The organism is Pseudomonas sp. Pdm06, from assembly GCF_014851795.1.
GTDB classification, from domain to species: domain Bacteria; phylum Pseudomonadota; class Gammaproteobacteria; order Pseudomonadales; family Pseudomonadaceae; genus Aquipseudomonas; species Aquipseudomonas fluorescens_AA.
Window position 1 is genome coordinate 115344 of the sequence record NZ_JACVAH010000018.1, and the last position, 57671, is coordinate 173014.

Annotated in this window: 51 protein-coding genes, 1 pseudogene and 2 riboswitches (2 of these 54 cut by a window edge); of the genes and pseudogenes, 27 read left to right on the plus strand and 25 right to left on the minus strand. The window is 62.2% G+C overall.

All coding sequences use genetic code 11. The features are described from left to right. Positions 1–619: pseudogene (locus IB266_RS31285) on the minus strand (PAS domain-containing protein); its annotated part reaches 161 nt to the left of the window's first position; the annotation flags it as partial. 160 nt (positions 620–779) lie between these two features. Further along, entirely contained in the window at positions 780–995 is a 216-nt protein-coding gene (locus IB266_RS25535; RefSeq protein WP_192263190.1) for a TIGR02450 family Trp-rich protein, read from the minus strand. Between the two features lie 176 nt (positions 996–1171). Here IB266_RS25535 and IB266_RS25540 point away from each other — a divergent pair, with 176 nt between their 5' ends. The 4 genes from IB266_RS25540 (at position 1172) to IB266_RS25555 (ending at position 7215) form a co-directional block, all read left to right on the plus strand. After that, positions 1172–2587: a sigma-54 interaction domain-containing protein gene (locus IB266_RS25540; protein ID WP_192263192.1), complete on the plus strand. Its 1416-nt coding sequence runs from the start codon at positions 1172–1174 to the stop codon at positions 2585–2587. Between the two features lie 291 nt (positions 2588–2878). Further along, positions 2879–4270: a GntP family permease gene (locus IB266_RS25545; RefSeq protein ID WP_192263194.1), complete on the plus strand. Its 1392-nt coding sequence runs from the start codon at positions 2879–2881 to the stop codon at positions 4268–4270. Between the two features lie 7 nt (positions 4271–4277). After that, positions 4278–5054 (plus strand): 3-hydroxybutyrate dehydrogenase, encoded by a 777-nt coding sequence (locus tag IB266_RS25550; protein ID WP_092442098.1) that lies wholly within the window; start codon positions 4278–4280, stop codon positions 5052–5054. A 205-nt stretch (positions 5055–5259) separates the two neighbouring features. Then, positions 5260–7215, plus strand: coding sequence for an acetoacetate--CoA ligase (locus tag IB266_RS25555; RefSeq protein ID WP_192263196.1), 1956 nt, complete (start codon positions 5260–5262; stop codon positions 7213–7215). Positions 7216–7318: 103 nt separating this feature from the next. On the opposite strand, the gene IB266_RS25560 is transcribed toward IB266_RS25555, so the two are convergent. Next, positions 7319–8437 carry a PilT/PilU family type 4a pilus ATPase gene (locus IB266_RS25560; protein WP_060738102.1) on the minus strand — a complete coding sequence of 373 codons (1119 nt, stop codon included), beginning with the start codon at positions 8435–8437 and terminating at the stop codon, positions 7319–7321. A 132-nt stretch (positions 8438–8569) separates the two neighbouring features. Between IB266_RS25560 and IB266_RS25565 the strand changes: the two genes are divergently transcribed. Then, entirely contained in the window at positions 8570–11107 is a 2538-nt protein-coding gene (locus IB266_RS25565; protein ID WP_192263198.1) for a PAS domain-containing sensor histidine kinase, read from the plus strand. Positions 11108–11155: 48 nt separating this feature from the next. Continuing rightward, positions 11156–11431 (plus strand): peptidylprolyl isomerase, encoded by a 276-nt coding sequence (locus IB266_RS25570; protein ID WP_019690952.1) that lies wholly within the window; start codon positions 11156–11158, stop codon positions 11429–11431. Between the two features lie 116 nt (positions 11432–11547). Here the strand turns inward: IB266_RS25570 and IB266_RS25575 are convergent, their stop codons facing one another. The 14 genes from IB266_RS25575 to cobW all read right to left on the minus strand — a co-directional run bounded on the left by IB266_RS25575 (position 11548) and on the right by cobW (position 27683). Next, positions 11548–12468 carry a sugar kinase gene (locus IB266_RS25575; protein WP_192263200.1) on the minus strand — a complete coding sequence of 307 codons (921 nt, stop codon included), beginning with the start codon at positions 12466–12468 and terminating at the stop codon, positions 11548–11550. Positions 12469–12623: 155 nt separating this feature from the next. Further along, a complete protein-coding gene (locus IB266_RS25580) occupies positions 12624–13841 on the minus strand; it encodes an amino acid deaminase (protein WP_192263202.1) in 1218 nt (405 codons plus the stop codon). Positions 13842–13882: 41 nt separating this feature from the next. Then, positions 13883–14647: an IclR family transcriptional regulator gene (locus IB266_RS25585; RefSeq protein WP_058543922.1), complete on the minus strand. Its 765-nt coding sequence runs from the start codon at positions 14645–14647 to the stop codon at positions 13883–13885. A gap of 214 nt (positions 14648–14861) precedes the next feature. After that, positions 14862–15251 carry a RidA family protein gene (locus IB266_RS25590; protein WP_192263204.1) on the minus strand — a complete coding sequence of 130 codons (390 nt, stop codon included), beginning with the start codon at positions 15249–15251 and terminating at the stop codon, positions 14862–14864. Between the two features lie 42 nt (positions 15252–15293). Beyond that, entirely contained in the window at positions 15294–16085 is a 792-nt protein-coding gene (locus IB266_RS25595; protein WP_192263206.1) for an amino acid ABC transporter ATP-binding protein, read from the minus strand. Further along, the gene (locus IB266_RS25600; protein WP_192263208.1) at positions 16082–16744 is read right to left on the minus strand and encodes an amino acid ABC transporter permease; all 663 of its coding nucleotides are present in this window, start codon (positions 16742–16744) and stop codon (positions 16082–16084) included. The genes IB266_RS25595 and IB266_RS25600 overlap by 4 nt, the downstream gene beginning before the upstream one ends. 9 nt (positions 16745–16753) lie before the next feature. Next, positions 16754–17416, minus strand: coding sequence for an amino acid ABC transporter permease (locus IB266_RS25605; RefSeq protein WP_072394409.1), 663 nt, complete (start codon positions 17414–17416; stop codon positions 16754–16756). Between the two features lie 54 nt (positions 17417–17470). After that, positions 17471–18319 carry a transporter substrate-binding domain-containing protein gene (locus tag IB266_RS25610; RefSeq protein WP_192263210.1) on the minus strand — a complete coding sequence of 283 codons (849 nt, stop codon included), beginning with the start codon at positions 18317–18319 and terminating at the stop codon, positions 17471–17473. A 386-nt stretch (positions 18320–18705) separates the two neighbouring features. After that, the gene (locus tag IB266_RS25615) at positions 18706–19047 is read right to left on the minus strand and encodes a hypothetical protein (protein WP_092442104.1); all 342 of its coding nucleotides are present in this window, start codon (positions 19045–19047) and stop codon (positions 18706–18708) included. A gap of 55 nt (positions 19048–19102) precedes the next feature. Then, entirely contained in the window at positions 19103–20749 is a 1647-nt protein-coding gene (locus IB266_RS25620) for a phospholipase D-like domain-containing protein (protein ID WP_192263212.1), read from the minus strand. 195 nt (positions 20750–20944) lie between these two features. Next, positions 20945–21550: a vWA domain-containing protein gene (locus IB266_RS25625; protein ID WP_318646604.1), complete on the minus strand. Its 606-nt coding sequence runs from the start codon at positions 21548–21550 to the stop codon at positions 20945–20947. A gap of 53 nt (positions 21551–21603) precedes the next feature. Then, complete coding sequence (locus tag IB266_RS25630; RefSeq protein ID WP_192263214.1) at positions 21604–22602, minus strand: ATP-binding protein; 999 nt, start codon at positions 22600–22602, stop codon at positions 21604–21606. A gap of 239 nt (positions 22603–22841) precedes the next feature. Further along, positions 22842–26615: a cobaltochelatase subunit CobN gene (cobN, locus tag IB266_RS25635; RefSeq protein ID WP_192263217.1), complete on the minus strand. Its 3774-nt coding sequence runs from the start codon at positions 26613–26615 to the stop codon at positions 22842–22844. A 3-nt stretch (positions 26616–26618) separates the two neighbouring features. Then, positions 26619–27683: a cobalamin biosynthesis protein CobW gene (gene cobW, locus IB266_RS25640; RefSeq protein WP_060738114.1), complete on the minus strand. Its 1065-nt coding sequence runs from the start codon at positions 27681–27683 to the stop codon at positions 26619–26621. Between the two features lie 97 nt (positions 27684–27780). Further along, a riboswitch (cobalamin riboswitch) is annotated at positions 27781–27996 on the minus strand. A gap of 178 nt (positions 27997–28174) precedes the next feature. Beyond that, positions 28175–28398: riboswitch (cobalamin riboswitch) on the plus strand. 99 nt (positions 28399–28497) lie between these two features. On the opposite strand from cobW, the gene IB266_RS25645 reads away from it, so the two are divergent. The 4 genes from IB266_RS25645 (at position 28498) to cobM (ending at position 30624) form a co-directional block, all read left to right on the plus strand. Next, complete coding sequence (locus IB266_RS25645) at positions 28498–28692, plus strand: CbtB domain-containing protein (protein ID WP_192263219.1); 195 nt, start codon at positions 28498–28500, stop codon at positions 28690–28692. A gap of 11 nt (positions 28693–28703) precedes the next feature. Continuing rightward, positions 28704–29399, plus strand: coding sequence for a CbtA family protein (locus tag IB266_RS25650; RefSeq protein WP_192263221.1), 696 nt, complete (start codon positions 28704–28706; stop codon positions 29397–29399). Continuing rightward, a complete protein-coding gene (locus IB266_RS25655) occupies positions 29396–29800 on the plus strand; it encodes a cobalamin biosynthesis protein (protein WP_192263223.1) in 405 nt (134 codons plus the stop codon). Before IB266_RS25650 ends, IB266_RS25655 begins: the two co-directional genes overlap by 4 nt. A gap of 77 nt (positions 29801–29877) precedes the next feature. Further along, a complete protein-coding gene (gene cobM, locus IB266_RS25660) occupies positions 29878–30624 on the plus strand; it encodes a precorrin-4 C(11)-methyltransferase (RefSeq protein ID WP_192263225.1) in 747 nt (248 codons plus the stop codon). Between the two features lie 180 nt (positions 30625–30804). Here cobM and nfuA read toward each other — a convergent pair whose 3' ends face one another. Continuing rightward, positions 30805–31389, minus strand: a complete 585-nt coding sequence (gene nfuA, locus IB266_RS25665; RefSeq protein WP_003182850.1) for a Fe-S biogenesis protein NfuA — start codon at positions 31387–31389, stop codon at positions 30805–30807. A gap of 115 nt (positions 31390–31504) precedes the next feature. Continuing rightward, on the minus strand, positions 31505–33796 hold the full coding sequence (locus tag IB266_RS25670; protein WP_192263227.1) for a fatty acid cis/trans isomerase: 2292 nt from the start codon (positions 33794–33796) through the stop codon (positions 31505–31507). Positions 33797–33952: 156 nt separating this feature from the next. Between IB266_RS25670 and metH the strand changes: the two genes are divergently transcribed. The 4 genes from metH (at position 33953) to IB266_RS25690 (ending at position 40690) form a co-directional block, all read left to right on the plus strand. After that, positions 33953–37663, plus strand: coding sequence for a methionine synthase (gene metH / locus IB266_RS25675; RefSeq protein WP_192263229.1), 3711 nt, complete (start codon positions 33953–33955; stop codon positions 37661–37663). A 126-nt stretch (positions 37664–37789) separates the two neighbouring features. Then, positions 37790–38008 carry a DUF2970 domain-containing protein gene (locus IB266_RS25680; protein WP_003182858.1) on the plus strand — a complete coding sequence of 73 codons (219 nt, stop codon included), beginning with the start codon at positions 37790–37792 and terminating at the stop codon, positions 38006–38008. A 545-nt stretch (positions 38009–38553) separates the two neighbouring features. Next, a complete protein-coding gene (locus IB266_RS25685) occupies positions 38554–40212 on the plus strand; it encodes a nitrite/sulfite reductase (RefSeq protein ID WP_060738120.1) in 1659 nt (552 codons plus the stop codon). Then, positions 40196–40690 (plus strand): DUF934 domain-containing protein, encoded by a 495-nt coding sequence (locus IB266_RS25690; protein WP_058543993.1) that lies wholly within the window; start codon positions 40196–40198, stop codon positions 40688–40690. The genes IB266_RS25685 and IB266_RS25690 overlap by 17 nt, the downstream gene beginning before the upstream one ends. A 248-nt stretch (positions 40691–40938) precedes the next feature. Here IB266_RS25690 and sohB read toward each other — a convergent pair whose 3' ends face one another. Continuing rightward, positions 40939–41970: a protease SohB gene (sohB, locus tag IB266_RS25695; RefSeq protein WP_192263231.1), complete on the minus strand. Its 1032-nt coding sequence runs from the start codon at positions 41968–41970 to the stop codon at positions 40939–40941. Positions 41971–42196: 226 nt separating this feature from the next. Here sohB and IB266_RS25700 point away from each other — a divergent pair, with 226 nt between their 5' ends. From IB266_RS25700 to IB266_RS25715, 4 genes are all read left to right on the plus strand, one after another. Continuing rightward, complete coding sequence (locus tag IB266_RS25700; RefSeq protein ID WP_192263233.1) at positions 42197–42907, plus strand: histidine phosphatase family protein; 711 nt, start codon at positions 42197–42199, stop codon at positions 42905–42907. Positions 42908–42958: 51 nt separating this feature from the next. Continuing rightward, positions 42959–43273, plus strand: coding sequence for an SCP2 sterol-binding domain-containing protein (locus IB266_RS25705; RefSeq protein WP_060738123.1), 315 nt, complete (start codon positions 42959–42961; stop codon positions 43271–43273). Between the two features lie 216 nt (positions 43274–43489). Beyond that, entirely contained in the window at positions 43490–45208 is a 1719-nt protein-coding gene (locus IB266_RS25710; RefSeq protein WP_192263235.1) for a hydrogenase maturation protein, read from the plus strand. Between the two features lie 64 nt (positions 45209–45272). Continuing rightward, complete coding sequence (locus IB266_RS25715; protein ID WP_014338666.1) at positions 45273–46136, plus strand: LysR family transcriptional regulator; 864 nt, start codon at positions 45273–45275, stop codon at positions 46134–46136. Between the two features lie 209 nt (positions 46137–46345). On the opposite strand, the gene IB266_RS25720 is transcribed toward IB266_RS25715, so the two are convergent. Further along, positions 46346–46588, minus strand: coding sequence for a YdcH family protein (locus IB266_RS25720; protein ID WP_060738125.1), 243 nt, complete (start codon positions 46586–46588; stop codon positions 46346–46348). 217 nt (positions 46589–46805) lie between these two features. Between IB266_RS25720 and IB266_RS25725 the strand changes: the two genes are divergently transcribed. Continuing rightward, a complete protein-coding gene (locus IB266_RS25725; RefSeq protein ID WP_060738126.1) occupies positions 46806–47327 on the plus strand; it encodes a DUF4142 domain-containing protein in 522 nt (173 codons plus the stop codon). 88 nt (positions 47328–47415) lie between these two features. Here IB266_RS25725 and IB266_RS25730 read toward each other — a convergent pair whose 3' ends face one another. The 3 genes from IB266_RS25730 to IB266_RS25740 all read right to left on the minus strand — a co-directional run bounded on the left by IB266_RS25730 (position 47416) and on the right by IB266_RS25740 (position 49331). Further along, entirely contained in the window at positions 47416–48201 is a 786-nt protein-coding gene (locus IB266_RS25730) for a pyrroline-5-carboxylate reductase family protein (protein WP_192263237.1), read from the minus strand. Continuing rightward, on the minus strand, positions 48191–48895 hold the full coding sequence (locus IB266_RS25735; RefSeq protein ID WP_060738128.1) for a TetR/AcrR family transcriptional regulator: 705 nt from the start codon (positions 48893–48895) through the stop codon (positions 48191–48193). Before IB266_RS25735 ends, IB266_RS25730 begins: the two co-directional genes overlap by 11 nt. A gap of 136 nt (positions 48896–49031) precedes the next feature. Next, the gene (locus tag IB266_RS25740; RefSeq protein ID WP_146042640.1) at positions 49032–49331 is read right to left on the minus strand and encodes a hypothetical protein; all 300 of its coding nucleotides are present in this window, start codon (positions 49329–49331) and stop codon (positions 49032–49034) included. Between the two features lie 158 nt (positions 49332–49489). On the opposite strand from IB266_RS25740, the gene choW reads away from it, so the two are divergent. The 5 genes from choW (at position 49490) to IB266_RS25765 (ending at position 55068) form a co-directional block, all read left to right on the plus strand. Continuing rightward, positions 49490–50338: a choline ABC transporter permease subunit gene (gene choW, locus IB266_RS25745; RefSeq protein WP_192263238.1), complete on the plus strand. Its 849-nt coding sequence runs from the start codon at positions 49490–49492 to the stop codon at positions 50336–50338. Next, the gene (choV, locus tag IB266_RS25750; RefSeq protein ID WP_192263240.1) at positions 50335–51558 is read left to right on the plus strand and encodes a choline ABC transporter ATP-binding protein; all 1224 of its coding nucleotides are present in this window, start codon (positions 50335–50337) and stop codon (positions 51556–51558) included. Before choW ends, choV begins: the two co-directional genes overlap by 4 nt. A 29-nt stretch (positions 51559–51587) precedes the next feature. Continuing rightward, positions 51588–52526, plus strand: coding sequence for a LysR substrate-binding domain-containing protein (locus IB266_RS25755; protein WP_192263243.1), 939 nt, complete (start codon positions 51588–51590; stop codon positions 52524–52526). A gap of 139 nt (positions 52527–52665) precedes the next feature. Next, positions 52666–53922: an aromatic ring-hydroxylating oxygenase subunit alpha gene (locus tag IB266_RS25760; RefSeq protein ID WP_192263245.1), complete on the plus strand. Its 1257-nt coding sequence runs from the start codon at positions 52666–52668 to the stop codon at positions 53920–53922. A 9-nt stretch (positions 53923–53931) separates the two neighbouring features. Further along, positions 53932–55068, plus strand: coding sequence for a hybrid-cluster NAD(P)-dependent oxidoreductase (locus IB266_RS25765; protein WP_192263247.1), 1137 nt, complete (start codon positions 53932–53934; stop codon positions 55066–55068). Positions 55069–55151: 83 nt separating this feature from the next. On the opposite strand, the gene IB266_RS25770 is transcribed toward IB266_RS25765, so the two are convergent. Beyond that, on the minus strand, positions 55152–55592 hold the full coding sequence (locus IB266_RS25770; protein WP_192263249.1) for a hotdog fold domain-containing protein: 441 nt from the start codon (positions 55590–55592) through the stop codon (positions 55152–55154). Between the two features lie 163 nt (positions 55593–55755). Here IB266_RS25770 and IB266_RS25775 point away from each other — a divergent pair, with 163 nt between their 5' ends. From IB266_RS25775 to IB266_RS25785, 3 genes are all read left to right on the plus strand, one after another. Further along, on the plus strand, positions 55756–56376 hold the full coding sequence (locus tag IB266_RS25775) for a TetR/AcrR family transcriptional regulator (protein WP_192263251.1): 621 nt from the start codon (positions 55756–55758) through the stop codon (positions 56374–56376). 144 nt (positions 56377–56520) lie between these two features. After that, positions 56521–57513: a transporter gene (locus tag IB266_RS25780; RefSeq protein ID WP_192263253.1), complete on the plus strand. Its 993-nt coding sequence runs from the start codon at positions 56521–56523 to the stop codon at positions 57511–57513. A gap of 55 nt (positions 57514–57568) precedes the next feature. Then, positions 57569–57671, plus strand: partial view of an MFS transporter gene (locus IB266_RS25785; protein ID WP_192263255.1) — the 5' end (the start) only. It continues 1079 nt past the right edge of the window; the window shows 103 of its 1182 coding nt (coding positions 1–103); its start codon is at positions 57569–57571; its stop codon lies off the right edge, out of view.

The following is a 57671-nucleotide window of genomic DNA, read 5'->3' on the forward strand; positions in this document are numbered from 1 at the left end:
AGAACCCGCGATACGCGTCGCTCTGGACCTCACTGGGCTTGCAGAACAGGCGGTGGTGCTGGCCGCGAACCTCCTCCAGGCGATAGCCCATCACCTTGAGGAAATTCGCATTGGCATTCACCACTTGACCATTGAGGTCGAACTCGATGACCGCCATGGAGCGGTCGATCGCGTGCCTGAAGCTGGACTCGGTCTGGCTCCGGAGGACACGCTCACTGATGTCCCGGGCCACTTCAATGATGCGTTGCAGCTTTCCCTGCTGGTCCAGCACCGGGATGTAACGAGCCTCCACCCACAACCAATGTCCATCCCGGGCCAGGTGCAAGAGCTGTGCATCGACACTCTGGCCTTGCCCCACCTGCTGCCACACAGCGGCATATTCCCGACTGCGCGCGTAGGCAGGTTCGCAGAACATCTGGTGATGCTTGCCCTGAATGTCCTCGAGGGAATAGCCCAGCATCTTCAAGAACAACGCATTGGCGCCGAGCACCTGCCCCGTCGGATCGAGTTCGATAATCGCCATTGCCTGATGGAAAGCGGCTCGCTCGGTCTCGAGAATCGCCCGCCGGGCCTGGATCGGGTGCAAGGTTTCCTGATGCTTGCGGGTGCGGATGAACATGGATACCACTCCGGAAACGTAAGTGCTTGGCCGTAGCCAACTGAAGGCACGGTGCCTTGTTTGCTAGAGAGGAACCATTAAGCCACTATCTTTCCATAAGTTGTACAATTTTATTTATCTGTACAAGAAATAACGAAACCGGAACATTTCACCCAACGGCTTAATGCCAACCGATTTTCCAGCGCTTGTCATCGCGCAACTCTGACCAGTCGAACAGCTCCACCCGCCCGCTGTGCACGGCCTGAAGCTCAACCTTTACAGGCGTTCCCGCCTCGTCACAGATCAATTCGGTGACCAGAAAATGCTTTTCCCGATTGACTGGCGCGCAGGCCGTCCATTTGGAGAGCTTCAACTTACGGGGATTGAATGTGTTCACGTGCTCTCCAAAAAAGGCAGGAAACCGGAGCAGGATCATGTACAAAAATATCTAACCGTACAAGTTAACCTCGAAAATAGCGGTGGTGCTTCGATACTGGGACTTCCCCCGGCATAATGCGGCTCTTGGCACCCGTCCATGGCTGCCGGCAAATCCCTCCTCTCTGGAAATGCCCGATGAACCCCACCGAAAGCCTCAAGGATTACAAGCGCGTGCGCACGCTGGCGATCCGTTCGTTGTTCGAGATCATCGAGCAGTCCAGCGAAGGCACGGTGATTGTCGACCGTGACGCGAATATCGTCTGGATGAACGAACGCTACGCCCGCCGTTTCGGCCTGAACTCGGCGCAGGAGGCCATTGGCCGGGCGTGCGAGAGCGTGATTCCCAGCAGCCTGTTACGCGAAGTGGTACGCACCGGACGCCCGATCCTGCTGGACATGCAGGACACGCCCAAGGAGCCGCTGGTGGTGATGCGCCTGCCGATCCACGACAACGCGGGCGCGGTGATCGGCGCCATCGGCTTTGCCTTGTTCGATGAATTGCACAGCCTGTCGCCGATGCTCAAGCGCTACCTGAGCATGCAGGAAGAACTGGCCTCCACCCGCTCATTGCTACGGGCGCGGCAAACCAAGTACAACTTTGCCCATTTCATTGGCACCAGCAGCGCCGGCCTTGAGGTCAAGCGCCGTGCCCGACGCAGCGCCAGCGCCGATTCGCCGGTGCTGCTGCTCGGCGAAACCGGCACCGGCAAGGAACTGCTGGCCCAGGCCATCCACAGCGCTTCGCCGCGGGCGCACAAGGCGTTCGTCAGCATCAACAGCGCGGCGATTCCTGAATCGCTGCTGGAGGCCGAGTTCTTCGGCACCGCCCCGGGGGCCTTTACCGGGGCCGACCGCAAGGGCCGTGCCGGCAAACTGCAGATTGCCCAGGGCGGCACGCTGTTCCTCGACGAGATCGGCGACATGCCGCTGCCGCTGCAAAGCAAACTGCTGCGCGTGCTCCAGGAAAAAGAGTACGAACCGGTGGGCTCCAACGAGGTGCTGCAAAGCGACGTGCGAATCATCGCCGCCACCTCCATGGACCTGGAAGCGGCGATCAAGCGCGGAGAGTTCCGCGCCGACCTGTATTACCGCCTCAACGTATTGCCGATCCAGGTCCCGCCGTTGCGCGAACGCCTCGATGACCTGCCAGCCCTGAGCGAAGCGATCCTGGAAGAGTTGCGCAGCCAGCACGAACTGAACCCCGCCGCCCTCGACCTGCTGCGGCAACACGCCTGGCCGGGCAACATCCGCGAGCTGCGCAATGTGCTGGAACGGGCCGCGCTGCTCAGCGATGACCTGGTGCTCACGGCGGCGGACATCCGCGCCGCCATCGGGACCTTCATGCCGGTGACGCGCCCGGCGGACGTGAGCTTCGAACCCCTGCCCCAGGAAACCTTCAGCCAGGCCCGGGCGCGCTTCGACCGACAACTGATCGAAACCACCCTCGCGCAATGCGGCGGCAAAGTGGTGGAAGCGGCCGAGCGGTTGGGGCTGGGGAGATCGACGTTGTACAAGAAGATGGTGGCGTTGGGGATTGCCGAGTCTCAATAGAGAGACTTCATTCTCAAAATATAGACTGCCGATTTGGAGCGCTTTGCGCTCCATCGCGAGCAAGCTCGCTCCCACAGTTGACCGCGTAACTCAAGAACCTGTGGGAGCGAGCTTGCTCGCGATGAGGCCAGCCCTCCCCCTAAAAATCTCAAAACAGAGACAAAACCCTCACTCCCGCCCTACAAAATAAAACAATTTCCTTATATTTCAGCCAGTTACACACCTGGCACAAAACTCGCTAAAGCCTCTCCCACAGCGTCACCACAACAATAACAATCCAGGAGACACACCATGAGTGTGATCATTGCCTTGGCAGCTCTCGCGCTGCTGATGGTTGCCGCCTACCGTGGCTACAGCGTTATCCTCTTTGCCCCCATCGCCGCCCTCGGTGCCGTCCTGCTCACCGACCCTTCCGCCGTCGCCCCCGCATTCACCGGGGTGTTCATGGAGAAAATGGTCGGCTTCATCAAACTGTATTTCCCGGTGTTCCTGCTCGGCGCGGTGTTCGGCAAGCTGATCGAGCTTTCGGGGTTCTCCCGCTCCATCGTCGCCGCGGCGATTCGCTTGCTGGGGACGCGCCAGGCCATGCTGGTGATCGTGCTGGTCTGCGCCTTGCTGACCTATGGTGGCGTGTCGCTGTTTGTCGTGGTGTTCGCGGTGTACCCGTTCGCCGCCGAGATGTTCCGCCAGAGCAATATCCCCAAGCGTCTGATCCCGGCCACCATCGCCCTCGGCGCATTCTCCTTCACTATGGACGCCCTGCCCGGCACGCCGCAGATCCAGAACATCATCCCCAGCACGTTCTTCAACACCACCGCCTGGGCCGCACCGTGGCTGGGGGTGATCGGCACGATCTTCGTGTTCAGCCTCGGCATGCTGTTTTTGCAACGCCAGCGCAACAAGGCCCAGCGTGTGGGCGAAGGCTACGGCACCGAGCTGCGCAACGAGCCGGAAACCGCCGAAGACATCAAGCTGCCGAACCCCTGGATCGCCGTGTCGCCACTGCTGGCGGTGGGCATCATGAACCTGCTGTTCACCCAGTGGATCCCACAGTGGTACGGCAAGACCCACAGCCTGGCGCTGCCAGGCATGACCACACCGGTGACCAGCGACATCGCCAAGCTTACTGCGATCTGGGCAGTGCAGGCGGCGTTGCTGGTGGGCATCATCATGGTCTTGCTGTTCGGCTTCCGGGCCATTCGCAGCAAACTGGCCGAAGGCAGCAAGAGCGCCGTGGGCGGTGCGTTGCTGGCGGCGATGAACACCGCTTCGGAATACGGCTTCGGCGCGGTCATCGCCTCCTTGCCGGGCTTCCTGGTGCTGGCCGACTGGCTCAAGAACATTCCCAACCCGCTGGTCAACGAAGCGGTGACAGTCACGCTGCTGGCGGGCATCACCGGCTCCGCCTCGGGCGGCATGAGCATCGCCTTGGCGGCGATGTCTGAAAGTTTTATCAGCGCCGCCCACGCCGCCAACATCCCCTTGGAAGTGCTGCACCGGGTGGCCGCCATGGCCAGCGGTGGCATGGATACCCTGCCCCACAACGGCGCGGTGATTACCCTGCTGGCGGTGACCGGGCTGACCCACCGCGAAGCCTACAAAGACATTTTCTGCATTACGCTGATCAAGACCCTCGCGGTGTTCTTCGTGATCGCTGTGTTCTACGCCACTGGCATTGTGTGAGGTTCCCATGACAACTCCTCTTTCGGGCAAGACCGCCCTGGTCACCGGTTCTACCAGCGGCATCGGCCTGGGCATCGCCCTGAGCCTGGCCAAGGCCGGCGCCAACCTGATCCTCAACGGCTTCGGCGATGCCTCGGCGGTGATCGCCGAGGTCAAACAGTTCGGCGGCAAGGTCGGTCATCATCCGGCCGATGTCAGCGACCCGGCGCAGATCGCCGACATGCTCGCCTACGCCGAGCGCGAGTTCGGCGGCGTGGACATCCTGGTGAACAACGCCGGGATCCAGCACGTGGCCGCCGTGGAGGATTTTCCGGTGGAGCGCTGGGACTCGATCATTGCCATCAACCTGTCCTCGGTGTTCCACGCCACGCGCCTGAGCCTGCCAGGCATGCGGGCCAAGGGCTGGGGCCGGATCGTCAACATCGCCTCGGTGCATGGCCAGGTTGGCTCGGTGGGCAAGGCGGCGTATGTCGCGGCCAAGCATGGGGTGATCGGCCTGACCAAGGTGGTCGGCCTGGAAACCGCCACCAGCAACGTGACCTGCAACGCCATCTGCCCGGGCTGGGTGCTGACACCACTGGTGCAAAAACAGATCGACGACCGCATCGCCGCCGGCGTTGACCCACAACAGGCGCAGCATGATCTGTTGGCCGAGAAACAACCGTCCCTGGAATTCGTCACCCCGCCGCAACTGGGGGAACTGGTGCTGTTCCTGTGCAGCGAAGCTGGCAGCCAGGTGCGGGGCGCGGCGTGGAATATCGATGGTGGGTGGTTGGCCCAGTAAGGTCCTGCGACTCCTTGTGGCGAGGGGATTTATCCCCTCTCTGTGGGAGCAAGGCTTGCCCGCGATGGCCGCACCGCGGTTTAACAGCTAAACCGCGTTTTCGTTCATCGCGGGCAAGCCTTGCTCCCACAGAACGGGGATAAATCCCCTCGCCACAGGATTGGGTCGCTCTATAGTGTGTACATAAGAAAACAAGAGGCACTCCATGTCCGACCTCCTCTGGCAACCCAGCCCCGAACGCATCGCCCAGTCGCGCATGAACGCCTTTCGCCGGTTCGTCAACGCGCGACATCACCTGCAACTGAACGACTACCCCGCCCTGCACGCCTGGAGCATCGACCAGCGCGAGGCCTTCTGGCAGGCCATCGTCGACTTCTTCGAGATCCGCTTTCACCACGCTCCCGACGCGGTACTGGTGGAGGGTGCGCAAATGCCCAGCGCCCAGTGGTTTCCTGGCGCCACGCTGAACTTCGCCGAACACCTGCTGCGCCGCCGCGATGACACCGTCGCGGTGGTGGCGCTGGGCGAAAACGGCGACCAGGAACAACTGACCTGGGCCGAACTCGCCGCCCATGTCGCCGGCCTGCAGAAAAGCCTGCAAGCCGCTGGCGTCACCCGGGGCGACCGGGTCGCCGCCTGCATGCCCAACACCTGGCAGACCTTGGTGGGCATGCTCGCCAGCACCAGCCTGGGCGCCATCTGGTCGTGCTCGTCACCGGACTTCGGCACCCAGGGCGTCATCGACCGGTTCGGCCAGATCGAGCCCAAGGTGCTGATCACCTGCGCCGGTTATCGCTACGCCGGCAAGGTCATCGACCAGCGGGCCAAGGTCAATGAAATCCTCGAACGGCTGCCGTCATTGCAACAACTGATCGTCCTGCCTTATGCCCAGCCTGACGCCCGCCTCGAGGACTTCAAGACCCCGGCCGCGGTCGCGTTGTGGAACGACTTTTATCAACGCGGTGGCGAACCGGCATTCGTCAGCGTTCCGTTCGACCACCCGCTGTACATCCTGTACTCCAGCGGCACCACCGGCGTGCCGAAGTGCATCGTCCACGGCACCGGTGGCGTGTTGCTGCAACACGTCAAGGAACATGGCCTGCACGTCGACCTCGGCCCCGAGGATCGGCTGTTCTACTACACGACCTGCGGCTGGATGATGTGGAACTGGCTGGTATCGGCTCTCGCCGTGGGTAGCGCGGTGGTGCTCTACGATGGCTCGCCGTTCCACCCCGGCCCCGAGCGCTTGCTGGACCTGATCGATCAGCAGCGCATCAGCGTCTTCGGCACCAGCCCCAAGTTCCTCGCCGCCCTGGAAAGCGAAGGCCTCAAGCCCCGGCAGACGCACCGCTTGGACAGCCTGAAAACCCTCCTGTCCACCGGTTCGGCGCTGGCCCCCCATAGCTACGACTACGTGTACCGGGACATCAAGCCCGACGCCTGCCTCGCCTCGATGTCCGGCGGCACCGACATCGTCTCCTGCTTCGTCAACGGCAACCCACTGTCCCCGGTGCGCCGGGGCGAAATGCAGGGCAAGAGCCTGGGCATGGCCGTGCAGGTCTGGAACGAGGCCGGCAACCCGGTCATCGGGGAAAAAGGCGAGCTGGTGTGCACTCGGCATTTCCCGGCGATGCCCATTGGTTTATGGAACGACCCTCGGCAGGAAAAACTCCGCGCGTCCTACTTCGCCCAGTTCCCCGGGGTGTGGGCCCAAGGCGACTACGCCGAGGAACTGCCCCACGGCGGCCTGTTGATCCATGGGCGCTCCGACGCCGTGCTCAACCCTGGCGGCGTGCGCATCGGCACGGCAGAAATCTATCGGCAGGTGGAAAAGGTCGAGCAGGTGCTGGACAGCGTTGCCATCGGCCAGCAATGGCAGGGCGATGTCCGGGTGGTGCTGTTCGTGCGCCTGCGCGATGGCGTGACGCTGGATCAAGCCCTGGAACAACGGATTCGCCAGGTCATCCGGACCCACACCACACCACGGCATGTACCGGCGAAGATCCTCGCGGTCAGTGATATCCCGCGGACCATCAGCGGCAAGGTGGTGGAGTTGGCGGTGCGCAACGTGGTGCATGGCGAGGTGGTGAAGAACACCGATGCCCTGGCCAACCCCGAGGCGTTGGAGCAGTTTCGGGATCGGCCGGAGCTTGCGAGCTGACGGTGAGGGCCTCATCGCGAGCAAGCTCGCTCCCACAGTGGATCTCCGGTGACTGGCAGAACCCATGTGGGAACGAGTTCGCTCGCGATGAACGATAACCCGATCAATCCATAAGCCCCCACTCACCCGCCGCCGGATCGGCCGGTGGCGCCACCGCCCCCGACTCGGTATGCAGCTTCAAACGCAACCGCAGGTTATTCGCCGAATCGGCATTTTTCAGCGCCTCCTCCTCGTCGATGGCGCCTTCGACCACCAGGTTGAACAAGGCCTGGTCAAAGGTTTGCATGCCCAGCTCCTCTGACTTTTCCATGATGCCCTTGAGCTCGCCAAGCTCGTTGCGCCGGATCAGGTCGGCCACCGTGGGCGAACCCAGCATGACCTCCACCGCCGCCCGCCGCTGGCCGGTGCGGGTACGCACCAGGCGTTGGGAAACGAACGCCTTGAGGTTGTTGCCCAGGTCGTTCAACAACTGCGGCCGGCGCTCTTCCGGAAAGAAATTGATCACCCGGTCCAAGGCCTGGTTGGCGTTATGGGCATGCAAGGTGGAAATCACCAAGTGCCCGGTGTCGGCAAACGACAGGGCATGCTCCATGGTTTCCCGATCGCGGATTTCGCCGATCAGCACCACGTCCGGCGCCTGGCGCAAAGTGTTTTTCAGGGCCGCATGAAAACTGCGGGTGTCGACACCGACTTCCCGTTGGTTGATGATGGATTTCTTGTGCCGATGGATATACTCCACCGGGTCCTCGATGGTGATGATGTGGCCGCTGCTGTTGCGATTGCGGTAATCGATCAGCGCCGCCAGGGAAGTCGACTTGCCCGAACCTGTCGCGCCGACGAACAGCATCAACCCCTGTTTCTGCATGATGCTGTCCAACAGCACCCGGGGCAGTTTCAGGTCCTCGAAGCGCGGGATGTCCAGCTTGACGTTGCGGATCACCATGGACACGTCATTGCGCTGCTTGAAGACATTGACCCGGAACCGCCCGACGCCGGCCAGGGAGATCGCCAGGTTCATTTCCAGTTCCCGATCGAACTCAAGGCGCTGTTCGGCGTCCATCAAAGACTCGGCGAGCCGGGCAATGTCGCCGACCTTGAATGCCTCGTTACCCAAGGGCTTGAGCACGCCCTCGAAACGCGCGCACGGCGGCGCCCCCGTAGACATGTAAAGATCGGAACCATTCTGGCTCGCCAGGATTCGCAACAACGGATCGATTTCCATGGACTGAAACTTCCGCGAGACATCAATGAAACAAGTTGAGCCGAACATGAAACCCTTCAGACCCGCCCGCACTTACTTTCCTCAAAGGATAGTAGACGCCGTGGTACAGACACGACAGCCAGGGATTGCGTGATGAACGCGACACCCGCCGGCAATGATGCCCAGCGCCTGGTCAGCCAGGTGGACTGGGCCCAGACCCCATTGGGCACTGAGCGAAACTGGCCCCAGAGCCTGCGCACCGCCGTGGACATCGTGCTCCATTCGCCGATGCCGATGGCCTTGCTGTGGGGCGCGCAGCTGACCCATCTCTACAACGACGCCTTCGGCCGACTGACCGGTGACAAGCACCCCCGGGCGTTCGGCCAGCCGACCCATGCAGCATGGCCCGAACTCAAAGGGGCAACCGAAGGGATTTACCACCGAGTGTTGCAAGGCCAGACGCACACCTGCCGCGACCAGCACTGGCGCGTGCCCTTCGCCGGTCGCCTCTGCGATGTCTGGCTGGACCTGACCTACAGCCCGGTGCATGACGAAAGCGGCAGCGTCGCCGGCATCCTGGTCACCGCCATCGAGACCAGCGAACGCCGTCGCCTGGCCATGGAATTCGAACGACGCTCCGAGGCCAGCCTCAAGGCCCAGCACGAAAGCGAAGAGCGCCTGCAACTGGCCCTGGCCGCCGCCGACGCGCTGGGCACCTGGGATTGGGACATCAGCGAAGACCGCTTCATCGCCGACGCGCATTTCGCCCTGCTGCATGGCGTCGACCCGAACCTGTCGCGCCAGCTGCCCATCAGCGCCTACCTCGAAGGCGTGCATCCCGAGGACCGGGCGATGGTTGCCCGCAGCATCAAGCACTGCATCACCCATGGCACCGAATACGCCGAAGAGTACCGGCTGTTGCAGCCCAACGATGAATTACGCTGGGTGTACGTGCGCGGCCGTTGCTACAAGGACCGCCACGGCCGGCCCAAGCGTTTTCTGGGTGCGGCCCTGGACCTGACCGAACGCAAGCGCACCGAGCAAGCCCTGCGCCAGAGCCAGACCGAGCTGCAGTTGATCATCAACGCCATGCCGATCCTCATCAGCTACGCGGACCGCGAAGAGCGCTTCCGGCTGAACAACAGCGCCTACCTGGATTGGTACGGCCTGACCCCGCAGGAGCTCTACGGCAAGACCATCCGCGAAGTGCTCGGCGAAGAGGCCTATGCCGCCCGCGCCCAACAGATCGCCGATGCCCTGGCCGGCAAGCCGTGCAGCTTCACCGTGCAGATGGACCATCGCGACGGTCGCCCGCGCCACTCACTGATCAACTACTTGCCTCGCTACGGGGCGGATGGGGCGGTGAACGGCTTCTACATCTTCGTGATCGACGAGACCGAGAGCCGGAAAACCGAGGAAGCCCTGCGCAACCTCAACGAAACACTGGAGGAACGGGTCATCGCCCGGACCCGGCAACTGGCCGAAGCCAACCACCGCCTGCAAAGCGAGATGTTCGAACGCGAGCGCGCCGAAGAAGCCCTGCGCCATGCGCAGAAAATGGAGGCCGTGGGCCAACTCACCGGCGGCATTGCCCATGACTTCAACAACATGCTCACCGGCATCCTCGGCAGCCTCGACCTGATGCAACGCTACATCGCCGCCGGCCGCACCGCCGAGATCGGGCGCTTCACCGAAGCGGCGGTGTCCTCGGCCAACCGCGCCGCGGCCCTGACTCATCGGCTGCTGGCGTTTTCCCGCCGCCAGTCCCTGGACCGCAAGCCGCTGGACGCCAACGAGCTGGTGCGTTCGCTCGAAGACCTGCTGAGCCGGACCACCGGCGATCACATCGTGCTGCGGCTGCAACTGACCCCCGAGCTGTGGCCGGTCAGCACCGATGCCAGCCAGTTGGAAAACGCCCTGCTCAACCTGGTGATCAACGCCCGGGATGCCATGCCCGACGGCGGCGAATTGATCGTCGAAACCGCCAACGTCTATCTCGACGGCACTGACATCAACACCCTCGAACCGGTCAAGGCCGGCGACTACGTAATGATCGCGGTCAGCGACAACGGCAGCGGCATGACCCCCGCCGTGCTGGCCAAGGCCTTCGACCCGTTCTTCACCACCAAGCCCATCGGCCAGGGCACCGGCCTGGGCTTGTCGATGATCTACGGATTTGCCCAACAGTCGGGTGGACACCTCAACCTGGACAGCGTGCCGGGCCAGGGCACACGGGTGCAGTTGTACCTGCCGCGCTTGCACGTTGCGCCGGCCCAACAACCCGCCACGGCGGAGACGGTCGACGTACCGCCGGCCATCGCCGGGGAAACCGTGTTGCTGGTGGAAGATGAACCAGCGGTGCGCATGCTGGTGCTCGACCTGTTGAAGACCTTGGGCTACACCGCCTTGGAGGCCCAGGACGCCATGACGGCCCTGCCCCTGCTGGAGTCGGAGCAGCGCATCGACCTGTTGGTGACCGACGTCGGGCTGCCGGGCATGAATGGCCGGCAACTGGCGGAAATCGCCCGCCAGCACCGCCCGGGGCTGAAAGTGCTGTTCATGACCGGTTACGCGCAGAAAGCCGCCGAACGCCAGGGGTTCCTCGACCAGGGCATGGACATGGTCGCCAAGCCCTTCACCCTCGATCTGCTGGCCAACAAGATTCGGACGATGATCAACCATGACAGCTGACTTGAGGCATAATCGCCGCCCCGTCGCACCGTTCAGGTCACCGCTGCAATGAAAGCCCAAGCCCGCCATATCCTGGTGAAAACCGCCGAAGAAGCCGAACAGCTCAAGCAACGCATCGCCAAGGGCGAAGCCTTCGATGTGCTGGCCAAGAAATACTCCACCTGCCCCTCGGGCAAACGCGGCGGCGACCTGGGCGAAGTGCGGCCGGGGCAGATGGTCGGTGCGATCGATGCGGTGATCTTCAAGAAACCCTTGCGGGTGGTGCATGGGCCGATCAAGAGCAAGTTCGGCTATCACCTGGTGCAGGTGTTCTACCGGGATTGAAACCGAGCCTGTGGGAGCGAGCTTGCTCGCGATGGCGGCGACACAGTCAACATTTCTGCAAGCTGACCCACCGCTATCGCGAGCAAGCTCGCTCCCACAGGTTTTGTGCCCACTTATTATTTTGGCATCAACGCCCCCGGCACCTGGATCACCCGGCTCGCCAACAGATGTCCCGACTCGGCCGCCTCCGCCGGAGTACCCCCCAGCAAGCGGCTCGCCAGGTACGCGGCACTGAATGAATCTCCCGCCGCCGTGGTGTCCACCACACGCTCGACCCGTTGAGCGGGAATCTCATAAGACTCGCCATCGCAACGAATCAGGCAGGCCTCGGCACCGCGCTTGAGCACCACTTCCGGCGTGCCGAACTGCCCATAGGCGGCGAATACCGCGTCAGTGTCCGCATATCCGAACAGTGCCTGCTCGTCTTCCACCGTCAGCAGGGCCAATTCCACGTAGGGCAGGACGCTGCGATACGCCGCCCGCGCCGCCTCGATCGAGGCCCAGAGTCTTGGCCGGTAATTATTGTCGAACACCACCTGGGCCCCGCGTCGACGGGCTTCGACCAGGGTTTCGATGAGTCTGGCGCGCCCCTGCTCACCGAGCACCGCCAGGGTGACGCCGCTGAAATACAGCACATCGTAATCCGGCAATGCCGCCAGGATCGGCGCGGCGGCCGGGGTGGTAAAACACTCGCGCACCGCCGCCTCGTTGCGCCAGTAGAGGAATCGCCGCTCGCCCGCAGCATCGGTCTGGATGCAATACAGACCCGGCAGGCGTCCAGGCAAGCGCTGGACCCGTTGCAGACCGATGTTTTCTTCGGCCCAGCGCTCACACATGGCATCGCTGAAACTGTCGTCGCCCAGGGCGGTGACGTAATCCACCGCGCCCCTGTCGCCCAAGGTGCGGGACAGGTACACCGCGGTGTTCAGGGTATCGCCGCCGAAGCTTTGCAGCAGGCTGCCGTCGGCGCGTTGTTGCAGTTCGATCATGCATTCGCCGATCAGGGCGATGCGGGGTTTCTGGGTGGGATTGCTCATAGGTGATCCTGATATTTTGGTGGTGTCTGGAAGGTCGCTAATCGCGGGCAAGCCTTGCTCCCACAGGGGATCTTGGGCAAACACCAACTTTGTGTTCACAGTCGATCCGTGTGGGAGCAAGGCTTGCCCGCGATGGCCACAACCTGGTCCAACGACTAGAAGCAAGTCTCCATGCTCTCGACCACCCGCAACTGCTCATCCACCAGGCACCCCACCCGCCACTTGTCGAACGTCAGGCACGGGTGTGAAGTACCAAACGAAATGATGTCGCCCACACGCAGCTCAATCCCTGCCGCCACATTCATGAACGCATGTTGGTCCATCACCGCCGTCACCTTGCAACCGCTGGCATCGTCACCCGCCACCGAATCCGATCCGGGCGTGTAGCGCTTGAGCGGCACCGGCAATCCGGCGTCGTAGGCCACGTCGCGCTTGCCCAGGGCGATCACCGCGAAGCCCGGCTCCGGCAGCGATTGCACATGAGCCCAGACTTCCAGGGCCGGACGCAGGCCTTCGTGCAGGTCGCTGCGGCGCTCCAGCACGCAGCACTGGGCTTCCTTGTAGATGCCATGGTCATGGGCCACGTAACTGCCGGGACGCAGCACGCTGAGGAAACGCCCGTGGGCATTCTGGGCTTCGAAGGATTCGGCGATCAGGTCGTACCAGGCCGAACCCGAGGCGGTGATGATCGGTTTGTCGATGGCAAAGGCATCGTTGTCCTGCAACTGCACCGCCAACCGTACCAACGATGCCGCGAATGCGCGGATGCCACTGATGGCGTGGTCGCCATGGATCACCCCTTCGTAGCCTTCGATACCGGTCAACGCCAGCGCCGGTTGACTGCGAATCGCCTCGGCCAGGGCCAACACCTCGGTCTCGGTCCGGCAGCCACACCGACCACCGACCACGCCGTACTCGATCATCACATTGAGCCGCACGCCGCGCGAGGCGAAGTAAGCGCCCAGGTCTGCGACGTTGTCCGGATGATCGACCATGCAATGGAATTCGAACGCCGGGTCGGCCAGCAGATCGGCGATCAGCGCCATATTTGGCGTGCCCACCAGTTGGTTGGCCATCAGCACTCGACGAACGCCGTGGGCGTAAGCGGCACGGGTCTGCACGGCGGTGGCGAGGGTCAGGCCCCAGGCACCGGCATCGAGCTGGCGTCGGAACAGCGCCGGGGTCATGCTGGTCTTGCCATGGGGCGCCAGTTCGGCGCCACTGTCGGTGACGAACGCTTGCATCCAGCGAATGTTGTGCTCCAGCGCCGCGCGGTGCAGCACCAACGCCGGCAGGCTGACGTCCTTGAGCAGATGAGCGCCGACGGTGGCCGCACCCTTCTCTACGCCAGCATTGGGAATGACAGAAGACATGTTCGTACTCCTCGCACGCGGCCGCTCGCAGCCGCGGTTATCTATTCATTGATGCGCCGGGCCAGGTTGTTGGCGCTTTCGATCAGCACCCGGCGGTAGTCGGCGTAATTGTTCTTGGCGTCGGCCCGTGGGGCGACGATGCACAGGGTGGCGATGGCCACGCCGCCGGGGTCTTTGACCGGTGCGGCGAAGCAGTGGGTGAAGGTGTCGGCGACGCTGTCGAAGGAGAAGAACCCATCGAGGCCGGCCTGGCGGATTTCCTTGAGGAATTGCTCCAGGGGCAAGCGCTCGCCGTCCGGCAAAATGAAGTCGTCGGGATCGATCAGATCGACGATCTGTTGGTCGCTCAAATGCGCCAGCAGCAGGCGCCCGGACGCCGTCCACGGGATCGGCGCGTTTTCACCGATGTCCGATGAAATGCGGAAATGCCGCTCGCCTTCCTTCATCAGCGCGACGGTGTATTTGCGCCCGTTGAGCAGGCACATCTGCGCCGTTTCGCGGGTCTGGCGCACGATCTCCTGCAAGGCCTGGTCAGCCTCGCGGCTCAGGTCGAAATGCCGCAGGTGCGCCTGCCCGAGGAAATACAACTGGCGCCCCAGGTAGACGTGACCGTCCTTGCCCACCGGCTCGAGGATGCGGCGCTCCAGCAGCGACGCCACCAGTTCATAGACCGTGGACTTGGGGCTGCCGATGCCGCTGGCAATATCGTTCGGGCGCAACGGCTGGCCGATTTCCTTGAGGAAATCGAGGATATCGAACGCCCGATCCAGTCCCCGGGCCCGGCGTTTGATGGTGTCTTCGGTCATGTCTCTGGTTCCTGAATTCAATCATAGGTGCATGTTTTTCATTGTGACGAAAACGCTTTTGTGGCGAGGGAGCTTGCTCCCGCTCGGCTGCGCAGCAGTCGCTTGTCACTTATCGGGCCTGCTTCGCAGGCCAGCGGGAGCAAGCTCCCTCGCCACGATAGGCGCGCTCGTCAAGATGAATCAAACAGGCCTTGAAGGACAGTCCTGCACCGAATCAGGCCTTTTTCTTGTAGGCCACACAATCGATCTCGACCTTGCAATCGACCATCATGCTCGCCTGCACGCAGGCCCTGGCCGGGGCGTGTTCAGGGCTGAAGTACTCGCCGAACACCTTGTTGAAACTCCAGAAATCCCGCGGATCTTCCAGCCACACGCCGCAGCGCACCACATCTTCCAGGCCGTACCCGGCCTCTTCGAGAATGGCGACCAGGTTCTTCATGGTCTGGTGGGTCTGCTCGACGATCCCGCCGACAACGATCTCGCCGTTCACCGCCGGCACTTGGCCGGACACGTGCAGCCAGCCATCGGCTTCCACGGCGCGGGCGAATGGCCGTGGCTGGCCGCCGCCTGCGGTGCTGCCAGTGCCGTAGCGCGTAATGCTCATGGGTGTTTCTCCTTGCTTGGATAGATTAAAGATTCAACTGAATTAAAAGCGGGTGTTCTTGAGAAACTCCGCCAGCCGCGGCGACTGCGGCCGCTCGAACAATTCTTTCGGTGGCCCTTGCTCTTCGATGCGGCCCTGGTTCATGAACACGATCTTGTCCGACACCTCGAAGGCAAAGCGCATTTCGTGGGTCACCAGCAGCATGGTCATGCCGTCTTCGGCCAGGCCCTTGATCACGTTCAGCACCTCGCCGACCAGCTCCGGGTCCAGGGCCGAAGTCACTTCGTCGAACAGCATCAGGCTGGGGTTCATGGCAATCGCCCGGGCAATCGCCACGCGCTGCTGCTGGCCACCGGACAACTGGCCGGGAAAGTGATCGCGCCGCTCCAGCAGGCCGACTCGCTCTAGCCATTTCTCGGCCAGGGCCACCGCTTCGTCCTTGGGCAGTTTTTTCACCTTGAGCAGACCCAGGGTGACGTTCTGCAACGCGGTCAGGTGGGGAAACAGGTTGAATTGCTGGAAGGCCATTCCGGTCATGGCCCGGTGCCGGGCGATGACCTTCTCGGGGTGGCGCACACGCTTGCCGTCGATGTCGTCATAGCCGATGGACTCGCCGTCGAGCACAATCTGCCCGCCCTGGAATTCTTCGAGCATGTTGACGCAGCGCAGCAGCGTGGTCTTGCCCGAACCACTGGAACCGATCAGCGTGACCACGTTGCCGCGCTGCATGCTCAGGTCCACGCCCTTGAGCACTTCCAGCGGGCCGTATTGTTTGCGCAGGCCGCGAATGTCCAACAGCGGTTGAGTGTTGGAAGGAGTCGAAATATCAGTCATGGCAAGGCCACCCGCTTTTCAATGTGTCGCCCGAGCAATTCGATGGCGTAATTGATGATGAAAAAGAGAAACCCGGCGAACAGGTAAAACTCCAGGGTCATGAAGGTCCGGGCGATGATCTGCTGGGTGCTGAGCAGCAGTTCGGCGACGCCGATCACCGACAACAGGGTCGAGGCCTTGACGATCTCGGTAGAGGAATTGACCCAGGTCGGCAGGATCTGCCGCAACGCCTGGGGCAACAGCACATAGCCCAGCGACTGGTAGAACGTCAGGCCGATGGCCTGGCTCGCCTCCATCTGCCCACGGGGCAGCGCCTGCAAGGCACCGCGCACGATCTCGGCCACATGGGAACCGCAGAACAGCGTCAGGCCCAGGACACCGGCCTGGAATGCGCCGATCTGCCAGCCCAGGGCCGGGGCCATGTAGAAGCAGGCCAGCACCAGCACGAACACCGGCGTGCCGCGGATCAGGTCGACGTAGAAGCGAAACGGCGCGCGCATCCAGGCCCGGCCATAGGTCAGCACAAGGCCGGCGACCAGGCCGATCAGCGTGCCCAACACAATCGCCAACAGCGAACACTGCACACTGGTCAGGAAACCGGCCCACAGGGTGTCCCGGGCGACCCATAACTCATGCAACCAACTGGGTGATTCGTACATGGGAGACTCCTAACGGCGGATCGCCAGGCGCTGCTCGAAATACCGCAGCACCATGGCAATGAGGTAACAGGCCGCGACATACAGGGCCGTGGTCACCAGCCAGGTTTCGATCACCCGGTAGCTCTCCACGTTGATCTTGCGGGCGTAATAGGTCAGCTCCGGCACGGCGATCGCCGCCGCCAGGGAGGTGTCCTTGAACAGCGAAATGAAGTTGTTCGACAAGGCCGGCAACACGTTGCGCAGCATCACCGGCACGGTGACGTAGGCCTTCACCTGCCACTCGCCCAGGCCGATGGCCAGCCCCGCCTCCCGCTGCCCCTTGTGAATGCTCAACAGCCCGCCGCGGAACACTTCGGTCAGGTAGGCCCCGGCGTACAACGAGAGGGTGATGACGAACGACGGCAGCTTGTCCAGGCGCACGCCCAGGCTCGGCAAGGCGAAGTAGATCAACAGGATCAACACCAGGATCGGTGTATTGCGGATCACCGTGACATACACCGACGCCAGCACCCGCAGGACCCGATGCTTGCTGAGCAGCGCGAACGCCATCGCCAGGCCGATCACGCAACCGATGGCGATCGACACCAGCGCCAGGGAAAGCCCCAGGCCCAGTCCCGCCAGCAAGGTGTCGAAATCGCGCCAGACGGCGGCAAAGTTCAACTGATAATTCATGGTCGGCAGTACCTTCGACGAAGCGCCCGCAAGGGGCGCCCCGGGCTCACAGGGTCATTTGAATTCAATGGGGAAACCAATCGCTGGCGACGGCAACTCGACGCCGAACCACTGCTTGAACGACGCCGCATAGGTAGGGAATTCCACGCCGGTCATGGCTTCATGCAAGGTGGTGTTGACGAAGTTCAGCCAGTCCTGGTCGCCGCGCTTGACCGCACAGGCGTAGGTTTGCGGGCTCCAGGCATAGGCCGGGCTGCGGTAGCGCCCGGGGTTCTGCACCATCAGATACTTGACCGAGGACTGGTCGGTGGCGGCAGCATCGGCGCGGCCGGAGTTCACCGCCTGGTACATCAAATCGACGCTGTCGTACTGGTCGACCTTGGCCTTGGGCAGCGCCTGGTGCACCAATTCTTCGGCGTAGACGTTCTGCAGCACCGCCACGGTGACGTCATCGCCCGCGGCCTTGAGGTCTTCGATTTCCTTGTACTTGCTGTTGGCCGGCAGCAGCAGGCCGACGCCTTCGCGGTAGTACGGCAGGGTGAACGCCACTTGCTGGGCGCGGCTGGCAGTGACGGTGATGAACTGGCAGCTCATGTCGACCTTGTCGGTCAGCAGGTTGGGGATCCGCGCATCGGACGACTGCACCACGAACTCGACCTTCTCCGGGTCATTGAACAGGCCCTTGGCAACCATGCGCGCAATATCGATATCAAAGCCCTGCAACTTGCCATCCGCTCCCTGGAAGTGCCACGGCGCATTGGTACTGCCCGTGCCCACGATCAATTTCCCCCGCTGCAGCACGCTGTCCAGCTTGCTGTCGGCCGCCTGGGCGACACCCATGGCAGCCGTCGTGGCCGCGAAGAGAAAAACACACGCTTTGAACAAGGAAGGTCGGCGTTGCATGGCAAGCACTCCAGAATGAGTTTATTCCGCTATACCGGAACATGGTATGTAACAACGGAATAGACAGCAGAAAGTGTGCCACAGGCTTGCAGCGCCTGGGTGAGAAAAATGGAAAGTCAGGGAAATCAGGGAGATGGGAAAAACAGACCCGCGGACGCCGGCGCTCGCATGTGAATGCTATTGCTACTGTTAGCTACGACGCACGGGTAATAAGGCCCCAAACCGGGTATTCGCGCACCGAAACGGAGCCACACTGGAGTTGTAGATGGATACCTGTGGGAGCGAGCTTGCTCGCGATAGCTGTGGATCAGTCAATGTTGATGCTGAATGACCTGACGCTATCGCGAGCAAGCTCGCTCCCACAATTGTTCGGCAGTGTGCCTGGTCTATTTGCGCTTGTAGCTCTTGCTGCCGCCAGGCGTGAGGCAATAGACCCCGCCCCGGGGGCCGACGCAGTAATTGCCACTGCCGCATTGGCAACCGTCGGCGGACTTGAGCAGCGACTGCGGGCGCGCCTCGTTCCGAAGCCCCAGCACAGCGGAACAGGACTTCTTTGAAGCACTGATGGAGCCGTCATTGCACAGGAAGGTATCGCCGTCACATCCGGCAATACCGCCCTTGCGCCCGGAACACGGTTGATTGGCGGCAAGGGCCGAAGTGCCCAGGGCCAACAACAGGATCGCGACACAGGTACGAAGTAAAGCGGACGTTCCGTGACAGAGTTTCATGGCAGCTTCCTGGCTGATAGGTGGCTCTATGCTATCACCCGATCATCTACTGCGCCTAACGCCCGCAAAACCTCACCCTGGACAACATCCGCAAATCCCCGTCGCGGTAATAGTCATCACTCCAGCTGTCATCCACCGCCAGTGGCTTGACCTGCTTGAGGGCGAGTTTTTTCGCGAAGTAGCGAAAGCGGTAATGCTCATAGAAACGCAGCAGTTCCAGCCCGTAGCGGTCGGCCAGGTCGGTATTGCCCTGAATAATCAGGTAGTTCTCGTCGTTGCCGCTGCTGGCGGCGGCGCTGAGGTTGTGGCTGCCGCTGAGGATGGTCGGTGTGTCACTGGTGAAGTCGGTGACGATGGCTTTGGTGTGCACCAGTAGATTGCCCTTCTGGCCTTTCATGTTTTCCCGCAGCCAGCCCTCCAGACCGGTGTTGAGCAACGCGGTGGCGGCGAATTCGGCGGTGCGGTCGGCATGAAAACCGGTGATGCGGCTCTTGGTGTTTTGCAGGCCGTAGCGCAACACGTCGTCATTGGGCTGGCCGAGCAAGGCGTCGAGGATGCGGTCGGGCAACACAAAGGCGGTGACGAACAACAGGTCCTTTCGCGCGCCCTTGATGATGTCGACGAAGCGATCCAGGTCGCCCTCCCCGGTGCGTGGCGAAAACCCGGCGAACAACGCTTCTTGCGGGGCCATGGCATTGTTCAGGGTCAGCCACTGGCGAGTGGCATCGACATCTTGGGGCGTTGCCCAGATTTGCTCGAATACCTGGGAATAGCTGCTGCTGATCCGCGGGTCGTCCAGCACATGCACGACGTTGGCCTGGCGGTAGACACCGTTGGCGGTGAAGTTGGTGCTGCCGCACAGCACGGCTTCAGGTTGCAATGAGCCGCTGGCTTCCACCTTGCTCAGCACCATGAACTTGTTGTGGAAAATGTTGTGGGTGATCCGCCCACGCTTGTTGGCCGCCGGCATGTTTTCGAGGCTGGCTTCGTTGCGCGCCGTGGTGTCGTCTCCCGGCTCGGCGTGATACAGCACCCGTACCTGGGCGCCGCGAGCGTGAGCGGCAGTCACCGCGTCGACGATCACCGGCAATTCGTATTCATAGATGGCGACGTCCAAGGCCCAGCGGGCATCCAGCGCCCGGTCGATGAAACCGGTCAAGCGACCCAGCAAGCCGTTTTCCAACCAGCGACGTGGTGCGTCGGGCCAGTCATCGATGGACAGGTGCTTGTTGGCATTGAGCAGCGCGTCCACTTCGGGAAACTTGCGCTGGAACGCCTGACTGGCGGCCACGGCACGGTTGAAGATGACCCGCTGGTCGGCCGGCTGCCCGTCGTCGCTGGTGACGGTGACAGCCAGGGATTCGCCCAATTGCGGCGAATCGGGGCTGCCGTAGGCCAGGTGCACGCGATAGTGGATCGTCACGCCGGGGTTGACAGCGTAGTCGGCCCAGCGAAATTTCTGCAGGGGTGCCTTGTCGCTGGGGGTGGCGTGGAACTGGGGGAAGGTGTGGGCCTTGTCGGGGAAGGTCAGGCTGTTGAACAGGAACAGCCAGGGCTTGTCCCCCTGCTGTTTCTCGATGGCAAAACCCAGCAAGCCCTTGCGCCGGGGTTCGGCCAGGTCCATGGCGAGCAGCACGCCGTTGGTGCCGGCATAGGCCTTGACCCGAAAATCGTCCTGGGCGTTGGTGACGAGTACGCGCATGGTTCACTCCTGTGAGGGGCTGCTTGAGCATAGTGCAGTGATGCGGGTCAGGTGGGCAGGTCATGGGAACCGAGGGGATGCCATCGCGAGCAAGCTCGCTCCCACAGGGGGGCCGGGTGTTCATCATTCATGTGTTCACAAAACAGTGTGGGAGCGAGCTTGCTCGCGATGGGGCCCTGACAGTCACAGAACCTTTCAATCAGCCTCATCGATATGCCGATACTCAGCCCCCAACCGCCCCGCCAACTGCCGGGCCCGGCCCAGGCGAATCGGGCCTCTTTCGATATCGATCAACAGGCATGGGCAATCGAGAAGCGGCGGTGAAAGCCCCTCCTTGACACGCCCATCGGTCATCACCAACACCCGCTGCTGCTCCGCCGGGTAACGCCTGCGCCGCGCCACCAGCCAGCGCCCGGCCTCGTTCAGCGCCGCCAGCAACGGCGTTCCGCCACCGGCGCCCAGGCCATCGAGCCAGCCGCGCAGGCCCGCCGAGGCCTTGAGCCCTTGCACCTGCCAGTTCGGCTGCGTGCCGCTGGCCGTCAACAGCGCCAGGCGGGCCCGCTGCCGGTAGGCGTCGTCGAACAGTTGCGCCAACAAGCCTTTGCCGTCACTCAAGGCGCGATGACGACGGGTCGAGGCCGACGCATCGACGATGACCAGCCACAGCTCATGGGGCGCCCGATGCCGAGCGTGCCAGCGCAAGTCTGCATGCCGGTGTGGCCGGCCATTGAGTAACGTTCCCGGCCAGTTCACCGCACCGCTGGCCGCCGCTTTGCTGCGGCCCTGGCGTCCCTGCGCCAACGTCCCTGCACGGGTTCTGGCATTCGCCCCCGCCGTTGAACGAGGGCGAATGCCTAGGGCTTTTTTGGCCAGCTCGGCACATCGCGTCGGGCCCCGGTTGGCAATGCCCGGGCAGGCTGGTCGCCCCATTGGCCTTGGCCTTCATTGGGTTCAGTGGTTTTTTCCGCCCCCGCCCCAGTCGGCGCCTGGGACGGTGCCGAATGCCCACGCCGTCGATGACGCAAGGCAAACTCGGCGACCGCATCGATGTCTTCATCGCTAATGGCATCCGCCCCACGCCAGGCGGCATGGGCCCGGGCCGCCCGCAGCCAGACCAGGTCGGCGCGCAAGCCATCGACCCCGGCGGCAAAACAGCGCTCGGTGATCTGCGCCAGCGTCGCATCATCCAAGGCGATCCCAGCCAAACGGTCACGCGCCCGCTGGCAACGTTCGCGCAACTGCCGCTGGGCCGTCTCCCACTCCGCGCAGAAGACCGCCGGATCACTGTCGAAATCCAACCGCCGCCGGATGATCTGGCCGCGTTCAGCCGGTGCGGTGTGACCGTCGAGGGCGACGTTCAGGCCGAAACGGTCGAGCAACTGCGGGCGCAGCTCGCCCTCTTCCGGGTTCATGGTGCCGATCAGCACAAAGCGCGCCGGATGCCGATGGGAAATGCCGTCGCGCTCGATCAGGTTGGTGCCACTGGCAGCCACATCGAGCAGCAGGTCCACCAGGTGATCGGGCAGCAGGTTCACTTCATCGACATACAGCACGCCACCGTCGGCCTTGGCCAGCACGCCGGGAGAAAATTGCGCGCGCCCCTCTCCCAGGGCCACATCCAGATCGAGGGTGCCCACCAGCCGCTCTTCGGTGGCACCGAGGGGCAAGGTGACGAACTGACCGCTGGCCAGCAGGTCCGCCAGGCCCCGGGCCAAGGTGGACTTGGCCATGCCCCGTGGGCCCTCGATCAGCACACCGCCGATTTTCGGGTCGATCGCGGCCAGGCACAGGGCCAGTTTCAGGTCATCGGCACCGACCACGGCGGAGAGTGGGAAGTGGGGAGTATGGGTCATGCTGAAGGCCTCATGGATGTGCGGGGTTCCCCTGTGGCGAGGGAGCTTGCTCCCGCTGGGCCCGTAGAGGCTGTATAGGCGCCGTGTAGGAGCTGTCGAGTGCAACGAGGCTGCGATCTTTCCCCAGACAATTGAGTCCCAAGCGAAAGATCAAAAGATCGCAGCCTTCGGCAGCTCCTACAGCGCAGCCGAGCGGGAGCAAGCTCCCTCGCCACAAGTGCGCGTCTGTTGTGCTCATTTCAGCCATCCTCCTCGATGTCCAACAACAAATTCTCCAACGCCTCGCGATACTCCCCCGGGTCCTGCCACATCCCCCGCTGCTGCGCTTCGAGCATGCGCTCGGTCATGTCCCGCAGGGCGTCGGGGTTGTGCTGGCGGACGAAATCCCGGGTGTCCGGATCGAGCAGGTAGGCATCGGCCAGCAAAGCGTACTGGTGATCGTCGATCAGCTGCGTGGTGGCGTCGAAGGCGAACAGGTTGTCCACCGTCGCCGCCAGTTCGAACGCGCCTTTATAGCCGTGGCGCTTGACCCCGTCGATCCACTTCGGATTGGCCGCGCGGGAACGGATGACGCGGTTGAGTTCTTCTTTCAGGGTACGGATCCTGGGCAGGTCCGGCTGACTGTGATCGCCGTGATAGCTGGCCGCGGTTGCCCCGCTGAGGGTCTCCACCGCCGCCAGCATACCGCCCTGGAACTGGTAGTAATCATTGGAATCGAGCAGGTCGTGCTCGCGGTTGTCCTGGTTCTGCAGCACCGCTTGCACCTGGCTCAGGCGTCGGGAGAACTGCTCCCGGGCCGCGGTGCCTTCGTCGCTGCCGCCGTAAGCGTAGCCACCCCAGTTCAGGTACACCTCGGCCAGGTCTTCGCGACTCTGCCACAGGCGACTGTCGACAGCGCCTTGCACACCCGCGCCATAGGCACCGGGCTTGGCGCCGAAGATCCGCCAACCGGCCTGGCGCGCCGCCGCTTCTGGCTCCAGGCCCGATGCCAACAGGGCTTCGCGTTCGCCGCGGACCTTGGCCGCCAAGGGATTCAGGTCGTCCGGTTCATCGAGGGTGGCGACGGCCTGCACGGCGGCATCGAACAGCCGGATCAGGTTGGCGAAGGCGTCCCGGAAAAACCCGGACACCCGCAGCGTGACATCGACCCGCGGCCGGTCCAGCAGGCTCAACGGCAGGATCTCGAAATCATCGACCCGCTGGCTGCCCGTGGCCCACACCGGACGCACGCCCATCAACGCCATGGCCTGGGCGATGTCGTCGCCGCCGGTGCGCATGGTGGCGGTGCCCCACACCGACAGGCCGAGCTGGCGCAGGTGATCGCCATGGTCCTGCAAGTGTCGTTCAAGGATCAGGTTCGCCGACTGGAAACCGATGCGCCACGCCGTGGTGGTGGGCAGGTTGCGCACGTCCACCGAGAAGAAATTGCGCCCGGTGGGCAACACATCCAGGCGCCCGCGACTCGGCGCACCACTGGGGCCGGCCGGCACGAAGCGCCCGCTCAAGGCATCGAGCAGGCCATGCATTTCCGCCGGACCGCAGGCGTCCAGGCGTGGCGCCACGACGGCTCGCAGGTTTTCAATGATGCTGCCCACCACCTCCCAACCCGGCGCGTCGAGCTGTTCGACCGCGCCGTCCAACGCCTGCTCGATCAACTGCGCGGCGAACAGCTCCAGGCGCTCGCGGGTATCGCCGGCGGTGCGCCAAGGCTCGGCGCTGACCCGGCGCAACGCCTCGGGACAATCACCCGTCCAGGGTTCGGCCAGGGCGCAATCCAGCGGATCGAAGCCCAGCCCGAACGCCTTCGCCAGCGCCCGCAGCAGGCTCGACTGCGCACCCTTGCCGTCGCCCCGGGGAATGCGCAGCAACGCCAGCAGGGTGTCGATGCGCAGCCGTCCGCTGGGCGATTCGCCAAAAATGTGCAGGCCGTCGCGGATCTGCGACTCCTTCAAGTCGCACAGGTACGTGTCCAGGCGTGGCAGCCAGATCGCGGCGTCAGCATCGCTGTCCAGGCCGGCATCCAGTTGCAGCTCGCGGTCGATGTGGGTCTCGCGCACCAGGTTGAGGATGTCCCGTTGCAGCTCCCGGGCGCGGCGCGGATCGAGCAATTGCGCCTCGTAGTATTCGTCGGCCAGCAGCTCGAGGTTACGCAGGGGCCCGTAGGTTTCGGCCCGGGTCAGCGGCGGCATCAAGTGGTCGATGATCACCGCCTGGGTGCGACGCTTGGCCTGGGCGCCCTCGCCCGGGTCGTTGACGATGAACGGATAGATATTCGGCAGCGGCCCCAGCAACGCGTCCGGCCAGCAATTTTCCGAGAGCCCGACACCTTTGCCCGGCAGCCATTCGAGGTTGCCGTGCTTGCCGACGTGGATCACCCCGTGGACGCCGTAGGTGTGGCGCAACCAGAAATAAAACGCCAGGTAACCGTGGGGCGGCACCAGATCCGGGTCGTGGTACACCGCACTCGGGTCGACCTGATAACCACGGGCCGGCTGGATGCCGACGAAGGTCAGGCCCAGGCGCAGGCCGGCGACCATCAGGCAGCCGTCGCGGAACATCGGATCCTGCTCGGGCGAGCCCCAGCGCGCCAGCACCGCTTGGCGATTGGCCTCGGGCAGCGCGTCGAACATGGCCAGGTAGGCATCCAGGGCCAGGCTCTGGTGACACGGACGCAGGTCGAGGCTGTCCAGGTCGTTACTGACCCCGCCGAGCAATTGCTGGATCAACGCAGTGCCGCTCGCCGGCAGTTCGGCCGGCAGTGGATAGCCCTCGGCCTGCATGGCCCGCAGGATATTCAAGGCCGCCGCTGGCGTATCCAGGCCGACGCCGTTGCCGATGCGTCCGTCCCGGGTCGGGTAGTTGGCGAGGATCAGCGCCACACGCTTCTGCCCATTGGGCAGGCGCGCCAGGGTGGTCCAACGTCGGGCCAGCTCGGCGACAAAATCCATGCGTTCGGGTACGGCGCGGTAGCAGACCACGTCGCTCTGGCTGCGCTCACTGCGCCAGGCCAGGTCCTTGAAACTGATGGGGCGGCTGATGATCCGCCCGTCCAGCTCCGGCAAGGCAATGTGCATCGCCAAGTCTCGCGGGCCCAGGCCCTGCTCGCTGGCGCGCCAGCCCGGTTCGTTGTCCTGGGCGCAAATGGCCTGGATCACCGGGATATTGCGGCGAAACGGTCGCAAGTGCGGGGCTTCGGGGCTGGATTGAGCGAAGCCGGTGGTATTGAGGATCACCCCCGCTTCCACTTCATCCAACCAGTCTTCCACCCGCGCCAGGCAACCGGGCTCCTTGAGGCTCGCCACCGCAATCGGCAACGGGTTGAGCCCCGCCGCTTGCAGGCGCTGGCAGAACACGTCGATGAACGCGGTGTTCGCCGCTTGCAAGTGGGAACGATAAAACAACACCGCCGCCACCGGTTGCCCGGCGTTCCACTCGGCTTGCCAATCGCCGAGGCTGGCGCTGTTTTTTCCCGGGTGGTAGATCGCCGTGCGCGGCAGGGTCTGCGGCTCGGCCCACGGATAATCGCGGCCGAACCATTGACTGCCGAGGTAGTGAAACAGGTCCAGGGCATTGCCCAGGCCGCCCTGGCGCAAGAACTGCCAGAGCCGGTCGCGGTCCTCGACGGCCACGTTGCTCAGGTCACTGAGCTCCGGGTCCGGTCGATCATCCCCCGGCACCAGGATCAGCTTCACCCCGCGCCCGGCCAGGTCCATCAGGCGCTCGATGCCGTAGCGCCAATAACCAATGCCGCCGTGCAGCGACAGCAGGATGACCTTGGCGTGGCGCAGCACGTCTTCGAAATACAGATCCACCGAGGCGTGGTTCTGCACCTGCATCGGGTTGGCGAGGCGAAACTCCGGATAATCGCCCGGCAACTGCTTCGCCGCTTCGGCCAGCAGCGCCAGGCTGGAGTCGCCGCTGCACAGGATCACCAGTTCGGCGGGGGTTTGCCCGAGGTCGGCAATGTTGTCATCCGACACGAAACCGCCGGGCTGGGTCCTGAGCAGGTGCATGGCTTAGGCGCTGAGGGCGGCGCGCAACTGCGCTTCGAGCAGTGCGGCATCGAGTGCCTGGCCGATCAGCACCAGACGGGTGACCCGCGCTTCCTCGGCGCCCCACTGGCGGTCGAAATGTTTATCGAAACGCGTGCCAACGCCTTGGATCAGCAGGCGCATCGGCTTGTTCGGGATCGCCGCGAAACCCTTGACCCGCAGCACGCCATGCTGGACCACCAGTTGCGTCAGCGCATCCAGCAACAGACTTTCGTCGGCCTGGGGCAGTTCGATGGAGATGGAATCGAAGGCGTCATGATCGTGGTCGTCATCGTCGCCATCGTGGTGATGGTCGTGATGGCTGTGGCGGCCGTCGATGTGCTCTTCGGAACCGGCGCCCAGGCCGATCAACACGTCCAGCGGCAGGCGACCGCTGCTGGCTTCGATGACCTTGACCGCCGGCGGCAGCTCTTCGGCGACTTCCAGGCGAACCTTGGCCAAGTCTTCAGGGCTGATCAGGTCAGCCTTGTTGAGGATCACCAGGTCAGCACTCGCCAGTTGGTCGGCGAACAGCTCGTGCAACGGCGATTCGTGATCCAGGTTCGGGTCGAGTTTGCGCTGGGCATCGACCTGGTCGGGGAAGGCGGCGAAGGTGCCGGCAGCCACGGCTGGGCTGTCGACCACAGTGATCACCGCATCGACGGTGCAGGCGCTGCGGATTTCCGGCCATTGAAAGGCCTGGACCAACGGCTTGGGCAAGGCCAGGCCGGAGGTTTCGATCAGGATATGGTCGAGGTCGCCGCGCCGGGCTACCAGCTCGCGCATCACCGGGAAGAATTCTTCCTGCACTGTGCAGCACAGGCAGCCGTTGGCCAGTTCGTAGACGCGGCCGTTGGCTTCTTCTTCGGTGCAACCGATGGCGCACTGCTTGAGGATCTCGCCGTCGATACCCAGCTCGCCAAACTCGTTGACGATCACGGCGATGCGCCGGCCTTGGGCGTTGTCGAGCATGTGCCGCAGCAAGGTGGTTTTACCCGAGCCGAGAAAGCCGGTGACGATGGTGACAGGGAGTTTGGCCAGTGTTTTCATCGGATGCCCTTTGGCAAGGTGGCGGGCAAACGGGACGACAACCGCGGGCACAGGTGTGCACGGAAGATTTCGCCACCGGATCACCCCGCCCGGTTGTAGTGAGAATCTGTCTCGAGGCAGGTCTCCTGGCTGACGGCGGGCCAGTCGTTCGACTGGCAATGGCTGCGCCTTCCCGTGCGCCTTTGGTAAAAGGGCATGCACAGTGGCCTTGCAGAAACCTCACCGTTCACAGTTGCGGGGGCAGCCGCGGCTTGGACCGCGTTCCCTTCTTAGCTTCGGCGCAGGCCGAAGAACCTCGAAGGCGCAAGGCTACGCAGGGTGTGGGGGCGGGTCAATCTCCGCAAGTGAGTTCTGCGGTGTCTTTGCCGCCGCCATCGCGAGCAAGCTCGCTCCCACATTGGATCCCGCAGCCCCCTGTGGGAGCGAGCTTGCTCGCGATGGGCTGCGCAGCGGCCCCCTGTGCATTGACGGCCCCGCCCCACCCATGCTCTCCTGTGCGCCTAGTTACGGGTGCCCTTCACAGGGTGAAACGGGAAACCGGTGAATCGTGTGCTTTACTCCAAAGCCACGTCAGTCCGGTGCTGCCCCCGCAACGGTAAGCGAGCGAAGCGTCTGAACCACTGTGTCCCCGGACATGGGAAGGTGACGCTTGCAGGCAAGGCCCAGCCCCTGCCCCTCGCGAGCCCGGAGACCGGCCCATGACTCAAGCATCAACAAACCCGCGGTGGGCGGGCGCTGTTCGAACCTGGGCGATCTTTCGTCCGGGATCTCATTGCGCTCGCATCCCCACGGAACAAAAACAGAGGGAAGCGCCATGTCGACCATCAGCAGCACCGCCCGCACCGCCAGCAGCACCACCACCACCACCCTGAGCCAACGCCTGAGCGCCGCGATCCTGGCTTCGATCCTGGGCGCGGGGCTGGTCTATTTCGCCGGCTTCTCCCACATCGAAGCGGTGCACAACGCCGCCCACGATACCCGCCACAGCGCCGCCTTCCCCTGCCACTGAGAACTGACGACATGATCAAGCGTATCGCGCAGACCGCCGGTTTCAGCGGCTTGCTGGCCGCCCTGCTGCTGACCCTGTTGCAGAGTTTCTGGGTATCGCCGCTGATTCTCCAGGCGGAAACCTTCGAGAAAGCCCCGGCGACCGAGGTCCATGAGCACACCGACGGTGTGGCCCACACCCATGATGCCGAGGCCTGGGAACCGGAAGATGGCTGGCAGCGCGTGCTGTCCACCACCGGCGGCAACCTGGTGGTCGCCGTGGGCTTTGCCCTGATGCTCGCGGGCCTGTACACCTTGCGCGCACCGACTCGCACCTCCCAGGGTCTGCTCTGGGGCCTGGCCGGTTATGCCACTTTCGTCCTGGCACCCACCCTCGGCCTGCCCCCGGAATTGCCCGGCACCGCAGCGGCCGACCTGGCCCAGCGGCAGATGTGGTGGATCGGCACCGCGGCGTCCACAGCGGTGGGCATTGCCCTGATCGCCTTCGGCCGGCATTGGCTGCTCAAGCTGCTGGGCGTGGCGACGTTGCTGGTGCCCCACGTTATCGGTGCGCCGCAGCCCGAAGTCCACTCGATGCTGGCGCCCGAAGCGTTGGAAAGCCAGTTCAAGATCGCCTCGCAGGTGACCAACGTCGCCTTCTGGCTGGCCCTGGGCCTGATCAGCGCCTGGCTGTTTCGCCGTGACGGTCAAGCCCACCACGACGCATGAGCACCGGGTCGATCCTGGTGATCGGCTTGGGCTGCCAGCGCGGGTGCCCGGCCAGCACGCTGCGGGCCTTGCTCGAACAGACGTTGCTGGCCCACGGCATCGAACTTCACCAGGTCCGGGCCCTGGCCAGTATCGACCTCAAGCGTGACGAGCCCGGGCTGCTGGAGCTGGCCGGGCAACTGGCCTTGCCGCTGACCTGCTTCAGTGCCGAACAGTTGGCCGGTTACGAGCGGCGGCTCAGTCATCGCTCCGAGATCGCCTTCGCGCAAACCGGTTGCTACGGCATCGCCGAAAGCGCCGCCCTGGCCTTGGCCGATCAATTGGGCACGACGCCCGCAACCCTGCTGATTCCCCGTCACACAGGCCCCATGAGCACGTTGGCATTGGCGGTCGTGGCATAAATCCCGATAATCGCCGCCCAGGATCATGAGCAATCTTCATCTGGGCGACGCTCACCCACCTTCCACAGGAGCCGGTCATGACCGTGTACTTCATCGGCGCCGGCCCCGGCGACCCGGACCTCATCACGGTCAAAGGCCAGCGACTGATCCGCCAGTGCGCGGTGATCATCTACGCCGGCTCGCTGGTGCCGACCGCCGTCCTCGAAGGCCATTGTGCCGAACAGGTGATCAACAGCGCCGAGCTGCATCTGGAACAAATCATCGAATTGATCAGCAGCGCCCATCTCAAGGGCCAGGACGTGGCCCGGGTGCACTCCGGCGACCCGAGCCTGTACGGCGCCATCGGCGAACAGATTCGTTGCCTGCGGGAACTGGACATCCCTTTCGAAATCATCCCGGGCGTGACCGCGACCTCAGCCTGCGCCGCCCTGCTGGGTGCCGAACTGACCTTGCCGGACATCTCCCAGAGCCTGATCCTCACTCGTTACGCCGATAAATCCCCGATGCCCGCTGGGGAAGAACTGGGCAACCTGGCACAGCACGGGGCGACCATGGCGATTCACCTGGGGGTCAATCACCTGGAAAAGATCGTCGACGAACTGCTGCCCCACTACGGCGCGGATTGCCCGATTGCGGTGATCCACCGGGCGACATGGCCGGATCAGGACTGGGCGATGGGGACGCTGGCAGATATTGCCGAGAAGGTGCAGGCCAAGGGTTTCCGCCGAACGGCGCTGATCCTGGTGGGGCGTGTGCTGGGCAATGACGTGTTCAGCGAATCGTCGCTGTACCGCGCCGGACATGCGCATCTCTACCGGCCCTGACTCGCCAGACAATCCACCTGGATCCCCCTATAGGGGCGAACCAGTGGGAGCAAGGCTTGCCCGCGAAGGCGTCGCCTCGGTCTATCAACTACACCGAGGTGTTTGCATCGCGGGCAAGCCTTGCTCCCACAAGCTCGCTCCTACAGGTTACGAACTGATCGCAAGATGGTATCGCCACAATCAGTAGTAGGCGTTTTCTTTCTGCGTATGGTCGGTCACGTCGCGCACGCCCTTGAGCTCTGGAATGCGTTCGAGCAAGGTGCGCTCGATGCCTTCCTTCAAGGTCACGTCAGCCTGGCCGCAGCCCTGGCAGCCGCCGCCGAACTGGAGCACGGCGATGCCGTCTTCCACCACGTCGATCAGCGAAACCTGGCCGCCGTGGCTGGCCAGCCCCGGGTTGATCTCGGTTTGCAGGTAGTAATTGATGCGCTCGTTGACCGGGCTGTCGGCATTGACCATCGGCACCTTGGCGTTCGGTGCCTTGATGGTCAGCTGGCCGCCCATGCGGTCGGTGGCGTAGTCGACTACCGCATCGTCCAGGAAGGCTTCGCTGAACGAGTCGATGTACGCGGTGAAGCTCTTGAGCCCCAACGCGGTGTCTTCGGGTTTTTCTTCTCCCGGCTTGCAGTAGGCAATGCACGTCTCTGCGTACTGGGTGCCGGGCTGGGTGATGAAGATGCGGATCCCGATACCCGGGGTGTTCTGCTTGGACAGCAGGTCGGCCAGGTAATCGTGGGCGGCATCGGTAATGGTAATGGCGGTCATGGAAACTCCTCGCAGGCTTGACGGCAGTTTACGCCAATCATCGCGCCGGACAAAGTCCTAGTATTTTTGTCAGGAAAGCGTCCGACGGAACGGGGTTTGCCGCCGGACAGGCCGATCAGAGGTTCTGGTAGCGATTCATGTCCAGCACACCGCTTTCCACGGGCTCCGTTTCCTGGATGTACTGGCTCAGGTCATGGAAGTAATACCAGAACTGCGGGTGACTGCGGCGAATCCCCCAGCGTTCGACAATCCGCTCGAACGCCGGCTCATCCTGGGCACGTTCCATGGCCTCGACGAATGCCGGCACTTGCCCGGCCTGAATGTTGAACATGAAGTTCGGATAGCTGCTGAGCACGCCCGGGTAGACCGTCAGCGTGTCCAGCCCCGGCTGATAGCGCGTTTCCTCGCCCAGCAGGAACGCCACGTTGCTGTGGGCCCGGTTGCGCAGCAGGCTGTAGACCTCACGTTGGCCGCTGGCGGTTTCGATGCGCAACAGGGTCGCTTCCGGCAGTTGGTCGATCACCTTGAGCCCCGCCGCTGGGCGCGACACCAGCCGACTGAGGGCCTGCTCGGCGTTTTGCAGCGCCGGGTCGATGTTCGGGCGCGAGCAGTAGGCACCGTCGCAGCGGTTGATTGGATCGGGATGCGCGTTCAGATCGCCATAACGGACCAGCAGTTGCTGGGCGAAATCACCCTTGGGGTCGCGTTCGTCAAGCTTGAGGGCGGTCGGCTTGTCATTGTCGATGGCCTCATAATCGAGCCACATCTTGAATTTGCCACCGGCCTGGTACCAGTCATCGAGGTAGCCTTCCCGGGAGTCGGCCGGCATCAGGCGCAGGAAGTTCTGCTCCGCACCGTTGCGGATCAAATCGAAATACAACCGGGTCTGGGCCTGGTGGGAGACGTTGCCGAACACGTCGAAATTCACCGCCAACTGATAATAGGTACGCTCCAACAACGGGAAGTCGAACAGCCACATCGTCTGCGGCACCTCCCCGATCAACCCCTTGGTGACCGAAGCGCTGTCGAAATGCCGGAAAATGCTCAGCAGCGCGTTGTCGTTGCCGGCCCACAGCGTCGACCAACTCGGTGCCGGCAGCTCGGCATAGTTATCGCGGCGCAAGGCCTCGTACTCGTTGCGTTTGTCACGGTAATCGAGCCACAGGCTGAGGACGCTGCCCACGTCGTCGTTCTGCCCCGGCATCGCCAGCAGCGGTGTGGCCTGGCCGCGGTAGTTCGGGTCGGTGATGTACAGGTCGTGTTCGGGGGCCTGGAACAGCGCCCAGAAATTATCGCGGATCACGTCCGTGGCGATCTGGCCCCGGCACACCGGCCCGCGGATGAACGTCCGCACGAAATACTCGGCGTTATCGAGCATGAATTGGTAACGGGCCTGGGCCGGAATCGCTTCGAAGGTGGAAAACGGGTTGGCCCGGCGCTCCGGACCGTAGCCCGGCAACGCGGTGACCTGCCACTTGCCGCTGTAGAACAGGCTCTTGATCCGCGCCATCTTCGCCGCGCTCAAGCCGTAGGTGATGTGGGTCTTGTGCACGATCACCCCTTGCACCGGCCAGAGCCGATAATAGACGCGGGTGCCGGGATCGTCGTTCGGGCGGCGGGTGTTGATCAGGTCGATGGGCTGCCCGGTGGGCGTACGCGAACGCACCCATTGGAAGAAATGCCCCGGCTCGCCGTCCTTGAAATAGATATGCGCCAGGAACCAGTGTTCGAACAACCAGCGCCCCACCAGGCTTTCCCGGGCGCCGGGGGCGTTGAGCAGGTTTTCCCACTGCACCACTTGCAAGGCTTCGGCGGCGCTCGGGGCCAAGGCCTGCTGGTCGATCGGGGCGCCGGCGGCCAGCCAGCGCTGCAGGGTCTGGTATTGCTGGTCGGTCAGGCCGGTGACCGCCAGCGGCATGCCTTCGCGGGGATGCGCAGCGGCATATTGCTCGAACTGCCCCGGCACCGGGCAGGTGTTGTCACGGTTGAGCCCAAGCACGATGTCTTCCGGCAATTTGGCGTTGGGCTGCAATGGCGTACGGTGCCCCAGCTCCAGCATCCGCGCCATCAACGCCGCCTGGTTGCCTTGGGCGTCGAGCACCGAATAGAAGCCTTTGCGCTGCCAGGCGCGCGGGCCGGAGGCATCGTAGAACAGGCGGGTCGGCTCGGCCGCCTGGCGCCGCTCGCCGTCATACACCGACAGCTTGCTCGCGCCCCGTGCCGCACCTTCGCCGCTGCCCAGGTTCAATTGGCAGGCGGAGTCGTAGCAGGCATGACAGGCCACGCATTTTTCCGTGAAGATCGGCTGGATGTCGCGGGTGTAGGAGATCGCCGGAACGGGATTCCCGGCGGCTGCGCTAAAAGACAACGACAGCAACAGACTGCCGAATAAGACGCGGTACGGCATGTCTCGGGTCCCTAAGAGATAGTCCGGCGATTCTACCGGGCCAGCATCGCCTTGCAAACATGAGCGATATTCATGCAAAAGCCCCTCATGATCAAATCCTGCGCAGGTTTGCTATCATCCCGGCCTTCGTAATGGTCTTTTTTTCCAGGTAGTCCTATGTCCGATCGCAGCGCTCGCCTTTATCTTCTCCAGCAAGCCCTCAAGGAACGCATCCTGATCCTCGACGGCGGCATGGGCACGATGATCCAGAGCTACAAGCTGGAAGAACAGGACTACCGCGGCAAGCGTTTTGCCGACTGGCCGAGCGACGTCAAGGGCAACAACGATTTGCTGGTGCTCAGCCGTCCCGACGTGATCGGTGCCATTGAAAAAGCCTACCTGGATGCCGGCGCCGATATCCTGGAAACCAACACCTTCAACGCCACCCAGGTGTCCCAGGCCGACTACGGCATGCAGGGCCTGGCCTACGAGCTGAACCTGGAAGGCGCGCGCCTGGCCCGCCAGGTGGCCGACGCCAAGACCCTGGAGACCCCGGACAAGCCGCGCTTCGTCGCCGGCGTGCTCGGCCCGACCAGCCGCACCTGCTCGCTGTCGCCGGACGTGAACAACCCCGGCTACCGCAACGTGACCTTCGACGAACTGGTGGAGAACTACACCGAAGCCACCAAGGGCCTGATCGAAGGCGGCGCCGACCTGATCCTGATCGAGACCATCTTCGACACGCTGAACGCCAAGGCGGCGATCTTCGCCGTGCAAGGGGTCTACGAAGAACTGGGCGTCGAACTGCCGATCATGATCTCCGGCACCATCACCGACGCCTCCGGCCGCACCCTCTCCGGCCAGACCACCGAAGCCTTCTGGAACTCGGTGGCCCACGCCAAGCCGATCTCCGTGGGCCTGAACTGCGCCCTCGGCGCCAGCGAACTGCGCCCGTACCTGGAAGAGCTGTCGAACAAGGCCAGCACCCACGTATCGGCCCACCCCAACGCCGGCCTGCCCAACGAGTTCGGCGAATACGACGAACTGCCGGCCGAGACGGCCAAGGTCATCGAAGAGTTTGCCCAGAGCGGCTTCCTGAACATTGTCGGCGGTTGCTGCGGCACCACCCCGGCGCACATCGAGGCCATCGCCAAGGCCGTGGCCGGCTACGCGCCGCGGCAGATTCCAGAGATCCCGCGGGCTTGCCGCCTGTCGGGCCTGGAACCGTTCACCATCGATCGCAGCTCCTTGTTCGTCAACGTCGGCGAGCGGACCAACATCACCGGCTCCGCCAAGTTCGCCCGGTTGATCCGCGAGGACAACTACACCGAAGCGTTGGAAGTGGCCCTGCAGCAGGTCGAGGCCGGCGCCCAGGTGATCGACATCAACATGGACGAGGGCATGCTCGATTCGAAGAAGGCCATGGTGACCTTCCTCAATCTGATTGCCGGCGAACCGGATATTTCCCGCGTGCCGATCATGATCGACTCCTCCAAGTGGGAAGTGATCGAAGCCGGCCTCAAGTGCATCCAGGGCAAGGGCATCGTCAACTCCATCAGCATGAAGGAAGGCGTCGAGCAGTTCATTCACCACGCCAAGCTGTGCAAACGCTACGGTGCCGCCGTGGTGGTGATGGCGTTCGACGAAGCCGGCCAGGCCGACACCGAGGCGCGCAAGAAGGAAATCTGCAAGCGCTCCTACGACATCCTGGTCAATGAAGTCGGCTTCCCGCCGGAAGACATCATCTTCGACCCGAACATCTTCGCCGTCGCCACCGGTATCGAAGAACACAACAACTATGCCGTGGACTTCATCAACGCCTGCGCCTACATCCGCGACGAACTGCCGTACGCGCTGACCTCGGGCGGCGTGTCCAACGTGTCGTTCTCGTTCCGTGGCAACAACCCGGTGCGCGAGGCGATCCACTCGGTGTTCCTGCTGTATGCGATCCGCGCGGGCCTGACCATGGGCATCGTCAACGCCGGCCAACTGGAGATCTACGACCAGATCCCGGCGGAACTGCGTGACGCCGTGGAAGACGTGATCCTCAACCGCACCCCCGAAGGCACCGACGCCCTGCTCGCCATCGCCGACAAGTACAAGGGCGACGGCAGCGTCAAGGAAGCGGAAACCGAGGAATGGCGCGGCTGGGAAGTGAACAAGCGCCTGGAGCATGCGCTGGTCAAGGGCATCACTACCCACATCGTCGAAGACACCGAAGAGTCGCGACTGTCGTTCACCCGGCCGATCGAAGTCATTGAAGGCCCGCTGATGGCCGGCATGAACATCGTCGGCGACCTGTTTGGTGCCGGCAAAATGTTCCTGCCCCAAGTGGTCAAGTCCGCCCGTGTGATGAAGCAGGCCGTGGCCCACCTGATTCCGTTCATCGAGGCGGAAAAAGGCGACAAGCCGGAAGCCAAGGGCAAGATCCTGATGGCCACGGTCAAGGGCGACGTCCATGACATCGGCAAGAACATCGTCGGCGTGGTGCTCGGTTGCAACGGTTATGACATCGTCGACCTGGGCGTGATGGTGCCAGCGGAGAAGATCCTGCAGGTGGCCAAGGAGCAGAAATGCGACATCATCGGCCTGTCCGGCCTGATCACCCCGTCCCTGGATGAGATGGTGCATGTGGCGCGGGAGATGCAGCGCCAGGACTTCCATCTGCCGCTGATGATCGGTGGCGCCACCACCTCCAAGGCCCACACGGCGGTGAAGATCGAGCCCAAGTACAGCAACGACGCGGTGATCTACGTCACCGACGCCTCCCGCGCCGTGGGCGTGGCGACCCAGTTGCTGTCCAAGGAACTCAAGCCGGCGTTCGTCGAGAAAACCCGCCAGGACTACATCGAGGTACGCGAGCGCACGGCCAACCGCAGCGCCCGCACCGAGCGCCTGAGCTACCCCGCGGCCGTGGCCAAGAAGCCACAGTTCGACTGGAGCAGCTACCAGCCGGTCAAGCCGACCTTCACCGGCGCCAAGGTGCTGGACAACATCGACTTGAACGTCCTGGCCGAATACATCGACTGGACACCGTTCTTCATCTCCTGGGACCTGGCCGGCAAATACCCGCGCATCCTCACCGACGAAGTGGTCGGCGAAGCCGCCACCGCGCTGTACGCCGATGCCCGGGCGATGCTGCGCAAGCTGATCGACGAGAAACTCATCAGCGCCCGCGCCGTGTTCGGCTTCTGGCCGGCCAACCAGGTGCATGACGACGACCTGGAAGTCTACGGCGACGATGGCAAGCCACTGGCGCGCCTGCATCACTTGCGCCAGCAGATCATCAAGACCGACGGCAAGCCGAACTTTTCCCTGGCCGACTTCGTCGCGCCCAAGGACAGCGGCGTGACCGACTACGTCGGCGGCTTCATCACCACCGCCGGCATCGGTGCCGAAGAAGTCGCCAAGGCCTATCAGGAGGCCGGTGACGACTACAACTCCATCATGGTCAAGGCCCTGGCCGACCGCCTGGCCGAAGCCTGCGCCGAATGGCTGCACCAGCAGGTGCGCAAGGAGCATTGGGGTTATGCCCGGGACGAGAGCCTGGACAACGAGGCGCTGATCAAGGAGCAGTACACCGGCATCCGCCCTGCCCCCGGCTACCCGGCCTGCCCGGATCACACCGAGAAAGCCACCTTGTTCCGCCTGCTCGATCCCGAGGCTAGCGAACTGAAAGCCGGCCGCAGCGGCGTGTTCCTCACCGAACACTACGCCATGTTCCCGGCGGCAGCGGTCAGCGGCTGGTATTTCGCTCATCCCCAGGCGCAATACTTCGCCGTGGGCAAGATCGACAAGGACCAAGTCCAGAGCTACACCGCGCGCAAGGGCCAGGATTTGAGCGTGACTGAGCGTTGGCTGGCGCCGAACCTGGGCTACGACAACTAAGCGCCCTTAAAAGATCGCAGGCTTCGCCAGTTCCTACAGGGTTTTGTGTGTTCCCGTAGGCGCTGGCGAAGCCTGCGATCTTTTTTTGTCTATGCTTGTCCCACACACATGGCAGACGAGGGATTTATGGACGATCCAGTCGACAACAAGCCGCCGACCCTGTGGCAGATGATGCACAGCGTGCTGGCCGCCGCCTTCGGCGTACAGAGTGGCAAGAACCGCGCCCGGGATTTCACCCACGGCAAGCCGAGTCACTTCGTGATATTGGGGATCGCGTTCACGGTGATTTTCGCCTTGACGCTGTTTGGCATCGTCAAGCTGGTGGTGCATCTGGCGGGGTTGTAACGTTCTCCAACACAACACATGACCCTGTGGGAGCGAGCTCGCTCGCGATGACGGTGCGCCAGTCGACATCAATCCGACTGAACCACCGCTATCGCGAGCAAGCTCGCTCCCACAGGTTTTTCATCGCCAGGGATAACCGTTTATTGGTGACTGACCCAGAACACTGCGGTGCCCACCACCAGGATAATCAGGAACAAAATGGCCCAGGCATCAACAGTACTGTCGCTTTTCCTTGCTTTGGTCGGATTGCTCATTGCATCGCCTCTTGTCGGTTTTGTAGGTGATTGCATAGGGACTCGACCACAGTTAAGACGATGATTGCCCGTACGACAAATGTGGGTTAGGCAATAATCAATCTCATTAGTCGATTTGGTTCTTTACATATATTCAAACATCACTTTTGCGCATAACTCAAAACAGGTATCTTGCACCGGCTCCTCTAGGAGTGCGCGGCCGTGCGCGCAGAATTGCCGAGGCAGAACCCGATTCCAGCGAGCCAACATGCAGCTGTTTCTGATCGGCCCAAGCCTGAGACCGAGACTTATATGTACGTATATGACGAGTACGATCAGCGAATCATCGAGGACCGCGTCAAGCAGTTCCGTGATCAGACCCGACGCTATCTGGCAGGCGAGCTGAGCGAAGAAGAATTCCGCCCTCTGCGCTTGCAGAATGGCCTGTATATCCAGCGCTTCGCCCCGATGCTGCGCGTGGCTGTGCCTTATGGCCAGCTGACTTCGCGCCAGGTGCGCAAGCTGGCGCAAATTGCCCGTGACTATGACAAGGGCTATGCCCACATCAGTACGCGGCAGAACGTCCAGTACAACTGGCCGGCCCTGGAAGATGTGCCCGAGATCCTGGCCGAGCTGGCCACCGTGCAGATGCACGCGATCCAGACCAGCGGCAACTGCCTGCGCAACGTCACCACCGACCAGTTCGCCGGTGTCGCGGCCGACGAGTTGATCGACCCGCGGCCATGGTGCGAAATCGTTCGCCAGTGGACGACGTTCCACCCGGAGTTCGCCTACCTGCCGCGCAAGTTCAAGATCGCCATCAACGGCTCGAGTTCGGACCGTGCGGCTATCGAAGTCCACGACATCGGCCTGGAGACGGTCTACAACGCAGCCGGCGAACTGGGCTTCCGTGTGCTCGTGGGCGGCGGCCTGGGGCGTACCCCGGTGGTTGGCGCGTTCATCAACGAGTTCCTGCCGTGGCAGGACCTGCTGAGCTACCTCGACGCCATCCTGCGGGTGTACAACCGCTACGGCCGTCGTGACAACAAGTACAAGGCGCGGATCAAGATCCTGGTCAAGGCCCTGACGCCTGAAGTGTTCGCCGAGAAGGTCGAAGCCGAGATGGCTCACCTGCGTGGCGGCCAGACCACCCTGACCGAAGCCGAAGTGCATCGCGTCGCCAAGCATTTCGTCGATCCAGACTACAAGGCCCTGAGCAATCAGGACGCCGAACTGGCAGCCCTGGACAAGGAACACCCGGGCTTCGCCCGCTGGCGCACCCGCAACACCCTGGCCCACAAGAAGCCGGGTTATGTCGCGGTGACCCTGTCCCTGAAACCCACCGGCGTCGCACCGGGCGACATCACCGACAAGCAACTGGACGCCGTGGCCGACCTGGCCGAGCGCTACAGCTTCGGCCAGCTGCGCACCTCCCACGAGCAGAACATCATCCTGGCGGACGTTGAACAGAGCCAATTGTTCACCCTGTGGGGCGAGCTGCGCGAACAAGGTTTCGCCACCCCGAACATCGGCCTGCTGACCGACATGATCTGCTGCCCGGGCGGCGACTTCTGCTCCCTGGCCAACGCCAAGTCGATCCCTATCGCCGAATCGATCCAGCGTCGTTTCGATGACCTGGACTACCTGTTCGACATCGGCGAGCTGGACCTGAACATTTCCGGCTGCATGAACGCCTGTGGTCACCACCACGTCGGCCACATCGGCATCCTGGGTGTGGACAAGAAAGGCGAAGAGTTCTACCAGGTCTCCCTGGGCGGCAGCGGCAGCCGCGACGCCAGCCTGGGCAAGATCCTCGGCCCGTCGTTTGCCCAGGATGACATGCCTGACGTGATCGAGAAGCTGATCGACGTGTACATCGAACAACGTACCGCGGACGAGCGCTTCATCGACACTTACCAACGTATTGGCATCGACCTCTTCAAGGAACGCGTCTATGCAGCGAATCATTAAGAACAACGAGGTCATCGACGAAACCTGGCACCTGTTGCCCAAGGACGCGACCCTCGATGGCATCTCCAACTGCGACGACCTGATCGTGCCACTGGCCCTGTGGCGCGATCATGCCCATGCCCTCAAGGCCCGCGACGGCGGCCTGGGTGTGTGGCTGGACGCCGACGAGGAAGCGGAAGAAATCGGCGAAGACGCCAACCAGTTGCAGGTCATCGCCCTGAACTTCCCGGCCTTCACCGACGGGCGCAGCTACTCCAACGCCCGCCTGCTGCGTGACCGCTATGGTTTCAAGGGTGAATTGCGGGCGATTGGCGACGTGCTGCGCGACCAGCTGTTCTACATGCGCCGCTGCGGTTTCGACGCCTTTGCCTTGCGCGCCGACAAAGACCCCTACGAAGCCCTCGAAAGCCTCAAGGACTTCTCGGTGACCTACCAGGCTGCCACTGACGAGCCGCTGCCACTGTTCCGTCGTCGCTGAAACAGCCCCATGAAAAAAGCCCTGATCCGGGTGTGCCGGTTCAGGGCTTTTTTTGTTTTCGGTGCCTTGATCCACCTCACTCCCACAAAGGGATAGCGGTGAACCCGAAGCTTCAGCCCGCCTCAGAACCCCTGTGGGAGCGAGCTTGCTCGCGATAGCGCTGGGTCAGCCTGCATCCATGTTGAATGTGCCGCCGCTATCGCGAGCAAGCTCGCTCCCACAGCGGGGGGTAGGCACTATTTTTGCGATTACCAGAACCGCTGCTGGGTCAGGCGGCTCCACCAACTGAGCAGCACGCGATCCACCGAACCGCTGGCCGCCATGCCAATGCGTTCCTGCAGGCTTTTGCGTTCGGCGTAGTGCAGGTGGTACAGCTCGGCACCCTTGGCCCGTTCGGCCAGGTATTCATCGCTGGTTTTCAGCTCGTCCACCAAGCCCTTGCCCTGCGCCGCGACACCCAACCAGACCTCACCGGTCGCCACTTCATCGATGGCCAGTTGCGGGCGATAGTTGGACACGAAGTTCTTGAACAGTTCATGGGTGATGTCCAGGTCTTCCTGGAATTTCTCCCGGCCCTTCTCGGTATTTTCGCCGAACACCGTCAACGTGCGTTTGTATTCCCCGGCCGTCAACACTTCGAAATCGATGTCGTGTTTCTTCAGCAGCCGGTTGACGTTGGGCAATTGCGCGACGACGCCGATGGAACCCAGGATCGCGAAGGGAGCACTGATGATCTTCTCGCCGATGCACGCCATCATGTAGCCACCGCTGGCCGCGACCTTGTCGATGCAGACGGTCAGCGGCACGCCGGCCTGACGGATCCGCGCCAGTTGCGACGAGGCCAGGCCATAGCTGTGAACCATGCCGCCGCCACTTTCCAGGCGCAGCACCACTTCATCCTTCGGCGTTGCCAGGGTCAGCAGTGCGGTGATTTCATGACGCAGGCTCTCGGTGGCCGAGGCCTTGATGTCACCGTCGAAGTCCAGCACGAACACCCGGGGCTTGGCCGCCGGCTTGTCCTTGCTTTTCTTCCCGGCCTTTTCTGCCTTGCCTTCGGCCTTGCGCAAGGCCTTGAGCTGATCCTTGTCCAGCAACGTCTGTTCCAGGCGCTCGCGCAACCCCTTGTAGAAATCGTTGAGTTTGCTCACCTGCAACTGGCCGGCGGACTTGCGCCGCCCCTTGCTGCGCAGCGCAGCAAAACTGGCCAGCACCACCAGGATGGCGATCACCAGCGTCACGGTCTTGGCCAGGAAACCGGCATACTCGATGAAAAACTCCACAGCAACTCCTTAAATGCAATGCGCCACTGAACGCAGGCGCGTGACAGTCCCAGCATACCCATGCGCCTGCGTCGCGACCAGCCAAGAAACCTATGGTTACCTTGACGCGAGCGAGGCAGGGCAAGGCTGCAACGGGCATTTCAAACAAGCGTATGTTTTTTCATTGACAGCTCACCGCCATCCCCATAACCTCGCCAAACCTTCAACGTACCGGGATGACGCGGACGTGGGCAGTATCTATCTGATTCGACATGGCCAGGCCTCCTTTGGTGCGGACGACTACGATGTCCTCTCGCCCAATGGCGTACGCCAGGCGCAAGTGCTCGGCGACCACCTCGCCGAGCTCGGTGTCGTATTCGACCGCTGCCTCTCGGGTGACCTGCGGCGCCAACAGGATACCGCCGTCGGTGCGCTGGGCCAGATGTCCGCCGCCGGCATGCCGGTCCCCGAATTGGAAATCGACCCGGCGTTCAACGAGTTCGATGCCGACGCGGTCATTCGCGCCCTGTTGCCGGATATGCTCCCCCAGGAACCCGAGGCGTTGCATATCCTGCGCAACGCCGCGCAGAACCGCGCCGAATTCCAGCGTATCTTCGTGCTGATCGTCGAGCGCTGGCTGAGCGGCCAGTATGACCCGCCCGGTCTCGAAAGCTGGCTGGGTTTCGTCGAGCGGGTCCAGGCGGGCCTGCAGCGCATCCTGGAGCAAGCCGACAACACCCACAAGATCGCCGTGTTCACCTCCGGCGGCACCATCACCGCCCTGCTCCACCTGATCACCCGGATACCGGCCCGACAGGCCTTCGAACTGAACTGGCAAATCGTCAACACCTCGCTCAACCACCTGAAATTCAGGGGCCGCGAGGTGGCCCTGGCTTCCTTCAACAGCCATGCCCACCTGCAACTGTTGAAGGCCCCGGACCTCATCACCTTTCGCTGAGTCCGGATTACTGTAGACCCTTGCTGTACCACCCAAATAAGGATCGAAACCATGACCTCCGTAGCCGACGCCGTACAAGCCATGAAAGCCAAGTTCAACCCAGCCGCCGCTGCCGGCCTGGACCTGGTATTCGGTTTCCGCATCGATGAATCCAAGCATTTCTCGCTGATCGTCAAGGACAGCACCTGCGAACTGCAGGAAGGTGAAAACCCGGACGCCCAGGTGACCCTGGTGATGGATGGCGAAACCCTGCAAGGCATCGTCGACGGCAGCACCGACGGCATGCAAGCGTTCATGGGCGGCAAGCTGCGCGCCGAAGGCGACATGATGCTGGCCATGAAACTGTCCGAGCTGTTCCCAGCCTGAGATTGAGTTCGCCTTCCTCGCGAGCCTTTTGATTGCCAACGAATCCCGCCTCCATGGCGGGATTCGTGTTTTTGCCCCTCCTTGATTTCCCACCGCACACAACCTTGACCCCTGTCAGTTCCCGCTCGTCCTTCAACCGCTAACGTAGCGCTTCCATCAAGGCCAGGGACGGCTCATCGGGAGCCTGTGCCTGCTCATCTCAAGGAAGAGAGACCTATGCCCCCACTGAAGATCGTTCTGCTGTCCAGCGCATTCAACGGCTTGACCCAACGCGCCTGGCTGGACCTGCGCGAGGCCGGTTATCGCCCCAGCATGGTGTTGTTCACCGATGCGGCCTCGGTCTGCCGGCAAATCGAAGAAAGCGGCGCCGACCTGGTGATCTGCCCGTTTCTCAAGGACCGCGTACCCGAGCAGTTGTGGCGCAACCCACGGCGCCCGGTGGTGATCATTCATCCGGGGATTGTCGGCGATCGCGGTGCCAGTGCCCTGGACTGGGCGATCACCCGGCAGCCCGAACGCTGGGGTGTCACCGCATTGCAGGCGTTGGAGGAAATGGATGCCGGGCCCGTGTGGGCCACGTGGGAATTCGACCTGCCCAAAGGCCTGCGTAAATCGGAGCTGTACAACGGCCCGGTGAGCGACGCGGCCATTCGTTGCATCCGCGAGGTCGTGGAAAAATACCATGACGGTTTCGTCCCGGTGCCACTGGACTATGGCCGCCATGACGTGATCGGGCGCCTGCAACCGAACATGACCCAGGACGATCGCAGCTTCAGCTGGCACGACAGCAGCGGTTTCATCAAGCGCTGCATCGACGCCGCGGACGGTCAGCCCGGTGTGCTCGCAAGCTTGGCCGGCGAACAGTTTTACCTGTACGACGCCCATCCGGACGTTCGCCGCGGCCTGCCCGGCGAGCTATTGGCCATGCGTGACGATGCGGTGCTGGTGGCGACAGGGGATGCCAGCCTGTGGATCGGCGCACTGCGCCGCAAACCGCAACCCGGCGAACAGACCTTCAAGCGCCCGGCACGCCATGTACTGTCGAACCGCCTCGAAGGTATCCCGGTGCTCGACAGTTCCCTGGGCCGGCAGCCGTTCAGCGACGAACCCTATCAACCCATTCGTTACCGCGAATGCGGCCATGTCGGGGAGCTGACGTTCGAGTTCTATAACGGGGCGATGAGCACTGAGCAATGCCAGCGCCTGGTGGCGGCATTGCGCTGGGCCAAGTCCCGGGACACCCAGGTGCTGTTGATCCGTGGTGGGCGCGGCAGCTTTTCCAACGGCGTGCACCTGAACGTGATCCAGGCCGACGCCGAACCGGGCCTGGAAGCCTGGGCCAACATACAAGCCATCGACGACGTCTGCCTGGAGCTGTTCAGCGCCCGGCAACTGGTGGTCAGCGGTCTGACGGGGAACGCCGGGGCCGGCGGTGTGATGCTGGCCCTGGCCGCCGATATCGTGCTGGCGCGTCGTGACATCGTGCTCAACCCGCACTACGCGACCATGGGCCTGTACGGCTCTGAATACTGGACCTACAGCCTGCCCCGCGCGGTCGGTCCGGACATGGCCTGGAAACTCACCCAGGACTGCCTGCCCATCAGCGCCTTGCAGGCGTTGCGCTACGGCATGGTCCAGGAGATCGGCCCACGTTGCCCCGACGAGTTCGGCCTGTGGCTGCTGCAGCGAGCCAACCGCGCGCTGCTCGATCCGACCTATGAAAGCATCCGGATGCGCAAGGCCGAACGGAGCCTGTCGGCGATCCAGGCGTGTCGCGATGACGAACTCGCACAGATGCGCCGCGACATGGTGGACGATCGCCACGGCTTCGCCGACAAATGCCGTCGTTTCGTCTTCAAGCACAAGGCCTGCCGTACGCCCGAACGCCTGGTTGCACCTTGGGCGCGGATAAGACAGGCCCAAGCCGTCCAGTAACTCCCGGTATCGGGGAAGGCTTGGCAGCTCTTACAATGCCCGCTTCCCCCGCATCGGCCTGAACATGGACATCGACCTCGCCCGCACTTTCCTGGAAATCGTCCGTCACGGCAGCCTCGCCGCAGCCGCCGAAAAGCTGCACGTGACCCAGACGGCGATCACCGCCCGGGTCCAGAAGCTCGAAAGCCAGCTCGGCTGCGCGCTGTTCGTGCGCAACCGTGCCGGCGCGCGCTTGACCGCCGACGGCGAGGCCTTTGTGGTCTACGCCAACCAACTGGTGCAAACCTGGGAAGCGGCCCGCCGGGACCTGCCGCTGCCCGAGGGCTATCGCAACGTCCTGCACCTGGGAGGCGAGGTCAGCCTGTGCAACCCCTTGATGCTCGCCTGGGCCGGAGAACTGCGCCAGAAGATCCCCGGTCACGCCCTGCGCATGGACATCCGCGACGGCGAGAAGCTGCTGCAACAGTTGGAACTGGGCCTGCTGGATGCAGCGGTGGTCTATCAACCCGAATACTGGCCACGCCTGCAGGTAGAACAACTGCTGGAAGAAAAACTCATCCTGGTGCGCCTGGCCGCCCGTCCCGAACCCTACGTTTACATCGACTGGAGCGCGGACTTCCGGCGCCAACACGACACCGCGCTGCCAGACAAGGCCAAGGCTGCCGTGACCTTCAACCTCGGCCCCCTGGCCCTGCAATACATCCTGGAAAACGGCGGCAGCGGTTACTTCCGCACGCGAGTCGTGCAGAGCTACCTGGACAGTGGAATCCTGGAACGGGTGCCCAAGGCACCGGAATTCAATTACCCGACTTACCTGGTCTATTCCCGCGATCGGGACTCAGCGGCGCTGCAGCAGGCATTCGAAGTGTTGCGAGAGATCGTCAAGACCGGCAGCGACTGGTCGCAGCGCTGGGATCCATTGACCTGACGGCTGCTCAAGCAAGATTTGCCCGGGGATGAGGACCTGACGTGGCCTGGGATTGCTCCCGCTTTTCAGGCGCTGGCGAAGCAGGCGATCTTTCTCTTGCGACTCAATCGCCAGTGGAAAGATCGCAGCCTCGTTGCACTCGGCAGCTCCTACAGTCGCAACCCAGCGGGAGCACTCTCTGGACACAAAAGCTCTTGAAGGGTCGGGTTCTATGGCTCGCTCTGCATGTGATCCACGATCTCGTCCTTGATCAGCAATCGCTTCTTCTTGAGCGTCTCCAAAACGTCGGCGGGCAGCGCGGCGGAGGACGGCTTCTCGGCATCGACCACCTTGGCATCAAGTTGGGAGTATTGTTGAAGTAACGAGTCGAGCCTTGGATTCTCGCTGCGTTTTTGCTGGATTTGATCTTTTGTGTAGTTGAGATCCTGGCACAAATCGTGAGACACCGGCATGGAACACCTCCTTTGATGGATCGGTGGCAGGCGTCCTTTCAACGCCCGTCGATTATCAGGATGGCCTCTTGAACGGGGTTCTGTCGACCGCAAATCCGACCAGCGGTGACCGTTCGTCGTACCGGATCGCTTGGCGATCAAACCTTTGCCCGGGCACAACCCTCCATTGATCAGAGACGACAAGAATCGCTCGTTCAACCTGTATGGAGACTCACTTATGGACAAATTCATCCTGCGTCAACTTGGCCTGGCAGTCGCCCTGAGCACCAGCATGGGCATGGCCTGGGCCGCGACTTCCAACGACTTCGTCGACGAGGCGGCGGTCGGTGGCATCGCGGAAATCGAAACCAGCAAACTGGCCTTGGAAAAAAGCCAATCGGCGGACATCAAGGCGTTCGCCAACAAGATGATCACCGACCACACCAAGGCCAACGAAGAGCTGAAGACGCTGGCGAAAAAACATGACATCGAAGTGCCCGACGACACCACGTTGATGAAGAAAGCCAAGGCGAAGATTCTCGAGGTGCGCGATGAGTCCTTTGATGCGGCCTTCGCCAACAACCAGGTCAAGGCCCACGAAGAAACCATCGCCCTGTTCAAGAAAGAAGCCAATACCGTGACCGACGACAAGAAAGCCGGCAACACCGAACTCAAGGCGTTCGCCCAGAAGATGCTGCCGGACCTGCAACATCACTTGGATGAAGCCAAGAAACTCCAGGCGGCCCATCCAAGCAAGTAACGATAAACCCGCTACTTGAGGCTCGTTCAAGGAAAAACGGCGCTTCTCCCAAGACGGGAAGGCGCCGTTTTCGTACCCCGGACTTTTATCAGGCCTCAAGCCCCTTGCGCGCAACCGCAGCGCCCGCCTGCAACGCCCTGCCCACCTGTTCTTCGAAATCCCCCCGGCTCATCACCTGCAAGGCGACGGCCGTGACACCCCGGTAAGCCACCAAGGCGTCGATCATCTGCTGGGCGTCACGACTCGCCAGCAACTGGCTGCTGTCGACCACGACACTTTTCGCCGCCAACTGTGCGATGTCGCCAGGTATACCGGCCAGCATCGCCTGATGGGCCAGCGCCGTCATCAACAAGGCCGGAAAGGCCGGGCCAGTGCCCGAGAGCGCGGAGAGGTAATCAATGAAATCTTCTTTTTCGACCTCAGCCGCAGTGCCCACACACTCGAACAGCTGCTGCACGAGGCTTTTCGTCGCCGGCGCTATCGCGCTAAAACCATACCAAGGCGTAAAGGACTGTCCGATTTCCACCGCCGCGTTGGGCATCGCCCGCACGACCGCTGAAGCCGAAGTCTGCGCTGCAATCGCCTGCGCGGTGATCCCGGCCATCAGGGAGATCACCGTCTTACCCGTCGCATCGATGCCCAGGCTGGCGAAATGCTCGGGACGAACCGCAATGATCACCACGGCGCTGCGATCCACCAGGTCCTGGTTGTCCGTGACCAGGCAAGCACCTTGTTGAGCCAACGGATGATTGCCCGAGCGATTGGAAATGATCAGGTTGCCCGCCGGCACCAGCTCCTTCGCCAGGACTGCCTTGGCAATCGCGCCGCCCAACCAACCGGTACCGCCAATGATCCCAAGGGTCTCATTGATCATCGCCGTGACCTTCGAACGTGTCGGTCAAGGGCACAAAGACCCCGGGCTCTTTTTCGGCATAACCGAACTTCCCGTAGAAACGATCCAGCTCACGCTGCTTGGGGACTTTGCCGGTGAAGATGCTCACGTAATGCGGGATGCGCTGGAAGCGCACGGTGATCAACTCTGTCGTGTTCATGGTGATGTAGCCGATCTGCGTCAGATAGATCGTTCGGGCCCGCGCATCAGCCCCCTGGCTGTCGTAGCCAAAGCGCTTGAACATGTTCGCCAGGGCGTTCATGCGCTGCTCGTCCACCACCGCCACCTCTTGGGCCACTTCAGCAGACTGAAGCGCCCAGCTGCGCACGGCGAACTCGAATTGCGAGTCGAACAATTGCGGGTTGAGCCAGCACTCGAACACATTCAGGATCGCCTCGGAAATGCTTTCGGCATAGCTTTCACTTTGCCGGATCAGCCCCCCCGTGTTGGTCTCCCGCCAACGCGACAGCAAAGCAGCCAGCAGTTGCTCACGGTCCTCGAAAAACCAGTAGAAGCTGGTGCGTGACAAACCCAGGCGCTTGGCCAGTGGCATGACCCGGACCGCATCGATGCCCGACTCTTTCAGGGCCACGTAGGCCGCTTCCAGCCAGCCCTCCGGCGAGCCTCGCCAGCCTGCGTCCTGGGCCTTACTACGGGCCTTCCCTACCTGCGGCATCGTGCGCCTCTCTCTTCAAATACGTGATAGAAATGTACTCTCATGATCCCTTAATGTACACATGAGTACATTTTGTTGACTTGACCGTCTCGAGCACTTAAAGTCCAGCATCATGGAGATCCAACCACCGCTCCCATCAAACAAGCCGGGCCCAGGCATGAAACAACATGTCCGTGAGGCGCGCCTGGTTGTATCTCCAAGAGGCAAGGACTCTAAAACAACAACAACGAGCCGCCATTATGATTTTTTTGCTGAACGCCGCTGAAAGAACTTCGCCATCCGGCCAAAGAATGCCGGAACGACTGCCTTCGTCATACCCTTCATCTGTCACCCACTGCCCAAATCCAGATAACTGCCAACGCGAGTTCAGCGCGCAGGCGCTCTGTGCTGCCCGAACGCTTGGGCCACAGATATCAACCATTTGAAGCGAGGTCATCGATGCTCCAGCCAGGACAGAACCTAGCCCCCGCCAGGTAACGCATCGCCCAGCGATAACAGAACTTCAGGCCCGCCGTGCGATTGGATCAGCCGTACACGCCTGTGCCCGGGTGGTTGCGTTCGCGAGTCATTTCTTCCATCAGCCGGATTAGTGATATGTGGATTACACAAGAGAAACTTCCCTTGGGCGAGATCATTGCCCGGTATGTCGATTGGTTGACGCAGCATGGCGCAGACGTATTCGACGCTATATCCCTGGCGTTGTCCGGGACCATCACTGCGCTGACGCACGCCCTTCTGTGGTTCAACCCCCTGGCTTTGATCGCGATATTTGCACTCCTGGCTTATTACATCCAACGCAAGGTCAGCCTGACACTTTTCGTCGCCTTTTCATTCTTGCTGATATTCAACCTCGGCTACTGGCAGGAAACCATGGAGACCCTGGCCCAAGTGACGTTCGCCACATTCGTATGCGTGATCATCGGCGTACCGCTGGGCATTGTCGCCGCGCACAAGCCGATGTTCTATACCTTGATGCGTCCGGTGCTCGATCTGATGCAGACCGTACCGACCTTCGTCTACCTCATTCCTACCCTGACCCTTTTCGGTCTGGGTGTGGTCCCGGGCCTGATCTCCACGGTGGTGTTCGCGATTGCCGCGCCCATCCGCCTGACCTACCTGGGCATCCGCGACGTTCCGGACGAACTGATGGACGCCGGCAAAGCCTTCGGCTGCTCCCGTCGCCAACTCCTGTCGCGCATTGAACTGCCCCATGCGATGCCCAGCATCGCGGCCGGTATCACCCAATGCATCATGCTGTCGTTGTCGATGGTGGTGATCGCCGCGCTGGTGGGTGCCGATGGCCTGGGCAAACCGGTGGTCAATGCACTGAACACCGCCGATATCGCCATGGGCTTCGAAGCCGGCCTGGCGATCGTCCTGCTGGCCATCATCCTCGATCGAATCTGCAAACAACGGGAAACTGTGAAAAGAGGTGACGTATGAGCATCATCCGTTTCGAAGACGTCGACGTCATCTTCGCCGCCCGTCCGAAGCCCGCCCTGGAACTACTCGACCAAGGCTTTTCGCGGCCGGAGATTCTTCAGAAATCCGGTTTGATCGTCGGTGTGGAGAAAGCCAACCTGGAAATCAACAAAGGTGAGATCTGCGTGCTCATGGGCCTGTCCGGCTCTGGCAAATCCAGCCTGCTGCGTTGCATCAACGGCTTGAACACCGTCAGCCGTGGCAAGTTGTTCGTCGAGCACGAAGGCCGGCAGATCGACATCGCTTCCTGCACCCCCGCTGAACTGAAGATGATGCGCACCCAGCGCATCGCCATGGTGTTCCAGAAATTCGCCCTGATGCCTTGGCTGACGGTGCGCGAGAACATCAGCTTCGGCCTGGAAATGCAGGGCCGGTCGGAAAAGGAATGCCGCAAGCTGGTGGATGAGAAGCTCGAACTGGTGGGCCTGACCCAATGGCGCAACAAGAAGCCCGACGAACTGTCCGGCGGCATGCAACAACGGGTCGGCCTGGCCCGCGCCCTGGCGATGGACGCCGACATCCTGCTGATGGACGAACCGTTCTCGGCCCTCGACCCGCTGATCCGCCAAGGCCTGCAGGACGAGTTGCTCGATCTGCAGCGCAAGCTGCACAAGACCATCGTGTTCGTCAGCCATGACCTGGACGAAGCCCTGAAACTGGGCACGCGGATCGCCATCATGAAGGACGGCAAGATCATCCAGTACAGCACGCCCGAAGAGATCGTGCTCAACCCGGCCGACGACTACGTGCGCAACTTCGTCGCCCACACCAACCCGTTGAATGTGCTGTGCGCGAAAAGCTTGATGACCCCACTGGACCAATGCGTTTTGGCACGCGACGAATATTGCCTGGATACGGCTCAAAACCTGTGGATGGTGGTGAACCCGCAGCGTCATCTGAGCAGCGTTCGAAAAGGCGCCAGCGCCGCACACGTCCAATCATGGAATCCGACCGAGCGAATCGACACCTTGGCGCGACAACCGACTTGCGTGCCGCCGATCACCACCATGCGCGACGCCCTGCAGATTCGCTACGAAACGGGCCATCCCTTGATCGTGCGGGATGAGGCCGATACTGTCCTGGGCATTCTGGGCGACGGTGAACTGTATCGGGCACTGTTGGGGCACAACCTGTCGCACCCTGTGCTTGCTGAACCCGCAAGAGAATCTTCGGTGGCGTGAGTCACCCGGCACGGCGTTGGAACATACCTATGCAACCCAGCGATATCGATAAGAAGGTCAAGGGCTATCGGCGGTTGATACCGTCGATGACGGCGTTGCTGGAGTTCGAAGCCGTGGCGCGGCTGGCCAGTTTCACCCTGGCCGCCCAAGAGCTGGGGGTGACGCAGGCCGCCGTCAGCAAACAGATCCGGTTGCTGGAAGATACCCTGGAGACCAAGCTGTTCCATCGCCTTCATCGGTCGATCAAGCTGACGCACGAAGGCTATGTCCTGCATCTGGTCGTCGCGGAGTCCATTCATCGCATGGCCAGTGTCTTCGACAAAATTGCCGAGGGCATTGGTGAGCAGGAGATCACCATCGCCTGCACGGAAGCGTTTTCTCACTTGAGAATACTCCCCCGGTTGATTGCACTGCGCACCCTGCAACCGAAGTTGAAGTTGCGCTTGCTGACGCAACAAGTCTCGCCCAGTTCATACCGCGATGACGTCGACCTGGCCATCCGTTTCGGCAATGGGAAATGGGAGGATGGCAGCTCGGTTTTCCTGTTCGATGAAGAAGTCTTTCCCGTTTGCGCGCCGGTCTGGCTTGGCGCCAACGCAGCCCCTTCATCCGTTACCGATTTCCTGGACACGGCGCTGATTGATTCGGACTCCACCCTGGAAGGCTGGATGACCTGGAACCGTTGGTGTCGGGAACTGGGCGATATGCGCCCCAAGCTCAACTATTCCTTTCGCTGCAGTTCCTATAACGATGCGATCGAGGCGGCTATTCAAGGCCACGGCATTGCACTGGGGTGGAGTCGGCTGATCGCGTACCGGCTCAACAGTGGTGAACTGATCAGGATTACGCCCTACGTGGTCAAGCCAAAAGACGCTTATTACCTGGTTATTCCGAGCGGTCGGAAACTTGAGCCCATCACCCAGGCACTGATCGATTGGCTGCGCGATGACAGCCATCTAAACCATTGATTAAATAGAGGTTAAAGACCACTTTTACGCATAACGCAAAGTTATGCGAGCGTGAAAATAAAGCGCGTTGACGGTCTTATCCCACCTTTCCAAACTGTACTCGCCGCCTGATCAACTTTGCGTTTGAGCGAGACCCATAATGACAATTAATACCGTGAAGACCCATCGTGAACTTCTGACCGACCGCACGCCGGGCCATGGCATGCCGGGCGGTTTGTTCGGTCGCCAGGATATTTTTGAAACCGACGTCGATATCTTTTTCACCAAACATTGGATTCTGGTGGGGGTCACCAGCGACGTCCCCGAACCCGGTGATGTCTCCACCCTCGATATCGGCAAATCCTCCATCCTCCTGGTGCGCGACGATGATGAGCATGTGCAGGCGTTTCGCAACGTTTGCCGGCACCGCGGGGCGCGCTTGAAACAGGCTGGCAAGTCAACGGTGGGCATGCTGGTCTGCCCCTATCACCAGTGGACCTACGATCTGGACGGTAGCCTGAAACATGCGGCACACATGGGCCAGGACTTCGACCCTAAATGCAAAAGCCTGATCCCGGTGCACACTCGGGTCGTCGGCCCCCATGTCTTCGTCTGCCTGGGCGACGAACCGCCGGAAGACATCCTGTACCTTGACCAGGTCATGACACCGCGTTTCGCCCAATATGACCTCGCCCATTCCAAGATCGCCTACGAATCGGAAATCATCGAGAACGGCAATTGGAAACTGGTGATCGAGAACAATCGCGAGTGTTATCACTGCGCCGCCACCCACCCGGAATTGACCGCCTCTTTCCTGCCCGAAGATTTCGGTTTCTGCACCGACGGGCTGGGGGAGGATTCACTCCAGGCGCTGGCGGAGTATCACCGCCGCAATGCCGAGACCAAGGCCAACTGGGAGCACGAAGGTTATATCTGCGATGCCGTCGAACACCTGGGTGAAGACGCCGTGACCCAGTTCCGCTCGCAGCGACTGGCCATTGCCGGCAACGGCGAATCCCAGACCCTGGACACCCGCGTGGCGTGCACCCGGCTGTTTGGCGGGCTCACGCGCCGCGACTTGGGCGATGTGCATCTTTGGACGCACAACTCGTGGACCCACATCATGAGCGACCATGCCGTGGTCTCCTACATCATCCCTCTGGCGCCCGATAAGACTCTGGTGCGCACCAAATGGCTGGTCCATGCCGATGCCGTCGAAGGCGTCGATTACCAGGTGGATAAGCTGACCGAAGTCTGGGTCGCGACCAACCTGCAGGACGCCAGCCTCGTCGGCATCACCCACAGCGGCACCCAGGATCCTGCCTACACGCCCGGGCCGTTCTCGGCCTTCACCGAAACCTATGTCGACCAGTTCTCTCGCTGGTACGCGGCGCGTCTGGCCGCCCATGGCGTGTGAGGAATGAACATGACGACTTACGAAAACCTGACGCGCCCTGGAAGAGCCAGCGCGCTCCAGCGTTTTACCGACCCGGCCACCTGGGGCACGTTCGGCGCGCAATGGCACAGTGGTGAACAGAAAACCCTGCAATGCTGCGCTGTGCGCCAGGAAACCCATGACGTCAAAACCTTCATTTTTCGCTGTGCGGACTTCAGCGCCCTGAGCTTCGAGCCCGGTCAATTCATCACGATCTCACCGGTCATTGGCGGGCAGACCGTTGCCCGCTGCTACACCCTGTCGTCCTCCCCGACCCGGCCGTTTGCGTTTTCCATTACCGTCAAGCGCGTACCGGGGGGCGCGGTGTCGAACTGGCTGCATGACCACCTCAAGCCCGGCGACAACCTGAAGGCCTGCGGCCCGGCGGGCAGCTTCACACCGGTCGGCCATCCGGCGACCAAGTTGTTGTACCTGTCCGCCGGTTCCGGTGTAACGCCGCTGATGTCGATGACCCGGGCCGCGTGCGACATGGCCGGCAACCTCGACATCGTTTTCGTGCACAGCGCCCGCACGCCCACCGACATCATCTTCCACACGGAACTGACGCGCATGCAGGCCGCCATGCCGGGGTTGCGGGTCATCAGTGTTTGCGAAGGTCTCGGCGACACCGCTCAATGGCAGCAACCGATAGGCCGGCTCGACTTGTCGTTGTTGAGCCAGCACGTGCCGGACTACCAGGAACGGGAAATCTTCACCTGCGGTCCCCAGGGTTACATGGAAGCGGTCAAGTCGCTGCTCAGGGAAGCGGCATTCGATTTCGCCCACTACCACCAGGAAAGCTTCGACATCGCCGCACTGAATGAAGAACCGTTGATCGAGCAGGCGGCTTCGCTCAATCAACAGGACGTCTTCACCGTGACCCTGTCGCGGTCGGGCAAGACGTTCAGCATGCCGGGCAATCAGACCGTGCTGTCTGCCGCCAGGAAAGCCGGCGCGATCGTGCCCTCCTCCTGCAGCCAGGGTATTTGTGGCACCTGCAAGACGGCCCTGCTCCAGGGCACGGTGGACATGCATCACAACGGCGGTATCAGGCAGCGGGAAATCGACAAAGGCCTGCGCTTGCTGTGCTGCAGCAAACCCACTTCTGATCTGGTCCTTGATCTTTAGCCTTGCCTCATGCATCAGCCGTTTCCGCCAGTGGCTGATGGCGCCTCTGGCGGAAACGGTCGATGCCTGATGTGCCAGGCGACCTAGCCGAGTTTTACATTCATGGTGATGCGCGCCGTGAAGACTTTCACGCCGCCCTCGTCGAAGATCTCGACCGGGACAACCTTGTCCCCCGAGGTCTGCCAGTCGATGTCGCTACCGTCGGCAATGGCGTGGATGGATGTCTTGGCCTTGGCCAGGTATTCGACGGTCATGCCTTTGGGAATCCAACGAGCCCCGCCAGGGATGGACACCTCGGTCATCATGCCGCCCGCCAGTTCTGCCGCGTTGCACAACGCGATCGCATGAACGGACGCCAGGTGATTGGTGATTTCCTTGCGGAACGGCACCTTCACCTCACTGCGGCCGGGGGCCAACACCGAAATCTCCGGGTTGATGGTGCCGAAGTACGGTGCCATCTGGCAGGCCATATTGCTGAACGCGGACGGACCAACGCTTTGGTACATGCTGAGAGTCTGGCTCATGGGGTATCTCTGGTCAGGTGGGCTGGGGTCATGAACAGAACATTACTCTTTTACAGAATATTATTCTGTTACAGAACAGTATTCTGTAAATGTCCACCCTGTCAACCGCTCGTGCCGAGCCTTCGTTTCAATTACCATGGCCACTTTTTGCCTGGGCCGAAAAATGGAACCTGTCGATCTCCTCGAGCGCTGCTACCCAGGGCGTCGTGCCGAGTCCAAGCGACACATCCTCCGATGTGCCCTGGCGCTGTTCAACCAACAGGGCATAGAAGCGACCACCATCGATATCATCCGTGCCGAAAGCCAGATGAGCGTGGGGGCCATTTATCACCATTTCGAAAACAAGGAAGGCTTGGTCGCGGCGTTGTACATGACCGCCCTGGACGATCAGGCGCGGCTCAGGGACAGCTACCTTGGCGCTGTCACGTCGACCCAGGAGTGGGTGCATGCCCTGGTGTTCAGCTACGTCGATTGGGTAGTCAGCCAACCCGATTGGGCGCGGTTCCAGTACCAGGCGCGCTTTGCGGTCGCGCGCAGCAGCTTCAACGAACGGCTCGCCGAGGCGAATCTGGCCAGGAACGCCGAGCTCAAAAAATGGTTCAGCGACCCGGCCCACCAGCAGGATTTGCAGGACCTGCCTTTCGAGCTGATCCCGTCACTGATCATCGGTTCGGCGGAGAGCTACTGCCGCGCCTGGCTCTCGGCCCGCGTCAAACGCAGCCCTGAAGACTACCGGCAGCAGTTGGCCGAGGCCGCCTGGCGCGCCGTTGGCGCTGGCGGCTGAGCAGCTCGCTCCCGTTTCTCCCGGTTAATGGCGCTCCCAGTCAACTCTGGCCGTTGCGCTCAAGCATCACCCACCACCGGGACTTAAAGTCGAAGTGCCAGGGGACATTCCCCCGCTCACAATTCCAAGAATAGAGCCACTTCAATGAGCCTGACCAAATCCCTGCCAGCGTGCCTGGCACTCAGCTTCGCGTCATTTGCCGCCCATGCCGCCGATGGCCCTCCACCACCTTCCGTAAGCCAACCCAGCGGTATCAACCTGGGCGGCACCAGCTTCTACGACGGGTTTGCGGGGCCACCCGGGCTGACTCACCAGACCTACCTGAAGTTCAGCACCGCCAGTAGCATCAGGACCAACGGCGGCAAGAAAAACGGCGCCTTCGATGACCCGAAGATCAACGTCATCACGATGATCAATCAGTTGAGCTACTACTCACCCGACACCTTCGCGGGAGGGGCACACCTGGGTTGGAGCCTGTTGGTACCCGTCGTTTCCCTGGATGGCGACTTCGGCGACAACGGGGCCAAGCTCAAGGACAACGCTACCGGTCTGGGCGATGTCACGGTCGGGCCACAGATCCAGTTCGATCCGATCGTCGACGCCAGCGGCCGGCCGGTTTTCGTGCAGCGCATGGCCTTCGACACCCTCCTGCCAACAGGCAAGTACGACAAAGACAAAGACCTGAACCCTGGCTCCAACCACTTCTCCCTGAACCCCTACTGGGCAGCGACCTGGATGCCGGCACCCCGTTGGGAAGTGAGTTGGAGGCTGAACTATCTGTACAACTTCAAGAACGACGATCCGGCGAGCAGTTCGCAGCAGTTCTTTGAAGGGCAAACGGTGCACGACACCCAGTCAGGACAGTCGGCATGGGCCAACTTCACCGCCTCGTACGAAGTGTTTCCGAAGGTCTCGGTCGGCATCAACGGTTACTACTTCCGGCAGATTTCGGATGACAAGGTCAACGGCAACACCCTGACCGACTCCCGGGAAAAGGTGCTGGGCTTTGGCCCGGGCCTGTTCTGGAAAATCACCGAAGACAAAGCCTTCTGGCTCAACACCTATAAAGAAACCGGCGTCGAGAATCGCTCCCGAGCGGATTACCAGGTGCAGGTTCGCTACGTTCACAAGTTCTGATTGACGTGTAGGCCGGCTCACGTATGAGCAGGCTCTTTACCTGAGGTGATGCTTCATGAACGCACTCGACTCCATCGATAGCAAAAAATCACTGGGCGCCATCTGCCTGATGATGGTCATTTCCCTGGGGACGCTACAGATCCAGCCGATCCTGGGCG

Bases quoted from the DNA above. Each gene is read 5' to 3' on its own strand.
- IB266_RS25605 (WP_072394409.1), bottom strand. From the start codon at position 17,416: ATGAATTATCAGTTGAACTTTGCCGCCGTCTGGCGCGATTTCGACACC.
- IB266_RS25735 (WP_060738128.1), bottom strand. From the start codon at position 48,895: ATGCCGCAGGTAGGGAAGGCCCGTAGTAAGGCCCAGGACGCAGGCTGG.
- IB266_RS25585 (WP_058543922.1), bottom strand. From the start codon at position 14,647: ATGACCGAAGACACCATCAAACGCCGGGCCCGGGGACTGGATCGGGCG.
- IB266_RS25595 (WP_192263206.1), bottom strand. From the start codon at position 16,085: ATGACTGATATTTCGACTCCTTCCAACACTCAACCGCTGTTGGACATT.
- IB266_RS25550 (WP_092442098.1), top strand. From the start codon at position 4,278: ATGACAACTCCTCTTTCGGGCAAGACCGCCCTGGTCACCGGTTCTACC.
- cobM (WP_192263225.1), top strand. From the start codon at position 29,878: ATGACCGTGTACTTCATCGGCGCCGGCCCCGGCGACCCGGACCTCATC.
- IB266_RS25655 (WP_192263223.1), top strand. From the start codon at position 29,396: ATGAGCACCGGGTCGATCCTGGTGATCGGCTTGGGCTGCCAGCGCGGG.
- IB266_RS25760 (WP_192263245.1), top strand. From the start codon at position 52,666: ATGACAATTAATACCGTGAAGACCCATCGTGAACTTCTGACCGACCGC.
- IB266_RS25555 (WP_192263196.1), top strand. From the start codon at position 5,260: ATGTCCGACCTCCTCTGGCAACCCAGCCCCGAACGCATCGCCCAGTCG.
- IB266_RS25620 (WP_192263212.1), bottom strand. From the start codon at position 20,749: ATGCGCGTACTCGTCACCAACGCCCAGGACGATTTTCGGGTCAAGGCC.
- IB266_RS25615 (WP_092442104.1), bottom strand. From the start codon at position 19,047: ATGAAACTCTGTCACGGAACGTCCGCTTTACTTCGTACCTGTGTCGCG.
- IB266_RS25715 (WP_014338666.1), top strand. From the start codon at position 45,273: ATGGACATCGACCTCGCCCGCACTTTCCTGGAAATCGTCCGTCACGGC.
- IB266_RS25685 (WP_060738120.1), top strand. From the start codon at position 38,554: ATGTACGTATATGACGAGTACGATCAGCGAATCATCGAGGACCGCGTC.
- choV (WP_192263240.1), top strand. From the start codon at position 50,335: ATGAGCATCATCCGTTTCGAAGACGTCGACGTCATCTTCGCCGCCCGT.
- IB266_RS25545 (WP_192263194.1), top strand. From the start codon at position 2,879: ATGAGTGTGATCATTGCCTTGGCAGCTCTCGCGCTGCTGATGGTTGCC.
- IB266_RS25680 (WP_003182858.1), top strand. From the start codon at position 37,790: ATGGACGATCCAGTCGACAACAAGCCGCCGACCCTGTGGCAGATGATG.
- IB266_RS25765 (WP_192263247.1), top strand. From the start codon at position 53,932: ATGACGACTTACGAAAACCTGACGCGCCCTGGAAGAGCCAGCGCGCTC.
- IB266_RS25730 (WP_192263237.1), bottom strand. From the start codon at position 48,201: ATGATCAATGAGACCCTTGGGATCATTGGCGGTACCGGTTGGTTGGGC.
- IB266_RS25780 (WP_192263253.1), top strand. From the start codon at position 56,521: ATGAGCCTGACCAAATCCCTGCCAGCGTGCCTGGCACTCAGCTTCGCG.
- metH (WP_192263229.1), top strand. From the start codon at position 33,953: ATGTCCGATCGCAGCGCTCGCCTTTATCTTCTCCAGCAAGCCCTCAAG.
- IB266_RS25580 (WP_192263202.1), bottom strand. From the start codon at position 13,841: ATGTCTTCTGTCATTCCCAATGCTGGCGTAGAGAAGGGTGCGGCCACC.
- IB266_RS25755 (WP_192263243.1), top strand. From the start codon at position 51,588: ATGCAACCCAGCGATATCGATAAGAAGGTCAAGGGCTATCGGCGGTTG.
- IB266_RS25705 (WP_060738123.1), top strand. From the start codon at position 42,959: ATGACCTCCGTAGCCGACGCCGTACAAGCCATGAAAGCCAAGTTCAAC.
- IB266_RS25600 (WP_192263208.1), bottom strand. From the start codon at position 16,744: ATGTACGAATCACCCAGTTGGTTGCATGAGTTATGGGTCGCCCGGGAC.
- IB266_RS25740 (WP_146042640.1), bottom strand. From the start codon at position 49,331: ATGACCTCGCTTCAAATGGTTGATATCTGTGGCCCAAGCGTTCGGGCA.
- IB266_RS25725 (WP_060738126.1), top strand. From the start codon at position 46,806: ATGGACAAATTCATCCTGCGTCAACTTGGCCTGGCAGTCGCCCTGAGC.
- IB266_RS25590 (WP_192263204.1), bottom strand. From the start codon at position 15,251: ATGAGCATTACGCGCTACGGCACTGGCAGCACCGCAGGCGGCGGCCAG.
- IB266_RS25770 (WP_192263249.1), bottom strand. From the start codon at position 55,592: ATGAGCCAGACTCTCAGCATGTACCAAAGCGTTGGTCCGTCCGCGTTC.
- IB266_RS25565 (WP_192263198.1), top strand. From the start codon at position 8,570: ATGAACGCGACACCCGCCGGCAATGATGCCCAGCGCCTGGTCAGCCAG.
- IB266_RS25710 (WP_192263235.1), top strand. From the start codon at position 43,490: ATGCCCCCACTGAAGATCGTTCTGCTGTCCAGCGCATTCAACGGCTTG.
- IB266_RS25670 (WP_192263227.1), bottom strand. From the start codon at position 33,796: ATGCCGTACCGCGTCTTATTCGGCAGTCTGTTGCTGTCGTTGTCTTTT.
- IB266_RS25540 (WP_192263192.1), top strand. From the start codon at position 1,172: ATGAACCCCACCGAAAGCCTCAAGGATTACAAGCGCGTGCGCACGCTG.
- IB266_RS25645 (WP_192263219.1), top strand. From the start codon at position 28,498: ATGTCGACCATCAGCAGCACCGCCCGCACCGCCAGCAGCACCACCACC.
- IB266_RS25650 (WP_192263221.1), top strand. From the start codon at position 28,704: ATGATCAAGCGTATCGCGCAGACCGCCGGTTTCAGCGGCTTGCTGGCC.
- IB266_RS25560 (WP_060738102.1), bottom strand. From the start codon at position 8,437: ATGGAAATCGATCCGTTGTTGCGAATCCTGGCGAGCCAGAATGGTTCC.
- choW (WP_192263238.1), top strand. From the start codon at position 49,490: ATGTGGATTACACAAGAGAAACTTCCCTTGGGCGAGATCATTGCCCGG.
- IB266_RS25610 (WP_192263210.1), bottom strand. From the start codon at position 18,319: ATGCAACGCCGACCTTCCTTGTTCAAAGCGTGTGTTTTTCTCTTCGCG.
- IB266_RS25575 (WP_192263200.1), bottom strand. From the start codon at position 12,468: ATGAGCAATCCCACCCAGAAACCCCGCATCGCCCTGATCGGCGAATGC.
- IB266_RS25630 (WP_192263214.1), bottom strand. From the start codon at position 22,602: ATGACCCATACTCCCCACTTCCCACTCTCCGCCGTGGTCGGTGCCGAT.
- IB266_RS25720 (WP_060738125.1), bottom strand. From the start codon at position 46,588: ATGCCGGTGTCTCACGATTTGTGCCAGGATCTCAACTACACAAAAGAT.
- cobW (WP_060738114.1), bottom strand. From the start codon at position 27,683: ATGAAAACACTGGCCAAACTCCCTGTCACCATCGTCACCGGCTTTCTC.
- IB266_RS25775 (WP_192263251.1), top strand. From the start codon at position 55,756: ATGGAACCTGTCGATCTCCTCGAGCGCTGCTACCCAGGGCGTCGTGCC.
- IB266_RS25690 (WP_058543993.1), top strand. From the start codon at position 40,196: ATGCAGCGAATCATTAAGAACAACGAGGTCATCGACGAAACCTGGCAC.
- IB266_RS25570 (WP_019690952.1), top strand. From the start codon at position 11,156: ATGAAAGCCCAAGCCCGCCATATCCTGGTGAAAACCGCCGAAGAAGCC.
- cobN (WP_192263217.1), bottom strand. From the start codon at position 26,615: ATGCACCTGCTCAGGACCCAGCCCGGCGGTTTCGTGTCGGATGACAAC.
- nfuA (WP_003182850.1), bottom strand. From the start codon at position 31,389: ATGACCGCCATTACCATTACCGATGCCGCCCACGATTACCTGGCCGAC.